Annotated in this window: 53 protein-coding genes and 2 tRNA genes (2 of these 55 running past the window's edge); 39 read left to right on the top strand and 16 right to left on the bottom strand. The window is 70.6% G+C overall.

Features of this window, described 5'->3' with window-relative positions; translation table 11 throughout:
* From ACTWPT_RS08755 to ACTWPT_RS08740, 4 genes are all read left to right on the top strand, one after another.
* A protein-coding gene (locus ACTWPT_RS08755; protein WP_443176755.1) for a sensor histidine kinase crosses the window boundary here: on the top strand, nt 1-1,029 show its 3' portion. 270 nt of this gene lie to the left of the window's left edge; only the last 1,029 of its 1,299 coding nucleotides appear in the window; its start codon lies beyond the left edge, outside the window; the stop codon is at nt 1,027-1,029.
* Nucleotides 1,026-1,646: a response regulator gene (locus ACTWPT_RS08750; RefSeq protein WP_443176754.1), complete on the top strand. Its 621-nt coding sequence runs from the start codon at nt 1,026-1,028 to the stop codon at nt 1,644-1,646. Before ACTWPT_RS08755 ends, ACTWPT_RS08750 begins: the two co-directional genes overlap by 4 nt.
* 181 nt (nt 1,647-1,827) lie before the next feature.
* Nucleotides 1,828-1,903, top strand: a tRNA-Glu gene (locus tag ACTWPT_RS08745).
* 19 nt (nt 1,904-1,922) lie between these two features.
* Nucleotides 1,923-1,995 (top strand) — tRNA-Glu (locus ACTWPT_RS08740).
* Between the two features lie 455 nt (nt 1,996-2,450).
* Here the strand turns inward: ACTWPT_RS08740 and ACTWPT_RS08735 are convergent.
* Both ACTWPT_RS08735 and ACTWPT_RS08730 read right to left on the bottom strand, forming a co-directional pair.
* Nucleotides 2,451-4,163: a hypothetical protein gene (locus tag ACTWPT_RS08735; RefSeq protein ID WP_443176753.1), complete on the bottom strand. Its 1,713-nt coding sequence runs from the start codon at nt 4,161-4,163 to the stop codon at nt 2,451-2,453.
* Between the two features lie 58 nt (nt 4,164-4,221).
* The gene (locus ACTWPT_RS08730; RefSeq protein WP_043618626.1) at nt 4,222-4,938 is read right to left on the bottom strand and encodes an IclR family transcriptional regulator; all 717 of its coding nucleotides are present in this window, start codon (nt 4,936-4,938) and stop codon (nt 4,222-4,224) included.
* A gap of 67 nt (nt 4,939-5,005) precedes the next feature.
* Here ACTWPT_RS08730 and leuC point away from each other — a divergent pair, with 67 nt between their 5' ends.
* From leuC to ACTWPT_RS08710, 4 genes are all read left to right on the top strand, one after another.
* Complete coding sequence (leuC, locus tag ACTWPT_RS08725; RefSeq protein WP_443176752.1) at nt 5,006-6,391, top strand: 3-isopropylmalate dehydratase large subunit; 1,386 nt, start codon at nt 5,006-5,008, stop codon at nt 6,389-6,391.
* A gap of 12 nt (nt 6,392-6,403) precedes the next feature.
* Nucleotides 6,404-6,991: a 3-isopropylmalate dehydratase small subunit gene (gene leuD / locus ACTWPT_RS08720; RefSeq protein ID WP_443176751.1), complete on the top strand. Its 588-nt coding sequence runs from the start codon at nt 6,404-6,406 to the stop codon at nt 6,989-6,991.
* The gene (locus ACTWPT_RS08715; protein WP_443176750.1) at nt 6,970-7,197 is read left to right on the top strand and encodes a hypothetical protein; all 228 of its coding nucleotides are present in this window, start codon (nt 6,970-6,972) and stop codon (nt 7,195-7,197) included. Before leuD ends, ACTWPT_RS08715 begins: the two co-directional genes overlap by 22 nt.
* Before the next feature lie 99 nt (nt 7,198-7,296).
* Entirely contained in the window at nt 7,297-7,596 is a 300-nt protein-coding gene (locus ACTWPT_RS08710) for an HU family DNA-binding protein (RefSeq protein ID WP_443176749.1), read from the top strand.
* A 151-nt stretch (nt 7,597-7,747) separates the two neighbouring features.
* Here ACTWPT_RS08710 and ACTWPT_RS08705 read toward each other — a convergent pair whose 3' ends face one another.
* Entirely contained in the window at nt 7,748-7,954 is a 207-nt protein-coding gene (locus ACTWPT_RS08705; protein WP_443176748.1) for a hypothetical protein, read from the bottom strand.
* A 56-nt stretch (nt 7,955-8,010) separates the two neighbouring features.
* Here ACTWPT_RS08705 and ACTWPT_RS08700 point away from each other — a divergent pair, with 56 nt between their 5' ends.
* Nucleotides 8,011-9,222, top strand: a complete 1,212-nt coding sequence (locus ACTWPT_RS08700) for an MFS transporter (protein WP_443176747.1) — start codon at nt 8,011-8,013, stop codon at nt 9,220-9,222.
* Between the two features lie 74 nt (nt 9,223-9,296).
* Here the strand turns inward: ACTWPT_RS08700 and cofC are convergent, their stop codons facing one another.
* Nucleotides 9,297-9,935, bottom strand: a complete 639-nt coding sequence (gene cofC / locus ACTWPT_RS08695; RefSeq protein ID WP_443176746.1) for a 2-phospho-L-lactate guanylyltransferase — start codon at nt 9,933-9,935, stop codon at nt 9,297-9,299.
* Nucleotides 9,936-10,009: 74 nt separating this feature from the next.
* Between cofC and ACTWPT_RS08690 the strand changes: the two genes are divergently transcribed.
* The 3 genes from ACTWPT_RS08690 to ACTWPT_RS08680 all read left to right on the top strand — a co-directional run bounded on the left by ACTWPT_RS08690 (nt 10,010) and on the right by ACTWPT_RS08680 (nt 13,048).
* Entirely contained in the window at nt 10,010-10,720 is a 711-nt protein-coding gene (locus ACTWPT_RS08690) for a lysophospholipid acyltransferase family protein (RefSeq protein ID WP_443176745.1), read from the top strand.
* Nucleotides 10,721-10,724: 4 nt separating this feature from the next.
* Nucleotides 10,725-11,735 (top strand): NAD(P)H-dependent glycerol-3-phosphate dehydrogenase, encoded by a 1,011-nt coding sequence (locus ACTWPT_RS08685; protein ID WP_443176744.1) that lies wholly within the window; start codon nt 10,725-10,727, stop codon nt 11,733-11,735.
* A gap of 218 nt (nt 11,736-11,953) precedes the next feature.
* On the top strand, nt 11,954-13,048 hold the full coding sequence (locus tag ACTWPT_RS08680; protein WP_443176743.1) for a D-alanine--D-alanine ligase family protein: 1,095 nt from the start codon (nt 11,954-11,956) through the stop codon (nt 13,046-13,048).
* Nucleotides 13,049-13,051: 3 nt separating this feature from the next.
* Here ACTWPT_RS08680 and ACTWPT_RS08675 read toward each other — a convergent pair whose 3' ends face one another.
* Together ACTWPT_RS08675 and ACTWPT_RS08670 are read right to left on the bottom strand one after the other, a co-directional pair.
* The gene (locus tag ACTWPT_RS08675; protein WP_443176742.1) at nt 13,052-13,531 is read right to left on the bottom strand and encodes a DUF3515 family protein; all 480 of its coding nucleotides are present in this window, start codon (nt 13,529-13,531) and stop codon (nt 13,052-13,054) included.
* A 13-nt stretch (nt 13,532-13,544) separates the two neighbouring features.
* The gene (locus tag ACTWPT_RS08670; RefSeq protein ID WP_443176741.1) at nt 13,545-13,778 is read right to left on the bottom strand and encodes an Lrp/AsnC family transcriptional regulator; all 234 of its coding nucleotides are present in this window, start codon (nt 13,776-13,778) and stop codon (nt 13,545-13,547) included.
* 47 nt (nt 13,779-13,825) lie between these two features.
* On the opposite strand from ACTWPT_RS08670, the gene ACTWPT_RS08665 reads away from it, so the two are divergent.
* The 3 genes from ACTWPT_RS08665 to thiD all read left to right on the top strand — a co-directional run bounded on the left by ACTWPT_RS08665 (nt 13,826) and on the right by thiD (nt 17,846).
* Entirely contained in the window at nt 13,826-14,794 is a 969-nt protein-coding gene (locus tag ACTWPT_RS08665; RefSeq protein WP_443176740.1) for a thiamine-phosphate kinase, read from the top strand.
* A gap of 1,238 nt (nt 14,795-16,032) precedes the next feature.
* Complete coding sequence (locus ACTWPT_RS08660) at nt 16,033-17,034, top strand: hypothetical protein (protein ID WP_443176739.1); 1,002 nt, start codon at nt 16,033-16,035, stop codon at nt 17,032-17,034.
* A gap of 8 nt (nt 17,035-17,042) precedes the next feature.
* Nucleotides 17,043-17,846 (top strand): bifunctional hydroxymethylpyrimidine kinase/phosphomethylpyrimidine kinase, encoded by an 804-nt coding sequence (gene thiD, locus ACTWPT_RS08655; protein ID WP_443176738.1) that lies wholly within the window; start codon nt 17,043-17,045, stop codon nt 17,844-17,846.
* Nucleotides 17,847-17,945: 99 nt separating this feature from the next.
* On the opposite strand, the gene rpmB is transcribed toward thiD, so the two are convergent.
* Complete coding sequence (gene rpmB / locus ACTWPT_RS08650) at nt 17,946-18,131, bottom strand: 50S ribosomal protein L28 (protein ID WP_049556934.1); 186 nt, start codon at nt 18,129-18,131, stop codon at nt 17,946-17,948.
* 271 nt (nt 18,132-18,402) lie between these two features.
* Here rpmB and ACTWPT_RS08645 point away from each other — a divergent pair, with 271 nt between their 5' ends.
* The 14 genes from ACTWPT_RS08645 (at nt 18,403) to ACTWPT_RS08580 (ending at nt 34,481) form a co-directional block, all read left to right on the top strand.
* The gene (locus ACTWPT_RS08645) at nt 18,403-19,947 is read left to right on the top strand and encodes a DAK2 domain-containing protein (protein ID WP_443176737.1); all 1,545 of its coding nucleotides are present in this window, start codon (nt 18,403-18,405) and stop codon (nt 19,945-19,947) included.
* A 48-nt stretch (nt 19,948-19,995) separates the two neighbouring features.
* Entirely contained in the window at nt 19,996-22,188 is a 2,193-nt protein-coding gene (gene recG / locus ACTWPT_RS08640) for an ATP-dependent DNA helicase RecG (protein ID WP_443176736.1), read from the top strand.
* A 535-nt stretch (nt 22,189-22,723) separates the two neighbouring features.
* The gene (gene rsmD, locus ACTWPT_RS08635) at nt 22,724-23,290 is read left to right on the top strand and encodes a 16S rRNA (guanine(966)-N(2))-methyltransferase RsmD (protein WP_443176735.1); all 567 of its coding nucleotides are present in this window, start codon (nt 22,724-22,726) and stop codon (nt 23,288-23,290) included.
* A 14-nt stretch (nt 23,291-23,304) separates the two neighbouring features.
* The gene (gene coaD, locus ACTWPT_RS08630; RefSeq protein ID WP_443176734.1) at nt 23,305-23,781 is read left to right on the top strand and encodes a pantetheine-phosphate adenylyltransferase; all 477 of its coding nucleotides are present in this window, start codon (nt 23,305-23,307) and stop codon (nt 23,779-23,781) included.
* A gap of 72 nt (nt 23,782-23,853) precedes the next feature.
* Complete coding sequence (locus ACTWPT_RS08625) at nt 23,854-24,405, top strand: YceD family protein (protein WP_443176733.1); 552 nt, start codon at nt 23,854-23,856, stop codon at nt 24,403-24,405.
* 1 nt (nt 24,406) lies between these two features.
* On the top strand, nt 24,407-24,586 hold the full coding sequence (gene rpmF, locus ACTWPT_RS08620; RefSeq protein WP_033409409.1) for a 50S ribosomal protein L32: 180 nt from the start codon (nt 24,407-24,409) through the stop codon (nt 24,584-24,586).
* Between the two features lie 256 nt (nt 24,587-24,842).
* Entirely contained in the window at nt 24,843-25,562 is a 720-nt protein-coding gene (gene rnc / locus ACTWPT_RS08615; protein WP_443176999.1) for a ribonuclease III, read from the top strand.
* A 43-nt stretch (nt 25,563-25,605) separates the two neighbouring features.
* Nucleotides 25,606-26,460: a bifunctional DNA-formamidopyrimidine glycosylase/DNA-(apurinic or apyrimidinic site) lyase gene (mutM, locus tag ACTWPT_RS08610; protein WP_443176732.1), complete on the top strand. Its 855-nt coding sequence runs from the start codon at nt 25,606-25,608 to the stop codon at nt 26,458-26,460.
* Complete coding sequence (locus ACTWPT_RS08605; protein WP_443176731.1) at nt 26,430-26,735, top strand: hypothetical protein; 306 nt, start codon at nt 26,430-26,432, stop codon at nt 26,733-26,735. Before mutM ends, ACTWPT_RS08605 begins: the two co-directional genes overlap by 31 nt.
* Nucleotides 26,736-26,765: 30 nt before the next feature.
* Entirely contained in the window at nt 26,766-27,041 is a 276-nt protein-coding gene (locus tag ACTWPT_RS08600) for an acylphosphatase (RefSeq protein WP_443176998.1), read from the top strand.
* A gap of 191 nt (nt 27,042-27,232) precedes the next feature.
* Nucleotides 27,233-27,427 (top strand): hypothetical protein, encoded by a 195-nt coding sequence (locus ACTWPT_RS08595; protein WP_090938435.1) that lies wholly within the window; start codon nt 27,233-27,235, stop codon nt 27,425-27,427.
* Between the two features lie 167 nt (nt 27,428-27,594).
* Nucleotides 27,595-31,341, top strand: a complete 3,747-nt coding sequence (gene smc, locus ACTWPT_RS08590; RefSeq protein ID WP_443176730.1) for a chromosome segregation protein SMC — start codon at nt 27,595-27,597, stop codon at nt 31,339-31,341.
* Between the two features lie 53 nt (nt 31,342-31,394).
* Nucleotides 31,395-32,573, top strand: coding sequence for a signal recognition particle-docking protein FtsY (gene ftsY, locus ACTWPT_RS08585; protein ID WP_305916605.1), 1,179 nt, complete (start codon nt 31,395-31,397; stop codon nt 32,571-32,573).
* A gap of 252 nt (nt 32,574-32,825) precedes the next feature.
* The gene (locus ACTWPT_RS08580) at nt 32,826-34,481 is read left to right on the top strand and encodes a tetratricopeptide repeat protein (RefSeq protein ID WP_443176729.1); all 1,656 of its coding nucleotides are present in this window, start codon (nt 32,826-32,828) and stop codon (nt 34,479-34,481) included.
* Nucleotides 34,482-34,540: 59 nt separating this feature from the next.
* On the opposite strand, the gene ACTWPT_RS08575 is transcribed toward ACTWPT_RS08580, so the two are convergent.
* From ACTWPT_RS08575 to ACTWPT_RS08565, 3 genes are read right to left on the bottom strand one after another with little or no spacing between them, the layout of a single operon-like run.
* The gene (locus tag ACTWPT_RS08575; RefSeq protein ID WP_443176728.1) at nt 34,541-35,323 is read right to left on the bottom strand and encodes an ABC transporter ATP-binding protein; all 783 of its coding nucleotides are present in this window, start codon (nt 35,321-35,323) and stop codon (nt 34,541-34,543) included.
* Complete coding sequence (locus ACTWPT_RS08570) at nt 35,320-36,399, bottom strand: FecCD family ABC transporter permease (protein WP_443176727.1); 1,080 nt, start codon at nt 36,397-36,399, stop codon at nt 35,320-35,322. Before ACTWPT_RS08570 ends, ACTWPT_RS08575 begins: the two co-directional genes overlap by 4 nt.
* Nucleotides 36,399-37,433 (bottom strand): FecCD family ABC transporter permease, encoded by a 1,035-nt coding sequence (locus ACTWPT_RS08565; protein ID WP_443176726.1) that lies wholly within the window; start codon nt 37,431-37,433, stop codon nt 36,399-36,401. Before ACTWPT_RS08565 ends, ACTWPT_RS08570 begins: the two co-directional genes overlap by 1 nt.
* Before the next feature lie 104 nt (nt 37,434-37,537).
* Here ACTWPT_RS08565 and ACTWPT_RS08560 point away from each other — a divergent pair, with 104 nt between their 5' ends.
* On the top strand, nt 37,538-38,512 hold the full coding sequence (locus tag ACTWPT_RS08560; protein WP_443176725.1) for an ABC transporter substrate-binding protein: 975 nt from the start codon (nt 37,538-37,540) through the stop codon (nt 38,510-38,512).
* Here the strand turns inward: ACTWPT_RS08560 and ACTWPT_RS08555 are convergent.
* On the bottom strand, nt 38,509-39,582 hold the full coding sequence (locus tag ACTWPT_RS08555; RefSeq protein ID WP_443176724.1) for a PLP-dependent cysteine synthase family protein: 1,074 nt from the start codon (nt 39,580-39,582) through the stop codon (nt 38,509-38,511). The genes ACTWPT_RS08560 and ACTWPT_RS08555 overlap by 4 nt on opposite strands.
* 248 nt (nt 39,583-39,830) lie before the next feature.
* Here ACTWPT_RS08555 and ACTWPT_RS08550 point away from each other — a divergent pair, with 248 nt between their 5' ends.
* Entirely contained in the window at nt 39,831-40,415 is a 585-nt protein-coding gene (locus tag ACTWPT_RS08550) for a sigma-70 family RNA polymerase sigma factor (protein ID WP_443176723.1), read from the top strand.
* Here ACTWPT_RS08550 and ACTWPT_RS08545 read toward each other — a convergent pair.
* Both ACTWPT_RS08545 and ACTWPT_RS08540 read right to left on the bottom strand, forming a co-directional pair.
* The gene (locus ACTWPT_RS08545) at nt 40,412-41,356 is read right to left on the bottom strand and encodes an anti-sigma factor RsbA family regulatory protein (protein ID WP_443176722.1); all 945 of its coding nucleotides are present in this window, start codon (nt 41,354-41,356) and stop codon (nt 40,412-40,414) included. The two genes, ACTWPT_RS08550 and ACTWPT_RS08545, sit on opposite strands and share 4 nt — an antisense overlap.
* A 27-nt stretch (nt 41,357-41,383) precedes the next feature.
* Complete coding sequence (locus ACTWPT_RS08540) at nt 41,384-42,217, bottom strand: EamA family transporter (protein ID WP_443176721.1); 834 nt, start codon at nt 42,215-42,217, stop codon at nt 41,384-41,386.
* A gap of 95 nt (nt 42,218-42,312) precedes the next feature.
* On the opposite strand from ACTWPT_RS08540, the gene ACTWPT_RS08535 reads away from it, so the two are divergent.
* The 3 genes from ACTWPT_RS08535 to ACTWPT_RS08525 all read left to right on the top strand — a co-directional run bounded on the left by ACTWPT_RS08535 (nt 42,313) and on the right by ACTWPT_RS08525 (nt 44,825).
* Nucleotides 42,313-42,888 carry a helix-turn-helix domain-containing protein gene (locus ACTWPT_RS08535; RefSeq protein WP_443176720.1) on the top strand — a complete coding sequence of 192 codons (576 nt, stop codon included), beginning with the start codon at nt 42,313-42,315 and terminating at the stop codon, nt 42,886-42,888.
* Between the two features lie 453 nt (nt 42,889-43,341).
* Entirely contained in the window at nt 43,342-44,139 is a 798-nt protein-coding gene (locus tag ACTWPT_RS08530) for a polysaccharide deacetylase family protein (RefSeq protein ID WP_443176719.1), read from the top strand.
* Nucleotides 44,140-44,174: 35 nt separating this feature from the next.
* Nucleotides 44,175-44,825 (top strand): DUF2461 domain-containing protein, encoded by a 651-nt coding sequence (locus ACTWPT_RS08525; RefSeq protein ID WP_443176718.1) that lies wholly within the window; start codon nt 44,175-44,177, stop codon nt 44,823-44,825.
* A gap of 339 nt (nt 44,826-45,164) precedes the next feature.
* Here the strand turns inward: ACTWPT_RS08525 and typA are convergent, their stop codons facing one another.
* Nucleotides 45,165-47,015 carry a translational GTPase TypA gene (gene typA, locus ACTWPT_RS08520; protein WP_443176717.1) on the bottom strand — a complete coding sequence of 617 codons (1,851 nt, stop codon included), beginning with the start codon at nt 47,013-47,015 and terminating at the stop codon, nt 45,165-45,167.
* Between the two features lie 57 nt (nt 47,016-47,072).
* On the bottom strand, nt 47,073-47,630 hold the full coding sequence (locus ACTWPT_RS08515) for a TetR/AcrR family transcriptional regulator (protein ID WP_443176716.1): 558 nt from the start codon (nt 47,628-47,630) through the stop codon (nt 47,073-47,075).
* A gap of 195 nt (nt 47,631-47,825) precedes the next feature.
* On the opposite strand from ACTWPT_RS08515, the gene ACTWPT_RS08510 reads away from it, so the two are divergent.
* From ACTWPT_RS08510 to ACTWPT_RS08490, 5 genes are all read left to right on the top strand, one after another.
* Entirely contained in the window at nt 47,826-48,578 is a 753-nt protein-coding gene (locus ACTWPT_RS08510) for an AMP-binding protein (protein ID WP_443176715.1), read from the top strand.
* A 149-nt stretch (nt 48,579-48,727) separates the two neighbouring features.
* Nucleotides 48,728-51,142 (top strand): LuxR C-terminal-related transcriptional regulator, encoded by a 2,415-nt coding sequence (locus ACTWPT_RS08505; RefSeq protein WP_443176714.1) that lies wholly within the window; start codon nt 48,728-48,730, stop codon nt 51,140-51,142.
* 56 nt (nt 51,143-51,198) lie between these two features.
* Nucleotides 51,199-51,612, top strand: coding sequence for an AMP-binding protein (locus tag ACTWPT_RS08500; RefSeq protein WP_443176713.1), 414 nt, complete (start codon nt 51,199-51,201; stop codon nt 51,610-51,612).
* Between the two features lie 4 nt (nt 51,613-51,616).
* Nucleotides 51,617-54,112: a LuxR C-terminal-related transcriptional regulator gene (locus ACTWPT_RS08495; RefSeq protein ID WP_443176712.1), complete on the top strand. Its 2,496-nt coding sequence runs from the start codon at nt 51,617-51,619 to the stop codon at nt 54,110-54,112.
* A 10-nt stretch (nt 54,113-54,122) separates the two neighbouring features.
* Nucleotides 54,123-54,875: an alpha/beta hydrolase gene (locus ACTWPT_RS08490; RefSeq protein WP_443176711.1), complete on the top strand. Its 753-nt coding sequence runs from the start codon at nt 54,123-54,125 to the stop codon at nt 54,873-54,875.
* Between the two features lie 238 nt (nt 54,876-55,113).
* On the opposite strand, the gene ACTWPT_RS08485 is transcribed toward ACTWPT_RS08490, so the two are convergent.
* Nucleotides 55,114-55,932: the 3' portion of an aldehyde dehydrogenase gene (locus ACTWPT_RS08485; RefSeq protein WP_443176710.1), read on the bottom strand. Its footprint extends 615 nt past the window's final position; 819 of the gene's 1,434 nt are visible here — the last part of the coding sequence; the start codon falls outside the window, past its right edge; its stop codon occupies nt 55,114-55,116.

The following is a 55,932-nucleotide window of genomic DNA, read 5'->3' as shown; positions in this document are numbered from 1 at the left end:
CGCGACGCCCGCCGCGGGCTCGTCGTCGCCCATTACCTCATCCTCATCGTTCTCGCCGGCGCGCTGGCGGCCACGAGCCCCGCCTTCGTCGTGTTCGCCTCGATCGGCTACCCGCTCGCCATCGCCATGCTCCCCGCCCGGCTCGTCATGGCCGGCGTGACCCTCACCGCCGTCGTCAGCGTGGCCGCCCAGGCGGGCCCTGGGGACCACGTGACCCTGCTCACGGTGACCGCCGGTGTCGCCGTGCCGCTCGTCCTGGCCGGCTGGTACGTCTCCGCCGAGCACGACAAACGCCGCCGCCTGGTCGAACGCCTGCGTGCGGCCATGGCCGAGAACGCCGACCTGCACGGCAGGCTCCTCGACCAGGCCAGGCAGGCGGGCGTACTCGACGAGAGGCACCGCGTGGCCGGTGAGATCCACGACACGGTGGCGCAGGACCTCGTCGCCGTCATCGGCCAGATCGACGCCGCCGGCCGCGCCACCCAGGACACGGCCCGCAGCCGCCACCTCGACCAGGCGGCCCAGCTCGCCCGCCGCGGCCTGGCCGAGGCCCGCAGGTCCGTTCAAGCCCTCCGCCCAGAGCCGCTGGAGCACGCGCGGCTGCCGGAGGCGCTGGGCCGCATGGCCGCGTCCTGGTCACGGGTTTCCGGCGTCCACCTTGCCTATGAGGTCACCGGCACACCCGTCGCCCTGTCCGCCGACGTGGAGACGACCTTGTTCCGCGTCGCCCAGGAGGCCCTCGCGAACGTCGCCAAGCACGCCAATGCCTCCAGGGCGGCCCTCACTCTCTCGTACATCGACGAACTCCTCCTTCTGGACATCCGCGACGACGGCGCCGGCTTCGCCCCGCAGAAGCCCGCTGACGGCTTCGGGCTGGACGGGATGCGGCAGCGTGTCCGCGGCGTCGGTGGAACCCTGGAGATCGAGTCCGAGCCCGGCCACGGCACGGCCATCGCCGCGGCCGTCCCCGCCATCCCCGCGCAGGGCATGATCAATGAGACGATGACCTCCGGGAAGGGGGACGGATGACGGTGCGGCTGCTGATCGCCGACGACCACCCGATCGTGCGCGACGGCCTGCGCGCGGCCCTCGGCGCCCGGCCCGGCCTCGAGATCGTCGGTGAGGCGTCCGACGGCGAGCAGGCCGTGCGCCTGGCCGCCGAGCTCCGGCCCGACGTCGTCCTCATGGACCTGCGCATGCCCGGCATGGACGGGGTCACCGCCATCCGCCGGCTCAGCGGCACCGGCCCGCGGGTGCTGGTGCTGACCACGTTCGACACCGATGTGCTGCCCGCGCTGGAGGCGGGGGCCAGCGGCTACCTGCTGAAGGACGCCCCGCCGGAAGAGCTGGCACGCGCCGTCCTGGCCACCCACCGGGGCGAGACCGTGCTTGCGCCCGCCGTGGCCGGCCGCCTGGCCGAGCACGTGCGCAAGTCCTCCAGGGGCACGCTGAGCAGGCGCGAGCTGGAGGTGCTGCGCCTGGTGGCCGGGGGAGCGACCAACAAGGAGGCGGCGGCCAGGCTGTTCATCAGCGAGGCCAGCGTCAAGACCCACTTGTTGCACATCTACGCCAAGCTCGACGTCCGCGACCGTGCCGCCGCCGTGAGCGAGGCCTACCGCCGTGGGCTGCTCACCGCCCATGGCTGAGTTCCGGACGCGCGCGGGCGGGACGCTCGACCTCCAATGGGAAGGCGGCCCGATGGGCGACCGGATCCGCCGCCACAGACCGGATCTGATGGCCGGATAAGCGGTTTGGTTGTGGTCTGCGGGGTGCGGTAGAGTTACCTGCGTCGCCGGGGGAGTCCCCGGCACACGAGCTTGTGGACAGGGTCCCGTCGTCTAGTGGCCCAGGACGCCGCCCTCTCAAGGCGGTAGCGCCGGTTCGAATCCGGTCGGGACTACCACTTGTCACAAGCCCGCGAAGGTCCCGTCGTCTAGTGGCCCAGGACGCCGCCCTCTCAAGGCGGTAGCGCCGGTTCGAATCCGGTCGGGACTACGTCTGCATCTCCGCTCCGGTGCCCATGGCCCGGAGCGTTTTGCTTTCCCGCCGGGTGACGATTCTCACGCGGGCGGCCCACAGAGCGCACGTAACGGCGCCCGGCCCCGTGAACCGGAGGAGCGTTCCCCCGGACAGAGCCCGGCCACGTGCGGCGAGTGGACCTTCCCGCGCGAAGCCGTAAAAGACCAAGAAAGCCCAGCCCCGGACGGCGAGGAAGGATCGATGCCGGCCGCCGACGGCGGGGAGGGATCGATGCCGGCCGCCGACGGCGGGGAGGGATCGATGCCGGCCGCCGACGGCGGCGCAAGAGGGCCGAAGGGCCCTCGCCATGACGGCGAGGGCCCTTGAACATCCCGTTTCCACCCCCGCACAAGGGCCCTCAGTGCCGACAAGCGGCCTCCACCCCAGGCGGCGCCCGGGACTGCGCGGGCGGCGTCGCGCCCGAGCGGGCCTCAGGCGGAGCGGGCCTTGTACAGGGCTCGCCTGGCCGCCTTGGCTACCTGCTTGTCCGGATGCACCTGCGCGATCAGATCCAGCAACTCCTCCACATGCGCGTGCGGAATCTTCCAGATCACTTCCAGCAGGTTGTTGAGCAGGTCCGGCCCGATGTCCTGCAGGCTGCTCACGAACTCCGACCGCCCTAGCCCGGCCGAGATCGTCCACATGTCCAGGATCAGCCAGTGCGTGTCATCCTGCGTGGGCTCCGGCGCCCCCTCGACCTCCAGTTGGCTCAGATGGGTCGCCGCATAGGGCCGTAGGGACGGCTGCTTGAGCGCCGCCTGCCAGGCCGGGATCGCGTCCTGCCCCAGGGTGCCGACCACGCTGGCCGCCTGCACCCTGATCAGCGCGTCGCTCTCGTCCTCTGCCGCCGCCTCCAGCAGCTCCTCGGCCGCCTTGCCCGGCTCACGCAGCCGCATCCAGGCCGCGAACTCCGCATCGGCCTCGTCCTCGGGCAGCTCCGCGCTGAGCGCGAGCAGCTCGTGGGCGCTCATGGACTCGATCGCGGGCCGCGCGTCCACCTCGATGTCGGCGTCGTCCACCAGGTGGACGACCCCTTCGGTGCCGAGTGGCGTGAGGCTGAGCGTCCGGCCCTGGACCTCGGCCATGCCGTAGCCCACGAGCCAGTCGATCGGGGGCGCCAGCGGGTCGCCCGCCGCCTCCCACGCGTCGGCGCCCAGCTCCTCGTCGAGCTCGGCGGCCGCTTCGGACAGCTCCTGCGCCAGCTCGTCGATGTCGCGCGAGCCGCCCGCCAGCAGCAGCCTGACCAGCACGCCGCGGGTCAGGCCCGCCAGGGCCATGGAGAGGTCCTCGTCATCGAGCTCCGGGTCGCCGTAGTCGACCGAGTGCAGCCCAAGCATCCACGCGTCGAGGACATCCTCGTCGTCGTCGAACGGCCACTCCGAGGTGTCGTCCTGCACCCCGACCGTGTTGCCCTCGCCCGGCTCCAGGAACTCCAGGTCGACGGCCAGGTTCCAGATGTTCCACAGCTGCGGAACGACTTCGGAGATCGGGCCGTCGGTCTCCGGCCTGGGCAACCCGACGACCGTCAGCGCCTCCTCCACCTCGGCGTCGCTGAGCAGCGTGTCCTCGCCCACCCGCCGCCCCGGCCCGACCCACACGGCCAGGTCGCGGGCCATGGCGATCAGCGGCGCCTGGCGGGCGGCCGCGGCCAGCTCCGAGTCGGGCCGCAGCCTGATCGTGTCGAGCTCGGCGAGCTCGTCGGCGAACGGCTCGAAGTCGCCGAGGTCGCCGGTCTCCTCTTCCTCGTCGTCGCCCTCGGCGTCCTCGATCAGCTCCTCCATGAGGTCGACGAACTCGTCTTCGACGTCGTCGAGCTCGGCCTGCAGATCGGCGAGGGAGTCCGAGCGCTGGGTCAGCCTGCCCGTCTGCGAGAGGAACGTCAGGTACGCGTCCACGGCCGGGAGCATCCCGTCGGCGGCTGCGTCGGGATCCTCCACGACCTTGGGCATGCGGTCGAGCAGCAGGTTGCGCAGGTCGGCACGCTTCCAGGTGCCGAGATCCTGCGAGAAGGCGAGACGGTGCCACAGTGCGGCCGGCCCGACGAGCTCGGGGTCACTGTCGGGCGCGTTGGCCCGCGCCCACATGATGAACTCTTCGAGCAGGGGTCGCAGCTCAGTGGCGGCTACCTCGATGCGATCTGTCACGCACACAGGCTAGTGCGCTCCCGAGGCAGTCGGCTCCCCAAATACCTGCTTTTGCTGATCATGACGTGCGACGCATCGCCTCCGTGATGCGTTCGGCGGCGGCCATGACGGGCACCGCGTGCAGCCGTCCCGGCGCCCGCGTCAGCCGTTCTATGGGGCCGGAGACGGAGACCGCGGCGATCACCTTCCCGCCGCTGCCCCTGATGGGAGCGGAGACGCTGGCCACGCCCTGCTCGCGCTCGCCGACGCTGTGGGCCCACCCGCGGCGGCGTACGGAGGCCAGCGTGGCGGCGGTGAACTTGGCGCCGCGCAGGCCGCGGTGCAGCCGGTCGGGCTCCTCCCACGCCAGCAGTATCTGGGCCGCGGAGCCGGCGGTCATGGGCAGTGCCGAGCCCACGGGAACCGTGTCACGCAGGCCGCTGGCCCGCTCCGCGGCCGCCACGCAGACCCGCTCATCGCCCTGGCGGCGGTAGAGTTGCGCACTCTCCCCGGTCAGGTCCCTCAGCTGCATCAACACGGGCGCGGCCACCGCCAGCAGCCGGTCCTCGCCGGCCGCTGTGGACAACTCCGACAGCCGCGGGCCGAGCACGAATCGGCCCTGTGTGTCACGGCTCACGATGCGGTGGTGCTCGAGTGCGACGGCCAGCCGGTGGGCGGTGGGACGGGCCAGGCCGGTGGCCTGGACGAGCTGCGCCAGTGAAGCGGGCCCCGCTTCGAGGGCATTGAGTACAAGAACCGCCTTGTCGAGTACTCCGACTCCGCTAGAGTTGTCCATACACCGATACTGCAGTCTCGACATATGAGAAAGCAAGTCGGAGGGAAGTTCTCAAGGAGGAGAGATCATGGGCCGCACACTGGCCGAGAAGGTCTGGGAGCAACACGTCGTCAGGCGTGCCGAGGGCGAACCTGACCTGCTCTACATCGACCTGCACCTCATCCATGAGGTGACCAGCCCGCAGGCGTTCGACGGGCTCCGTCTCGCCGGCCGGAAGGTGCGACGACCCGATCTCACTATCGCCACCGAGGACCACAACGTGCCGACCGTGCTCGGCCCGATCTCCGACCCGGTGTCCAAGACCCAGGTCGAGACGCTGCGCAAGAACGCGGCCGAGTTCGGCGTCAGGCTCCATCCGATGGGCGACGCCGGTCAGGGCGTGGTGCACATCATCGGCCCGCAGTTCGGCCTGACGCAGCCGGGCATGACCATCGTGTGTGGCGACTCTCACACCTCGACGCACGGCGCGTTCGGCGGCATCGCGTTCGGCATCGGGACCTCCGAGGTCGAGCACGTGCTGGCCACGCAGACGCTGCCCGCGTACCGGCCGAAGACGATGGCCATCGAGGTCTCCGGCGAACTGCCCGCCGGCGTCACCGCGAAGGACCTGATCCTGGCCATCATCGCCAAGATCGGCACCGGCGGCGGCCAGGGCTACATCGTCGAATACCGCGGCGAGGCCGTGCGCAAGCTCTCCATGGAAGGCCGCATGACGGTCTGCAACATGTCGATCGAGGCCGGCGCACGGGCCGGCATGATCGCGCCGGACGAGACCACGTTCGCCTACCTCAAAGGCCGCCCGCACGCGCCCGAGGGCGAGGCGTGGGACCAGGCCGTCGAATACTGGAAGTCGCTGCGCACGGACGACGACGCCGTGTTCGACAAGGTCGTGGAGATCGACGCCTCGACGCTGACCCCTTACGTCACGTGGGGCACCAACCCGGGCCAGGGCCTGCCGCTGGGCGAGTCCGTTCCCTCGCCGGAGAGCTTCTCCGACCCCGTCGAGCGCTCGTCCGCCGAGCGCGCTCTGGAGTACATGGGCCTGACCGCCGGCACTCCGCTGCGCCAGATCGAGGTCGACACGGTGTTCGTCGGCTCGTGCACCAACGGCCGCATCGAGGACCTGCGTTCGGCCGCCGAGATCCTGCGCGGCCGCCAGGTGAAGACCCGCACGCTGATCGTGCCCGGCTCGATGCTGGTCAAGCTGCAGGCCGAGCAGGAGGGCCTGCACGAGGTGTTCAAGGCCGCGGGCGCCGAATGGCGTGAGGCCGGCTGCTCGATGTGCCTGGGCATGAACCCCGACACCCTCCAGCCGGGCGAGCGCAGCGCCTCGACCTCCAACCGCAACTTCGAGGGCCGCCAGGGCAAGGGTGGCCGTACCCACCTGGTGTCGCCGCAGGTCGCCGCCGCGACCGCCGTCACCGGCCGCCTGACGGCTCCCGCCGACCTCTAGGAGATTTCAGACATGGACGCTTTCACCACCCACACCGGTACGGCGGTGCCGCTGCGCCGCAGCAACGTCGACACCGACCAGATCATCCCGGCCGTCTGGCTCAAGCAGGTCAGCCGCACCGGCTTCGAGAAGGGCCTGTTCGCCGCCTGGCGCGAGAACCCGACGTTCGTGCTGAACGACCCCGCCTACGAGGGCGGCACGGTCCTCGTCTCCGGCCCCGACTTCGGCACCGGCTCCTCCCGCGAGCACGCCGTCTGGGCGCTGCAGCAGTACGGGTTCCGCGCCGTGATCGCCGCCCGCTTCGGCGACATCTTCCGCAACAACTCCACGAAGATGGGCCTGCTGCCGGTCGTCCTGCCCGGCGACAAGGTCGAGGCGCTGCAGTCGGCCGTCGAGGCGAACCCCAAGCTGGAGATCACCGTTGACCTGGCCGAACGCCAAGTGCGCTGGGCGGACGAGGTCGTGCCTTTCGAGATCGACGACTACACGCGCTGGCGGCTCATGGAGGGCCTCGACGACATCGGGCTGACCCTGCGTCATGCCGACGATGTCGCGGCGTACGAGAATGGTCGGCAGCCATGGCTGCCGACGACCGTCTAGAAGACGACGAACTGGCGCGGCGGTTGCGCGATGCGCACCGCCGCGTCCGCATGCTGCCCGCCAGCGAGAAGGAGCGGCTGGCCCGCCGCTATCTCGCCATCTGTGACCTGGCCAAGCGTGACCCGGAAAGGGCGTCCGCCCGGCTCGAGGCCTTCTTGAGCCTCCTCGACACGCCACGCAATGACGAAAACACCCTCGGTGATTGAGTTCCCTGGCGATCCCGCCTACTTTCAAGCGCGTAAGGGGTTTCTACGTCGAACTCGTGAGCTGGAACCCCGAGCCATAACTGGGGGAGCAGGACTTTCATGAACAAGCGAGAACTCGTCGAGGCCATCTCGGACCGGGTGGGCGACAGGAAGACGGCCACCGAGGCCGTGAACGCGGTCATCGACGCCGTCCAGAAGGCCGTGGCGAGCGGCGACAAGGTCTCGATCACGGGCTTCGGCGCGTTCGAGATGGTGCACAAGCCCGCCCGCACGGCCAGGAACCCGTCCACCGGCGCGGAAATCAATGTCGCGGAGAGTTGGGCGCCCAAGTTCCGGCCCGGCTCCGATTTCAAGGAGCTGGTGAACGCGGGCGGGAGGAAAGTCGGCAAGAAGAAGTAAATTCAGCGGACCAGCACGCCCGGACCCCGCGGTCCGGGCGTCCGCATTCGCGGGCGCGCCCGTCTTTTCCCCGGCGTGATCGACGCCGCGTCCCTGCGCCTGGCCTCCTCCCGATGAACCTGCACCGAAGCGCGAGGGGCCGGATGGGGCGCTATGAGTTCGGGACCGGGAAGGTCGAGAGCGTGATGTAAGTGATCTCGCTGCCCGACATCGCCAGGTTCACCCGCTGCCCCATGCGCAGCAGCCGCAGCGGACCGGCGTCGAAGGCGGACGTGCCGAACTCCAGCACGGTCCCGTCGTCAAGGAACACCGTGCCCGACCGAGTCGCCTCGTCGAAGCTGCGTACCGTCGCCTGCACGCAGACCAGCCTAAAGGGTTTGCCCCTGCCCGGCGAGCACGCGAGGATCGCCGGGTATGGGAGCCGACTTCCGGCGGTTCACCTGGGCGAACGGCGTCACCCAGCTGGGCACGCAGGTCACGGTCGTCGCGCTGCCGCTGACCGCCCTCCTCGTGCTGGACGCCGGAGCCTTCGAGCTGGGCCTGCTGTCGGCCGTCCAGATGGTGGCGTTCCTGCTGATCGGGCTGCCCGCGGGCGTCTGGGTGGACCGGGCGCGCCACCGCCCGATCCTCGTCTGGGCCGATCTGGTCAGAGGCGTCGCGCTGCTGACCGTCCCCGCCGCCGCCGTGCTGGGCGCGCTCACGCTGCCACACCTGTACGCCGTCGCGCTGGTGCTTGGCGTGGGCACGGTGTTCTTCGACGTGGCGCAGATGAGCCTGCTCCCGGCGATCGTGCCCAAGGAGGGGCTCGAACGCGCCAACGGCCGCCTGGAGGTCACCAGGCAGGCGTCCGTACTGGCGGGGCCAGGGGTGGGCGGCTGGCTGGTCGCCGCGCTGACGGCCCCGTTCGCGCTGCTCGCCGACGCGCTCGGCTACCTGGTGTCGGGGATCCTGCTCGCCGGCGTACGCGCCGGGGAACAGCGGGCACCGGCAGCGGCGCGCGGCCGGGGATGGCGAAGGGAGGTCGCGGAAGGGATCACCTTCGTTCTCCGGGACCCCGTGTTGCGCAGGGTCGCCATCGGCGGGGCGCTCACCAGGGTCGCGCTCGGCGCCTGTGCGGTCGGCTATCCGCTGTACCTGGTGGGGGAGCTGGGCGTCGGCGCCACCGCCTACGGCCTGCTGCTGTCGGCCGCCGCCGCAGGCGCCCTGGCAGGCGCGCCGCTGGCGGCCCGGCTGGCGGCCAGATGGGGCGCCGGCCCGACCCTCTACGGTTCCGCGCTGGCGACGATGGTGCTCTACCTGCCGGCCTCGGCCACCGGATCGGGTTGGCGGCTGCTGGCCTTCCCCGTCTTCTCCGCCCTGGCCGGAGCCGCCGCCGTGGTGTTCAACATCGCCCAGCTCAGCTACCGCCAGCGCATCACGCCCGAACGCCTGCTCGGCCGGGTCAACGCCAGCATGCGCTTCCTCATGTGGGGGGCCATGCCGTTGGGCGGGCTGGCCGCCGGGGCGCTGGGGGAGTGGTTGGGCGGCTACGCGGTCTTCGCCGCCGGCGTCGCCGGGCTCGGCCTGTCGTACCTCGCCGTCGTCCTGACCCCGGGAATCATCCGGGCGGTCACCCACGCTCGATGACCGCCGCTCCGGGCGCTCAGGACGCGGCCACGGCTCAGGGCGGGCTCAGGACGCGGCCACGGCTCAGGGCGGGCTCAGGACGACTCGCCCCACAGCTCCGCGACCACCGCCGCCGTGTGCGGCCCCAGCCCGAGCGCGACGGCCGCCCGCAGGTCGTCGGGTGTGTCCACGTCACGCCGCAGCGAATCGATGTCCGGCACGCACAGCTCTTTCGCCCCGCCGGCCAGGTGCTTGGCCCGGGACTCCCCGCCGAACCGCGGCGTGAACGGCACGCCGGGACGTACCCCGTAGAAGGTCGTGCCCACGTCGTGAGCGTCCGGCACGAAGGACTGCTCGAACTCGGCCGCGGCCGACAGCGCCAGCTCCAGCTCGGCCGGCCGCAGGGCGGGCAGGTCCGCCTGGAGCGCGCCCACCGCGTCGCCGGGCGCGATGCGCGCGGCGTGGGCGGCCCCCGTGCGCAGCGCCGTGTTCAGGCCGCGATCGGGGTCGGGCACTACGTCGGCGCCCAGCGCCCCCAGCGGGCCCGCGGCGGCGGGGTCGGCCGTCACCACGATCACCCGTGCCACCGCCGGGCAGGCGAGTGCCGCCGACACGGTGTCACTGGCCACGGCCACGGCGAACTTCGTCCGGTGCGGCCCCGTCGCCGCGGCCAGCCGAGTCTTGGCCGCGACCAGCGTCTTCACCGGGATCACCAGTGACCAGCGGATGCTCATAGGCTTAAGCATCGCGCCTCGACATCCCGCGCGGCCAACCGGGAGACTTGGGGCGCATACCGGAGGAGGAAACCATGAGCCGCCCCACGCGACCATCGCGTTTCTGGGAAACCCTGGCAGTGATCATCGTGAAACCGCTGTCCCGGCTCCTGGTCAAGAGGGATTGGCGGCACGGCGAGCGCATCCCCCGCACCGGCGGCGTGATCATCGCGACGAACCACCTCTCCTGGACGGACCCGGTCCTGCTGTCCCACTTCCTCTACAACAACGGGCGCTGGCCGGTCATCCTCGCCAAGTCTGCCCTGTTCAAGGTGCCCTTCCTGGGCAAGGCCGTAACGGGGCTGCTGGCCATCCCGGTCGACCGCGGCAGCAACGAGGCCGCCAGGTCCCTGCACATGTCGGCCCAGCGGCTCGAGGACGGCTGCGCGATCCTGTTCTACCCCGAGGGCACCTGCACCCGAGACCCCAACCTGTGGCCCATGGTGGGCAAGACGGGCGCGGCCCGGCTGGCGCTGGAGAGCGGCGCCCCGGTCATCCCGGTGGCCCACTGGGGGGCGCAGGAGCTGCTCCCGTACGGGGAGAAGAAGCCGAGGTTGTTCCCACGCAAGACGTTCCACGTGTCGGTGGGCCCGCCGGTGGACCTGTCGAAGTACGCGGGCAATCCGCCGCACGCCGACGTGCTGCGCGAGGCCACGGCCGACATCATGGCGGCGATCACCGAGCAGCTGGCCGAGTTGCGTGGCGCTAAGGGTCCCGAGACCCCGTATGATCCGGCCGGGCGGTGATGGCATGACAAAAGTGGCCGTGTTCGGCACGGGCTCGTGGGGCACCACGTTCGCCATGATCCTGGCGGAGGCCGGTAACGAGGTCACGTTGTGGGGGCGCAGGCGCGAGCTGGTCGAGGCGATCGACCGTACCCACACGAATCCCGACTACCTGCCCGGCATCCCCCTGCCCGAGTCGTTGCGGGCCACCACTGACCCGGCGCGGGCGCTGGACGGGGCGGAGTTCGTGGTGCTGGCCGTGCCGTCGCAGCAGCTTCGGCCCAATCTGGCCCACTGGCGCGAGCACATCCCGCCGGACGCGATCCTGGTCAGCCTGATGAAGGGCATCGAGCTGGGCACGACCAAGCGGATGAGCGAGGTGATCCGCGAGGTCGCCGAGGTGCCGGCAGAGCGGGTCGCGGTCATCTCGGGTCCCAACCTGGCCAAGGAGATCGCCCAGCGCCAGCCCGCCGCGGCGGTCGTGGCCTGCACGGACCTGTCCGTGGCCGAGCGGCTGCAGGCGATCTGCCACCTGCCGCCGTGGTTCCGCCCTTACACCAACCCTGACGTGGTCGGCGTCGAGCTCGGCGGCGCGGTGAAGAACGTCATCGCGCTGGCCGTGGGAGTCTCCGCCGGCATGGGCATGGGTGACAACGTCAGCGCCATGCTCATCACCAGAGGGCTGGCCGAGATCTCCCGCCTGGGCGCCGCGCTGGGGGCCGACCCGCATACGTTCTCGGGCCTGGCCGGGATGGGCGACCTGGTCGCCACGTGCACGTCGCCGCTGTCGCGCAACCGTACGTTCGGGGAGAACCTGGGCCGGGGCATGACGCTGGCGGAGGTGATCGCCGCCACCAAGCAGACCGCCGAGGGCGTCAAGTCGTGCGAATCGGTGCTGGCGCTGGCCAGGAAACACGACGTGGAGATGCCGATCACCGAGGTCGTCGTCGGCGTCGTGCACGACGGCATGTCCCCGGCCGAGGCGGGGATGCTCCTCATGTCACGATCGCCCAAGCCGGAGCGTTATGGCGTCTGAGCCCTGTTCATGGCCTCACTCCGTTCGGTGGCGCGTTCGCCATATGCCGCCGCCTGTTCATTGCCTCACTCCGTTCGGCGGCTCGCTCGCCATATGCCGCCGCCTTCCCCCGCTCTGGTCGCTTCGCTCCCGCCGCTCCTCCAGGCGACGGCACTCACTCGCGGCTCGCGGCGTGCTTGGCTCGCTGTCCTGCGGACACCCCGGTAGATTCGGACACCATGAGCAAGCCACGCGTCGCCGTCGTTTTCGGAGGTCGCAATTCCGAGCATGCCGTGTCCCTGATGGGCGCGGGCAGCGTGCTGGATGTGATCGACAGGAGCAAATATGAGGTGATCCCGATCGGGATCGCCCAGGACGGCAGGTGGGTGCTGGCCACTTCCGACCAGCGCTTCTCCATCGAGGGCGGCGAGCTGCCGGTCGTCGACAGCTCGGGCGCGGCCCTGGCGCTGCCCTCCGGTGACAGCTCGCTGGTGGCGTACGACCCGGGCAGCATCCCCGTGGAGCTCGGCTCGGTCGACGTGGTGTTCCCCGTGATGCACGGGCCGTTCGCCGAGGACGGCACGATCCAGGGGCTGCTGGAGATGGCCGGGGTGCGATACGTCGGCTCCGGCGTGCTGGCCAGCGCGGTCGGCATGGACAAGGCCCACATGAAGACGGTGATGGCCGCGGCGGGGCTGCCGACCGGCCGCTATGTGGTCGTGCGTGACCGAGACTGGCGGCTCAACCGCGAGCTCGTGCTCAAAGAGGCGGAGGAGCTGGGCTGGCCGGTGTTCGTCAAGCCCGCCAGGGCCGGCTCCTCGCAGGGCATCTCCAAGGCGCACGACCGGGAGCAGCTGGCGGAGGCCGTCGAGTTCGCCAGGCAGCACGACCCCAAGGTGCTCATCGAGGCCGCGATCGAGGGGCGCGAGATCGAGTGCGCGGTGCTGGAGTCGTTCGGTGACGAGCCCGCGGCGGCGTCGCTGCCCGGCGAGGTGAAGGTCGAGGGCGGGCAGGAGTTCTTCGACTTCGAGGCGAAGTACTACCCCGACCAGATGTCCCTGACCGTGCCCGCCGACCTCCCGGCGGAGACGGCCGAGGAGCTGCGGGCCATGGCCGTGCGGGCGTTCGAGGCGCTCGACTGTGAAGGGCTTGCTCGGGTGGACTTCTTCTACACGCCCGACGGCAAGCTGGTCTTCAACGAGATCAACACGATGCCGGGGTTCACCTCGCTGTCGGTGGCGCCGCAGCTCTGGGCCGCGACGGGGCTGCCGTATCCGGCGCTGGTGGACCGGCTCATCCAGCTCGCGCTGTCCCGGTCGCCAGGGCTGCGCTGACGGTCAGCGGGGGGAGAGCGTGTAGAGGATGGTGGAGTCCGCGGGTCCGCCGCCGGCGGCCTGGGGCGAGATCTGGGCGATCGGCTTGGACAGGTCAGCGAGCACCTCGGCGGCGGCGTGCTCGCCGCCGACCGTGACCTCCACGTAGGCGGAGTCGGTCACGGCGGTGAACAACGCGGGCTTTTCCGGATCGGGGAACCAGCCGACGCCGTCGATCTCCTGCAGCTGGTCGGTGGGCGCCATCCTGGCCGGTCGGGGCACGCCGCAACGCAGCGCGATGACGCCGTCGCCCCAGACGGCCACGTACGGCGACTCCGGAGTGGACGTGCCGCGCGGCGCCCCGTCGAGCGTCTGGGGCAGCAGTGTCGCCAGCTTGTCGCAGGCGGCCGCTGCCGGGCCCTGCGGCACGGGTGGCTCCACCTGCACCGTGCCGCCGCAACCGGCGAGTGCTAGGAGAACGAGCAGGACGGCGGCGGCACGCATGCGACGACAACCTTCAAATGTGCACGATCGGACACGTAAGAGTACGCGTGATCCCGTCCACTGCCTGAATCTGCGCGACGACGAGTTTGCCCAGCTCGTCGACGTTGCGGGCTTCCGCACGGACGATCACGTCGTAGGGGCCCGTTACGTCTTCCGCCTGAGTGACCCCGGGAATCCGGGAAATCTCGTGGGCCACGGCAGCGGCCTTGCCGACCTCGGTCTGAATAAGGATGTAGGCCTGCACCATTACGTCCTCCCAGGCGATTGGATCACGCCGAAGGGCCACCGTACCCTGTGTGCGTCAGGAGGTGCGTCATCACAGTCGGAGATCTCGGCGAATTCGGAGCGATAAATCGTATTACTGGACGTCTGCCCCAGGGCGCGGCGGTGATGCTGGGCCCGGGTGACGACGCCGCGGTGATCGGTGCGCCTGACGGGCGCGTGGCGGTGTCCACGGACTTGCTGATCGAGGGTAGGCATTTCCGACGGGACTGGTCCAGCGGTTATGACGTGGGCCGCAAGGCCGCCGCGCAGAACCTCGCGGACGTGGCCGCCATGGGGGCGACGCCGACGTGCATCGTGGTCGGGCTCGGGATGCCGGCTGACCTGCCGGTGGCGTGGCTGGACGCGCTGACCGACGGGTTCCGCGACGAGTGCGCCGTGGTCGGCGCGAGCGTGGCCGGCGGCGACATCACCCGGTGCGACCTGGTGGTCCTCGGGGTGACCGCGCTGGGCGACCTGGGCGGGCGGCCGCCCGTCACCCGTGCCGGGGCGGCGCCGGGCCAGGTTGTGGCGGTGGCGGGGCGGCTCGGGTACGCCGCCGCCGGGTGGGCGCTGCTCGAGGCCGGTGCGCCGGTGGACTCCTCCGTGCTCCAGGAGGCCGTGGCCGCGCATCGGCGGCCGTGTCCTCCGTACGCGGAGGGCCCGCGGGCGGCCGAGCTGGGGGCGACCGCGATGCTCGACGTCAGCGACGGGCTGCTGCAGGACCTCGGCCACGTCGCGAAGGCCAGCGGGGTGCGGATGGAGCTGGATCCGCAGGCGTTCGCCATCGGGGAGCCGGTGGCCGCGGCGGCCAAGGAACTCGGGGTCGATCCGCTGGAGTGGGTGCTCACGGGGGGCGAGGATCACGCGCTCGCTGCGGTGTTTCCCCGAGGGGTACGGTTGCCGGCGTCGTGGCACGTCGTGGGCCGGGTGGTCGAGGGTGACGGCGTACTGGTGTATGGGCGTGAGATTGGACACGGCGGGTGGGATCACTTTCGGTGATGATCTGTCCCGATTTGAGTGATAATTGTCCGATTTGTGGCATGACTAGTGGGATTGCTGTGACAACGGCGTAGCAAAGGTGTTATGAAGATTGGCGGCCACTGTAACCGGCAGAAAGGGCAGCCATGGGCCGCCACGGCACAGGTGGATCCGACGACGGGGACGAATGGGGGAGCGGCAGCGCATTTTGGGGTCCTGATGAGCAGGACGAGCCGCCGGGGTGGCCGTCGCTGCCAGACCGGCCCGAGGTGACGGGGCAGTGGGCCCCGATGCCGCGGAGGGAGGGCGAGCCGCCGGCGCGCGGGTCGCAGCCCGAGCCGTTCGAGACCACCGGGGCCTTCGCGCTGCCCAACGACTCCACCGGCGGCATCCCACCGGCCAACGGCCCTGCTGGTGCTTTCTCGCAGCCACCGAGCCCGTATGGCGAGCAGGCCGGGCCTTTCGAGACGGCGGGCGCGTTCACCCGCCCGCCGGAGTGGGACTCGCCTCCAGACCGTCTCGGCCCAGCCGCCCCGAACGAGTCGAGTTTCCCGAGCGGCCCAGGCCCTTCAAACGTTCCAGGGCCTTTCGCCAACCCAGGGCCGGTCGGCAGCGCCGGTGGCCCGGGGCCGGTGGGCGGCTTTAACGCCTCGCACGGCCCCGACCCCTTCGACGGACCTGCTACGGGAGCCTTCGACGGTCCCGCTACCGGCGCCTTCGACCGCCCGGGCGCCTTCGATCGCCCCAGCGGGCCCGCCGGGCCCAGGCCCGGCGAAGGCCCCGGCCTCATCGGAGGGCCCAGGGCCGGCGACGGACCCGGTCCTTTCGGAGGGCCGGGAGCTGGCGACGGACCCGGTCCTTTCGGAGGGCCGGGAGCTGGCGACGGACCCGGTCCTTTCGGAGGGCCGGGAGCTGGCGACGGACCCGGTCCTTTCGGAGGGCCGGGAGGCGGCGGCGGACCCGGCGCTTTCAACGCGCCCGCGGGCGGAACCGGCCCCTTCGACGGGCCGCCCGACGGAACCGGCCCTTTCGGCAACCCGGGCCCCTTCGACGGTCCACGTGATGGCAATGGGTTCTTTGGCAGCAGGGACGGTGGCAACGGTCCCTTTGATGGGCCGGACGGTCGCGACGGCACGTTCGAGGGAGCCGACGGCCGTGACGGCGGCTTTGGCGGGCCCGCGGATCGTACGGCCAGATTCGACCGGACCCCGGGCCTCGGGGCGGCGTCGAGCGGTCCGCCTGAGCCGGGTGACATCAAGGTGGCCGGCGAGCCGACGGCCGTGCAGGCCCCGGCGTGGGCGGAGGCAGAGACCGGGTTCCTGGGCTCCGGCTGGTCGGCCGACTCGGGACTGGACGAGCCGGACGAGCGCAAGGGCCGCCGAGGTCGCCGCAACGCCGGCCGTGGCGGCGGGCATGGCGGTGGCCGTGGAGACGACGAGGTGCTCGCCGCCGCCTCCGGAGGCGGAAAGGGCCGGGTGGCGCTGCTGTCGGTGGCGGCCGTGGCCGTCGTGCTCGGCGGCACCGTGGCCGGTGTCAAGCTCATGAGCTCCACCGGTGCCCCCGCCAAATGCGAGGGCACCACGTGCGCGGCCGCACAGACGACTGGCCAGCCGGGCCCCGCGGTCTCCGACCCCGCCCCGGAGGAGACCGAGACGGAGCCCGAGGAGGAACCGGTCGAGGAGGAGACCGCGCCCTCCGAGACCCCGACACCGACGACCTCGTACATCCCCCGCACGCCGCGGCGGACCACTTCGGCCACGCCGACGCCGACACCGACCAGGACCAGGGTGAAGAAGTCCACGACGCCCACGCCGACGCAGACGTCGGATGCACCCGTCGAGGAGGCCGTGACGGTTTCGCCTAGCGAGGATCCGGGGTCGCTGGACGAGAGCGACACGCCGACCGTCAGTGCCACGCCGGATCCCACTGCCGACGCGGGGACGTTCAACTCCGGTGGCAGCGGAGGCTCGGTGAACGTCAGGCAGAGGATCAGCCAGCGCATGACCACCTACAGAGCCGACATGACGTTCTCGAACACCTCGCGGGAGCAACTGGACAACCCCACGGTCTCCGTGCCCGTCGAGGGCCGGGTGCTGAGCGTGAGCGGCGCCGAGTGGACGCAGGACGGCGACCTGCTGATCCTGGACCTGCAGGGGTCGCTGGCGGCTGGTGATTCGACCGACGTCTCGTTCACCGCCACGGGCTACGGCCAAGAGGCAGAGACCTGCGGCATGGTCACCGGGGAGTGCGTCGTCAGCTGAATGGTTGGATGGGGGACATGACGGTTTCGACCCCTCCACGCGTGCTGACCGTCGCCGGCTCCGATTCAGGGGGCGGCGCAGGCATCCAGGCCGATCTGAAGACCATGCTGGCCATGGGCGTCCACGGCATGAGCGTCATCGCGGCGGTGACCGCACAGAACTCGCTCGGCGTCCAGGGCTACTGGGAGCTGCCGCCCGAAGCCGTGCGGGCGCAGCTCGACTCGGTGCTCGGCGACATCGGCGCCCAGGCGGTCAAAACCGGCATGCTGGCCTCTCCGGCGCTGGTCGAGCTCGTGGCGGACGTGCTGGGCGGCTATGCCGCGCCGGTGGTGGTCGATCCCGTCGGGGTGTCCAAGCACGGCGACTCGCTGCTGGCGCCAGAGGCCGTCGAGACGGTGCGGACCCGGCTGCTGCCGGTGGCCACCGTGGCCACGCCGAACCTGTGGGAGGTGGAGCAGCTCACCTCGGTCAAGGTCGAAGACGAGGACGGGCTCCGGGAGGCGGCGGAGGCCGTACTGGAGCTGGGGCCCACGTGGGCGCTGATCAAGGGCGGCCACCTGCCCGGCGCGCCCGTGGACCTGCTCACGGACGGCACGAGCGAATACCGCTTCACCGCCGAACGCCTCGACAACCGCCACACGCACGGCACGGGCTGCACGCTGGCCTCGGCCATCGCCTCCCGGCTCGCTCTGGGCGACGACGTGCCCGCGGCGGTGGGGAAGGCGAAGGAGTACGTGACGGGCGCGATCGCCCGCGGCTTCCCCTTGGGGGCCGGCATCGGCCCGGTGGACCACGCCTGGCCCTGGCGCTGACCCGATGTGGGCCCGCCCGGGGGCTGGGCGCTCCTGGGGGACGAAAACGCGCAAGCCCGCAACTCCCTCAGGAGCAGCGGGCTTGCGCGAAAGTATGGACTAGCGGGTGACCTTGCCCGCCTTGATGCACGAGGTGCACACGTTCAGCTTCTTCGGCGTGCCGCCGATGACCGCGCGAACCGTCTGGATGTTGGGGTTCCAACGACGGCGGGTGCGGCGGTGCGAGTGGGACACATTGTTGCCGAAGGTCGGGCCCTTGCGGCAGACATCGCAGACGGAAGCCACGGTATCGCTCCTTAAAACAGTCGATGTAGCCCTGTCCGCTGATGCTTTCCGGGCGGAGGGCATGCCGGGACAACCGGCCAGCCAGACGAGAATATCCGATCCACACCGTTGGGCGCGAACCGGAGCGCTGGACCGAGTGCTGACGCACGCTCCACTTGGCCCCTGCGCAGAGATATTCTCCTCCAACAACAGTAGCGCATTCGGGCCGGCCGGCCAGCCGGGATGCAGCCGGCCGGGGTCGGCTGGTTGGGGACATAGTCGGAGGACGCAGATGAAGATCCTCGACCCGCCCGCGGTGCGCCGCTGGGCCCGCCTCGCGGCCGACGCCCTGGGCCGGGCCAGGACGGAGATCGACGCGCTCAACGTGTTCCCGGTCGCCGACGGCGACACCGGTACGAACCTGCACCTGACCATGTTGTCCGCGGCCGAGGCCGTCGAGTCGCTGCCCGACGATGTGGACGCGGCCGTGGTGTGGCAGACGCTCTCGTACGGTGCCCTGGTCGGGGCCCGCGGCAACTCCGGGGTGATCGTCAGCCAGGCGCTGCGCGGCCTCGCCGAGGTGCTGAAGGACGGCCACGACCTGCGGGCCGGGCTGCTCAGGGCCGCCGTGCTGGCCAGGGAGGCGGTGGCCAGGCCGGTGGAGGGCACGGTGCTGAGCGTGCTGGAGTCCGCCGCGCGGGCCGTACAGGAAGTGGACGGGGATCTGCACGAGGTGGCGCGGCAGGCGGCGGGGGAGGCTCGGGCGGCACTCGGGCGTACCCCGGATCAGCTCGACGTGCTGGCCCGCAGCGGTGTCGTGGACGCGGGCGGCGCCGGCGCGGCGATCGTGCTGGAGACCCTGGCCGCCGTGATCACCGACTCGTACGCCGACCACTACGACGTGCCCGCGCCCACCACGCGGGTGGCGCCGATGACCGAGGTCGGGGCGGGCTACGAGGTGATGTACCTGCTGGACGCCGATGACCGGGCGGTGGCCGGGCTGCGCGATGAGCTCGACGCCATGGGCGACTCGCTCGTCGTGGTAGGCGGCGAAGGGCTGTGGAACGTGCACGTCCACGTGGCCGAGGCCGGTCCCGCCGTCGAGGCCGGGCTGCGGGCGGGACGGCCGCACCGGATCAAGATCACGTATCTGGCCGAGCGCACCCATCGCGGCAGCGCGGGCAGGGGCGTGGTGGCGGTCGCCGCCGGAGCGGGGATCGCGGCGTTGTTCGAGGAGTGCGGGGCCGTCGTGGTACGCCGCACGCCTGGCGCCCGGCCCGCGCTCCCCGCCCTGCTGGCCGCGATCAGGCAGGCCGGCAGCGAGGTCGCGGTCCTGCCGAACGACGAGGGCGTCCGCGCCGTCGCCGCCGCCGCGGCCGAGATCGCTCGCGAGGACGGCGTCACGGTCAGCGTGCTGCCCACCAAGGCGACCGTGCAGGGGCTGGCGGCTTTGGCCGTGCACGATCCGCTGCGCCGCTTCGACGACGACGTGGTGGCGATGACCGACGCGGCGAGCCAGACCCGGTACGGGCACGTGACAGTGGCCGACAGGGAGGCGTTCACGAGTGCCGGCGTGTGCCGTCCCGGTGACGTGCTTGGCATGATCGAGGGCGACGTGGCGATGATCGGCGGCACGCTGGAGCGGGTGGCCACCATGATCGTGGACCGGATGGTGGCGGGCGGCGGCGAGCTGGTGACCCTGGTCACGGGGGCCGACGCGCCCGCGGGCCTCGCCGCCTGCGTCGAGGGGCACCTGAGACGTACGCGGCCGGACGTGGACCTGGTCGTCTACGACGGCGAGCAGGGCGGCTACCCGCTGCTGATCGGCGTCGAGTGAGGCGGGGAACGGGATTCCTGTCGGCCTCAGGCGGTAGAACTTAATGCCGTGAGCCGTTTCGACGAGCCTCTGACGAAGGCGCTCGACCCGAAGACCGCCAAGCTGCTGCACAGCGTGCTCGGCCTGGAGACGGTCGGCGACCTGCTGCGCCACTATCCGCGCCGCTACGCCGAGCGCGGCGAGCTGACCGCGCTGGACGCGCTCGAGGTGGACGAGCATGTCACCGTGGTCGGCGAGGTGAGCAGGCTCATGCGCAAACCCATGCGCAACCGCGGCGGCACCTGGCTGGAGGTCGAGGTCGTCGACGGCAACGGCAACAAGATCTACTTGTCGTTCTTCGGCAAGGGCTCTCATGTGGCCGAGTCGCGGCTGAAGCCGGGGCGGCGCGGCATGTTCGCGGGCAAGGTCGGGCTCTTCGGGGCGCGGGGCAGGCCGCGCTGGCAACTCGCGCACCCGGAGTTCGAGCTGTTCGAGGAGAGCGAGGGGAGCGCGGAGGAGTTCGCGGCGGCGCCGGTGCCGATCTATCCGGCGGGCAAGGATCTGACCCCGTGGGCGATCAGGCGCGCGATCGGCATCGTGCTCGACACGCTCGGGCCGCTGGAGGATCCGCTGCCCGCCGAGCTGCGGGCGCGTCACGGCATGCAGCCGCTGGCCGAGGCGCTGGAGGCCATCCATCGGCCGAAGGACTTCGCCGAGGTGGGGCGGGCGCGCAAGAGGCTGAAGTTCGACGAGGCGTTCGTGTTGCAGGCCGTGCTGCTGCAGCGCCGCCAGGCGGCCACCGCTTGGCCCGCCAAACCGCGGCCCAGGCGGGATGACGGGCTGCTGACGGCGTTCGACGAGCGGCTGCCGTTCTCGCTGACGGAGGGGCAGGCGCAGGTGGGCGAGGAGATCGCCGACGACCTCGCGCGCGAGCACCCGATGCACCGGTTGCTGCAGGGCGAGGTCGGCGCGGGCAAGACGGTGGTGGCGCTGCGCGCGATGCTGCAGGTGGTCGACGCGGGCGGCCAGGCCGCGCTCCTGGCCCCCACGGAGGTGCTCGCCCAGCAGCATCATCGCTCGATCACGACCATGCTGGGCGACCTGGCGCAGGGCGGCATGTTCGGCGGCACGGCGGTCACGCTGCTGACCGGCTCCATGGGCGCGGCCGCCCGGCGCTCCGCCCTGCTCGACGCCGCCTCGGGCACCGCAGGGATCGTCGTCGGCACGCACGCGCTGCTGCAGGAGCACGTGCAGTTCGCCGACCTGGGGCTGGTCGTGGTCGACGAGCAGCACCGCTTCGGCGTCGAGCAGCGCGACGCGTTGCGCGAGAAGGCGGGGGGCGGCCGGCCGCACGTCCTGGTCATGACCGCCACCCCGATCCCCCGCACGGTCGCCATGACGGTCTTCGGCGACCTGGAGGTCTCGACCCTGTCCCAGCTCCCGTCGGGCCGCGCCCCCATCACCACGCATGTCGTGCCGGCCGCGGAGAAGCCCCACTACCTGGAGCGCACCTGGGAGCGGGTGCGGGAGGAGGTGGCGCTGGGGCGGCAGGCGTACATCGTGTGCCCGCGCATCGGCGACCTGGAGGGCGACGAGGGCGACATGGAGGTCGTCGCGTCGGGAGGCGCTTCAGGGGAGGACGAGCGCCGCCCGCCGCTGGCCGTCCTGGACGTGGCCGAGCTGCTGACCGAGGGCCCCTTCCACGACCTGCGCGTCGGCACCCTGCACGGCAAGCTGCCGCCGGAGGACAAGGACGCGATCATGCGCTCCTTCACCCGCGGCGAGCTCGACGTCCTGGTCGCCACCACGGTCATCGAGGTGGGCGTCGACGTACCCAACTCTTCCGTCATGATCATCATGGACGCCGACCGCTTCGGCGTCTCCCAGCTCCACCAACTACGCGGCCGAGTGGGCCGCGGCGGCCTGCCCGGCCTGTGCCTCCTGATCTCCGACTTCCCCGAGGGCACCCCGGCCCGTTTCCGCCTGGACGCGGTGGCCGCCACCCTGGACGGCTTCGAGTTGTCCCGAGTGGACCTGGAACAACGGCGGGAGGGCGATGTCCTGGGCGCGGCCCAGTCGGGCAAGCGCTCGTCGCTGAAGCTGCTCCAACTGCTGCGCGACGAGGACGTCATCGCCACGGCCCGCGAGGAGGCCGCCGCCCTCCTGGCCACGGACCCGGACCTGACGACCCACGAGGGACTGAGGGCGGAGATCGACCGGCTGCTGGAGGACGAACGAGCGGAATACCTGGAGAAGACCTGACCCTCGTGCACGGCGCAGGACTGGGCGGCGGCGAGGGCAGGACCGGGCGCGCGGGGCCCGGGGAACGGGCCCAGGGGCGCGTCTTTGGGCGCCGGTGCGGCGGGGAGGGGTGCGGCGGGGTCCGGCGCAACGTGTACGGCGCTGTGATGGGAACCACGGAGCCGGCCAACCGGGGCTCGCGTAACGGCGCCAAGCCGGTGAAGGGATCAGAGGCCGTTTCCTGGAGGGCCCTCAGCCGAAGTAAGGCGAGCAGCGAACCACGGCACCGCGTAAAACAAGAAAATAGAGATGCCCAGCCGCGGGGACGGCCTCCCCCCGAATGCCGTCCCCGGCTGGGCCCACCCTCGGGTCAGGTGCCGAGGGAACCGGCGTGCGGAAGGGCTCACGATCACGCCGGTCGGCCTTCATGTGGGTCACCTTGAAGGCCGCAGACTCATCATGCGGGCCCACCGCGCCGATGTGAATCACCCTTGCGCACTCAAGGCAGACACTTGTCCACTCTTGACCTGCATCAACATGCGAAAGAATGGGGCACATGACTCGGATCATCGCGGGCAGTGCGGGTGGGCGGCGGCTGACGGTCCCGCCGGGGCGCGGGACGAGACCGACCAGCGACAGGGCACGAGAAGGAATCTTCTTGACGCTCGATTCACTGTACGGACTCCACGGCGCCCGGGTCATGGACCTGTACGCCGGCTCGGGCGCGATCGGCTTGGAGGCGCTGTCCCGCGGAGCGGCAGAGGCCGTGCTGGTCGAGTCCGACCCGAAGGCCATCCGCACGATCAGGGCCAACGTCCAGTACCTGGGCCTCGAGGGCGCCCTCGTGGTGGCCGACAAGGTGGAGCGGGTCCTGGCCAAAACGCCGGACGCCCCGTACGACATCGTCTTCGCCGACCCGCCCTACGTCGTCCCCGACGCCGAGGTCCTCACGGTCCTGGAGCTGCTGCGTGACAACGGCTGGCTGGTCGAGGAGGGGTTGGTGGCGTTCGAGCGGGAAAGCAGGGGAAAGCCCATGATGTGGCCGGAAGGGTACGTTGAGGAGAGGGTCCGTCGCTATGGTGAAGCGTCCGTTTGGTACGGTCGCGCCGCCGGGAACCCGTAGACCTGGGAGGCGTCTTGCGCCGCGTAGTCTGCCCGGGGTCGTTCGACCCCATCACCAATGGCCACCTCGACATCATCGGCCGTTCGGCCCGCCTGTATGACGAGGTGACCGTGGCCGTGCTCATCAACGTCGAGAAGAGCAGCCTGTTCACGGTCGATGAACGCATCGAGATCCTGCAGACCGTGACCAAGGAATTCGACAACGTCAAGGTTCGGAAGTTCCACGGCCTGCTGGTGGACTTCTGCAAGCAGAACGACATCCCCGCCATCGTCAAGGGCATCAGGGTGGTCAGCGACTTCGATTACGAGTTGCAGATGGCCCAGCTCAACTACCGCCTGTCGGGGGTGGAGACGCTGTTCATGCCCACGAACCCCGAATACTCGTTCCTGTCCTCCAGCCGGGTGAAGGAGATCGCCCGATATGGCGGGGACGTCTCGGGTCTGGTGCCGGACCTCGTCCACAAGCTGCTCATCGACCGGCTCAGGGGCTGACTTCGACCTGCTATCCTTTCATTTCGGCCTTGTACGACGGCGATTCACTTCGCCACGCCTAGCGAGAGCAGGATGACTCAGCACCTCGACCCCCGCTCCCCGTGGGTGATCTCCACTCATGACCTGGGTAAGCGGCCGGGCACGATGCGGCAGATGACCCTGACCCTCCCGGCACCGGCGGATCTCGGCGTCGACATGATCGGTGTCCCCAAGGACGCCGAAGTCGAGCTGGATCTCCGGCTCGAAGCAGTGATGGAAGGCGTGCTCGTGTCCGGCACGGCGCAGGCCCCGCTCGCCGGGGAGTGCGCCCGCTGCCTGGACCCGGTCTCCTCGGACATCGAGGTGGACCTGCAGGAGCTGTTCTTCTACTCCGACGAGGACGCCTCGGAGGAGGACTCGCTGCTCGACGGTGAGCTGCTCGACCTCGAGCCGACGTTCCGCGACGCGGTGGTGCTCGCACTGCCGCTGAGCCCGGTGTGCCGCGAGGACTGCGAGGGGCTCTGCACGGAGTGTGGGATCAAGCTGGCCGAGGCCGGCGACGATCACCGGCACGAGAAGATCGACGCCCGATGGGCGTCGTTGCAAGGTCTGGTTTCCGACAAAGATAACGATCAGGAGAAGTGACGTGGCCGTCCCGAAGCGAAAGATGTCGCGGAGCAACACCCGCGCCCGTCGCTCCCAGTGGAAGACGACTGCCGTCGCCCTGGTGAGCTGCCCGCAGTGCCGTTCGCCGAAGCAGCCGCACATCGCGTGCCCCACCTGCGGCACCTACAACCGTCGTCAGGTCATCGAGCCGTCCGCCTGATCCCGCTGACAACAAACCTGCCCATTGATGGCGGCAGGTTCCTCGTCAGCAGTTGACGTGATGCCGACCGGGTGCCATTGTGCCTCGGTCGGCGTTACCGTCTCAGATGCGTGCGGCGGCGGCTCGCCCGCGGCCGTGGTGGACGCCGGGGCTACGTGTTACCCCGACGCCCACCACGTTTTCGGGCATCTTCCGCAGTCGGCGCGCCATGTGAAGATGTCCGAGGAGGAAGCACGTGGGCGCAGGTCCTAAGCCGGTGGCCGTGGAGGTCGCCAGAGACGAGCTGGAGCGGGTCCTGTCGGTCGGTCTCGACCACGACATTCTCGAGCGGGCGCTGACGCACCGCTCGTACGCGTACGAGAACGGCGGCCTGCCCACCAACGAGCGCCTGGAGTTCCTGGGCGACTCGGTGCTGGGTCTGGTGGTCACCGACACCCTTTACCGCAACCACCCCGACCTGCCCGAAGGGCAGCTGGCCAAGCTGCGGGCCGCGGTGGTCAACATGCGCGCGCTCGCCGACGTGGCCCGCAACCTGGGCCTGGGCCGGTTCATGCGCCTGGGCAGGGGCGAGGAGGGCACGGGCGGCCGTGACAAGTCCTCGATCCTGGCCGACACGCTGGAGGCCCTGATCGGCGCGATCTACGTCGACAAGGGGCTCGACGAGGCGTTCCGGGTCGTGCACCTGCTGTTCGACCCGCTGATCGTCCGCTCGGCCTCGCTCGGCGCGGGGCTCGACTGGAAGACCTCGCTGCAGGAGCTGACCGCCTCCGAGGCGCTCGGCGTGCCTGAATACCACGTCGAGGAGAGCGGCCCCGACCACGCCAAGTCGTTCACGGCCATGGTGCGGGTCGGCGGCGAGTCCTACGGCTCGGGCACCGGGCGCAGCAAGAAGGAGGCCGAGCAGCAGGCGGCCGAGGCGGCGTGGACCCGCATCAGGGCCCGCCGCGAGCAGCGGGAGAGCCAGCCGGCCGGCTGAGCGATCAGCAGGCGCCCGATTCGGAGAGAGCGCGAGGTGCGGGTTGCCGGAGTTGCCGGAGGTCGAGGTCGTCAGGCGCGGTCTCGCGCAGTGGGTCACCGGCCGTGAGATCGCCGCGGCGGAGGTGTTTCACCCCCGCGCGATCAGGCGTCACGTGCCTGGCGCCGACGAGTTCGCCGCGCGGCTCAAGGGCCGCGCGGTGTTGTCCGCCGAGCGCCGCGGCAAATACCTGTGGTTGCCGCTGTCCGGGGCGGAGGAGGCCCTCATGGCCCACCTGGGGATGAGCGGCCAGTTGCTCGTCGTGGACCAGGACGCGCCGCTGGAGAAGCACCTGCGGGTCCGCCTCCGCTTCGAGGACGGCGGCGCCGATCTGCGTTTCGTCGACCAGCGCACGTTCGGCCACGTCATGATCACTGCCCTGGTGGGCGGCGTGCCGGAGCCGATCTCGCACATCGCCCCCGACCCGTTCGAGCCGGCGTTCGACGAGGGCGAGTTCACGCGCAGGCTCAGGGCCAAGCACACCGAGATCAAACGGGCGCTGCTCGACCAGTCGCTGATCAGCGGCGTCGGCAACATCTACGCCGATGAGGCGTTGTGGATCGCCAGGCTGCACTGGGCCCGCCCCACGCAGACGCTCACCCGCCCCAAGATCCACGAACTGCTCGCCGCGGTCCGCACGGTCATGGCCGCCGCGCTGCACCAGGGCGGCACGTCGTTCGACAGCCTGTACGTCAACGTCAACGGCGAGAGCGGCTACTTCGACCGTTCCCTGGAGGTCTACGGCCGCCGCGACCTGCCGTGCTCCCGCTGCGGTACGCCGATCAGGCGGGAGGCGTTCATGAACCGGTCGTCCTACTCCTGCCCCAAATGCCAGCGACGGCCGCGACCAGCACGCTGAGTGCGGCTCCCACCCCCATCACCGCGGAGATCGACACGCCGTCCACGATCCGGCCGCCGGCGAACGCGCCGAGCGCGATACGGGGTGGGATGTTGTTCTGCACGCCCGCGGCGGCCTACCACAGGCGCCCCGACATACGCTTCGTCCCCGTCACCGGCCTCCCACCGTCGATCTTGGGCCTGCCCTGGGTGAAGGCGGCGGAGACCGCGGCGGTCAGGGCGTTCGATGAGGCGGCGGCGGGGCACGCGCTCGGGGTGGAGGCTCTGGTGGCCTGAGCTCTCAGGGGAGGAAAAATGCAGGAAAATTTGGAAAACACGAGGCTGACGGCGTGGGTACGGGGGAGGGTTCAGGGTGTGGGGTTCCGCTGGTGGACCCGGGCCAGGGCCTTGGAGCTGGGTCTGGCGGGCTGGGCGCGTAACACCGAGGACGGCCGGGTGGAGGTCGTCGCGGAGGGGCCGCGTGAGAGCTGCGTCAAGCTGCTGGAGCTGCTCAGAGGTTGCGACACGCCGGGCAGGGTCGATGGAGTAGTAGAACGCTGGAGCGAACCCCGAGGTAGTTTGGGCGGTTTTGTGGAGCGGTAGCGGCTTCCGGTAAACCGGCCAAATAGGGTATAGTTGTATGTCGGGAGTGCCCATCAGTAGGGCGCAGCGGTTTGTTCGACTTGACCGCCCACACTGCCGGTGCGACTCTTGTTAGGTACCACGCGCACCCCTCCCGCGGAATAAGAAGTGCGCGAACCAGTCTGGTCACTCAGCGTGGAGGACCCTTTACCATGGCGAAGGCTCTACTCGGCCACGTCGGCGGTCCTGACCCTCGAATGGTCTCGGAGATGCGCCGCCTGCAGCAGCGTATCCGTGACCTGGAGGCAGAACTCATCCGACTTCAGGCCACGAATGACGCTCTTGCGGCGCAAACCCGCGACGAGGCGCTAAGCCGCATGCAAGAGCGCGAGCCGGCACTCACCTGAGAGTGATCGGAGCGCAAGACCCAGGGACGTCTCGGAGAGGCGTCCCTTGTTATTTGCCCTGAATTGAAAAGCCCTGGTCAAGGCCCTCCCGGACTGTACATGCCCACGTGGGGCAGTCAGGACCAGTAGTCTTTTCCGAAGTCCGTTCAGGGAGAAGGGGGTCGCGCTTGTATTTGAAGACCCTCACCCTGCGCGGCTTCAAGTCCTTCGCCTCCGCCACCGCCCTGCGGTTCGAGCCCGGCATCACCTGCGTGGTGGGCCCCAACGGCTCGGGCAAGTCCAACGTCGTCGACGCCCTGGCCTGGGTCATGGGCGAGCACAGCGCCAAGTCGCTGCGCGGCGGGAAGATGGAGGACGTGATCTTCGCCGGCACCTCCTCCCGCCCGCCGCTCGGGCGCGCCGAGGTGACGCTGACCATCGACAACTCCGACGGCGCGCTGCCGATCGACTACACCGAGGTCACGATCAGCCGGCTGATGTTCCGGTCGGGGCAGAGCGAATACGCGATCAACGGCGACACGTGCCGCCTGCTGGACATCCAGGAGCTGCTGTCCGACTCGGGCATCGGCCGCGAGATGCACGTGATCGTCGGGCAGGGCCAGCTCGACGCCGTCCTGCACGCGGGGCCTGAGGACCGGCGGGCGTTCATCGAAGAGGCCGCAGGCGTGCTCAAGCACCGCAAGCGCAAGGAGAAGGCGCTGCGCAAGCTGGACGCCATGCAGGCCAACATGACCCGCGTCCAGGACCTCGCCACTGAGCTGCGCCGCCAGCTCAAGCCGCTGGGCCGCCAGGCGGAGATCGCCCGCAAGGCCGCCGTCATCCAGGCCGACCTGCGGGACGCCAGGCTGCGGCTGCTGGCCGACGACCTGGGCATCCTGCGGGCGACGCTGGAACGCGAGGCCGCCGACGAGGCCGCGATCATGGCCAGGCGCAACCAGGTGGAGGCCGAGCTGGCCGAGACCCAGCAGCGCGAGTCGGCGCTGGAGAGCGCCGAGGCCGAGACCCAGCCCCGGCTGGCGGCCGCTCAGGAGACATACTTCAGGCTCTCGTCGCTGCGCGAGCGCACCACCGGCCTGGAGCAGCTCGCCGCCGAGCGCCACCGGCACGCGCTGGACGCGGCCGCCATCGAACGCCGCGGCCGGGATCCCGAGGATCTCGAACGGGAGGCGGCCGAGGTACGCGAGCAGGAGCTCGTGCTCAAGGCCGAATTGGAGCACGCCCAGGAGTTGCTGGAGGAGGCCGTCCAGCGGCGGGCCGACTCCGAGGCCGAGCTGAGCGCTGAGGAGCAGCGGCTGGCACTGGCCGCCAGGGCCGCCGCCGACCGCCGCGAAGGGCTGGCCAAGCTGCGCGGCCAGGTCGATTCCGTACGGAGCCGGGCCAGAGCCGCCGAGGAGGAGATCGGCCGGCTCCAGCAGGCCGTGGCCGGCGCCGCCGAACGCGAGCGGCAGGCGAGGGAGGACCTCGAAACGCAGCGGCAGGAGGAGCCCGCGGTCGATCCCGCGCTCGCCGAGGAGCTGGCCACGGCGCAGGCCGTGGTCGAGGAGGCCAAGGCCGTGGCCGACGAGGCCGGACTCGTGGTCGAGGAGGCCAAGTCCGCGCTGGACGCGCCGCGTGCCGCGCTCCAGGCCGCCAAGTCGGGGGTCGGGACCGCCCGGTCCGCCGACCAGGAGGCCCAGCGGTCGGTGGCCGCTCTGGTCGCCCGCCGGGACGCGCTGGAGCTGGGGCTGGCCAAGGGCGACGGCGGCGCGGCCCTGCTGGATGCGGACCTGGCCGGGGTGCTCGGCCCGCTGGCCGCCTCGATGCAGGTCACGCCCGGGGCCGAGCTGGCGGTCGCGGCCGTCCTGGGGCCGGTCGCCGAGGCCATCACGGTCAAGACCCTGGACGCGGCCGTCGAGGCATTGGAGCTGCTTCGCACGCAGGGAGCAGGACAGGCGACGCTCTTGGTGACGCTCGGCGCGCGTCATGAAGCGGACACCGTCACCCCCGATGGGCACTTTGAGCGCCGCGTCGGCGAGGAGGAGCACGGCGGAGTCCGGCGCCCTCGTGCGGTGGCTCCCGAGGGCAGCCGCTGGGTGGCCGACCTGATCACAGTGCCCGACCACCTCCGGCCCGCCCTCGATCAGGTGCTCGGAGGCGTCATTCTCGTCGAAGACCTCGAAGCGGCACGCGCGCTCGTCGAGCGTCACCCCGAGCTCAGGGCGGTCACCGAGGCGGGGGACGTGGTCGGGGCGCATCTGGCCAGTGGCGGGTCCGAGGGCGGCACCTCCGTGCTCCAGGTGCGGGCCGCGCTCGATGAGGCCGTCAGGGACCTGGAGCAGGCCGAGGCCAGGGCCGAGGAGACCGCCGCGGGCCTGGACGAGGCGATCGGCCAGGAGCAGCGCGCCCAGGCAGAGCTGGAGGCCGCCCAGGCGCAGGTGAGCGAGGCCCAGACCGCCGTCACCACCGCCCAGGCCGGCGTGAGCGCCGCCCAGGGCACGTTGGATCAGGTCAGGGCCCGCCAGCGGGAGGCCGACCAGCGCACCGCCGCCGCCGCCAAGCGCCTGGCCCAGCTCGAGGCCGCCGCCAACGCCGCCCGCGCCGAGGCCGAGCGGCTGGCAGGCAGCGTCACGAAGGCGGAGGAGGCCCGCGCCGAGGGCCAGGAGGAGCTGGCCGAGCTGGAGATCCGCCTGGCCGAGGCCGAATACGCCCAAGAGCTGGAGTCCGAGCCCACCACCGACCTGCGCGACGAGCTGGCCGGCGCCTGCGAGGTGGCAAGGCAGCGTGAGATGGACACCCGGCTCCAGGTACGCACCGCGGAAGAACGCGTCAAGGGCATCGAGGGCCGCGCCGACGGCCTGGTCAGGGCCGCGCAGCGCGAACGCCACGAACGTGCCCAGGCGGCCGCCCAGCGCGCCAGACGCAGGCGCCAGGCGGTGGTGGCCGAGTCGGTCAGCAAAGGCGCCAAGCAGGTGCTCAGGGCCCTGGCCGAGTCGGTCCGGCTGGCCGCCAGGGAGCGCGACGAGGCCGACCTGGCCAGGGTGGCCGTCGACGCCGAGCTCAAGCAGGTGCGCCTGCGGGTCCGCGAGCTCGGCCAGGAGCTGGACAAGCTGGTCAATCGCGTGCACGGCAGCGAGGTGGCCAGGACCGAGCAGCGCCTGCGGCTGGAGCAGCTGGAGCAGCGGGCGATGGAGGAGTTCGGGGTCGAGGTCGAGGCCCTGATCTCCGAGTACGGCCCCGAGGTCCCGGTCCCCGGCGACCCGCCCGTCCCGTACGTGCGCGAGGAGCAGGAGAAGCGGGCCAGGGCCGCAGAACGGCAGATGAACCAGCTGGGCAAGGTCAACCCGCTCGCGCTGGAGGAGTTCGCGGCGTTGGAGGAGCGGCACGCGTTCCTCACCTCGCAGCTGGAGGACCTCAAGAAGACCAGGCGTGACCTGCTGACCGTGGTCAAGGAGGTCGACGACCGCGTCGAGCAGATGTTCGCCTCCGCGTACGAGGACGTGGCCCGCGAGTTCGAGCAGATCTTCACCAGAGTGTTCCCCGGAGGCGATGGCCGCCTGGTGCTGACCGATCCCAACGACATGCTGACTACCGGCATCGAGGTCGAGGCCAGGCCGCCGGGCAAGAAGGTCAAGCGGCTGTCGCTGTTGTCGGGCGGGGAGCGGTCGCTCACGGCGGTCGCGTTCCTGATCTCCATCTTCAAGGCGCGACCGTCGCCGTTCTACGTGATGGACGAGGTCGAGGCCGCGCTCGACGACACGAACACGCAGCGGCTGCTGACCCTGTTCGAGGAGTTGCGGCAGAGTTCTCAGCTGATCGTCATCACCCACAACAAGCGCACGATGGAGATCGCCGACGCGCTCTACGGCGTGTCGATGCGCGGCGACGGCGTGACACAGGTCGTCAGTCAGCGGCTTCGGGAGCGCGAGTCCGCCTGATCGGTGTGGTCTTGTGCGTGACCATGCCGGACGATCTGGAAAACTGACATCTTGTGGATGGTTACCTCGGCGTCATCGTGATCGTGGCCGTCGTCGCCCTGCTGGCGGCGGGCGGCCTGTTCCTGCTCTTCAGGCCGGGCCGCAAGGCGGCCCCGCCGGTCAAGCCGCCAGAGACCCTCCCGATACCGGAGGAGAAGGAGCAGCGGCCCGCCGGCGTGGGTGAGGAGGGTGAGGGCGCGACCACCACGCTGCCGCCTCCGGCGAAGCCGGCCGAGCCGGCCGTCGTCAAGCCCGAGATCGAGGTGCCGCCGCCGTCCGCGGGCCGGATGGTGCGCCTGCGCTCGCGCCTGGCGCGTTCGCAGAGCACGCTCGGGCGCGGCCTGCTGGAGCTGCTGTCCCGCGACCGGCTCGACGACGAGGTCTGGGACGAGATCGAGGAGCGCCTGATCACGGCCGACGTGGGCGTCGCGCCGACCCGCGCCATCGTGGAGGAGCTGCGCACCAAGGTCAAGGTGCTGGGCAGCCGCACGCCCGAGGAGGTGCGCGGCCTGCTGCGCGAGCAACTCCTCATCCAAATCAACCCCGACCTGGACCGCACGCTGCACATTCAGAAGCACGGCGAGCGGCCCGCGGTGGCGCTCATCGTGGGCGTCAACGGCACCGGCAAGACCACCACCACCGGCAAGCTCGCCCGGTTCCTCGTCGGCGACGGCAAGAAGGTCGTGCTCGGCGCGGCGGACACCTTCCGCGCCGCGGCCGCTGACCAGCTGCAGACCTGGGGCGAGCGGGTCGGCGCGGACACCGTGCGCGGCCCCGAGGCCGGCGACCCGGCCTCCGTGGCCTTCGACGCCGTGGCCAAGGGCATCGAGGAGAAGGTCGACGTGGTCATCGTCGACACCGCCGGCCGCCTGCACACCAAGACCGGGCTCATGGACGAGCTGGGCAAGGTCAAGCGGGTCATCGAGAAGAAGGCCACGGTGGACGAGGTGCTGCTCGTCCTCGACGCCACCACGGGCCAGAACGGCATGCGCCAGGCCCAGGTGTTCGCCGAGGTGGTCAATATCACAGGCATCGCGCTGACCAAGCTCGACGGCACCGCCAAGGGCGGCATCGTGATCTCGGTGCAGCGGGAGCTGGGCGTTCCCGTCAAGGTCGTGGGGCTCGGCGAGGGGCCGGACGACTTGGCGCCGTTCGATCCCGAGGTGTTCGTGGACGCGATCCTGGGCGAGTGATCGATTCCGGACATCCGGTAATTACTCCGGAAATAGCCCTTACCAGATAAAGGGTGATCGGTCACATATGTCTGTGTTGAGATGTATCGGTCATCAATGATCGCATTCAGGTGAAAGGGCGCCCATGAAAAAGATCGTCGTCCACAGGCCCGGGACCGTGAAGCCGACGGCTGCGGCCGCGCCACGACACTGCTCCTGACAACCGTCGGCCCGGCGTCTCGTGTCCGGGGCGCCGGCGCCATGGAGGTTCGTGTGGACACGATCGTCCTCGACGCCGACCGCCGAGCCGGCGGCCCGTACACGCTGGCCGCCGCGCTCCTCGACCGCCTCGTACCGCAGGCGCTGGAGCGCCGGCCCGGCCTGGTGGCCGCCCACGACATCGAGATCCGCGCGGCGGCGCCGCACCTGCGCTCGGCCGTGCCGGCGCGGCGGCGTTCGCTGGCCGATGGTCTGCCCAGGGCGCAGCGGGTTCTCGTGCCTGGCGCCCGGCGCAGCCTCAGGATCGCCAACGGGCTGGCCGAGTTCGTCAGCGACCACCTGCTCTGGACCGGGGCGCTCGCGCTCACCGTGACGAACCTGGGTGAGGCGGACCACACCGACGCCGAGTTCGTCGCCGTGCTGCGGCGCAGACTGGACCCCGGCCTCCTCAGGATCGACGAGGGCCCGTCCGCGCCGGGCACCGGGCCGCTGCCCGCCGACTTCGACCGCTACCGCGACGAGGGTTTCCACCACGCCATGGCGGAATCGGGCCTGGAGGTGTTGCGCGGCATGGAGGACGTGCCGCTCCTGCTGCGCGTCGCCGCCGCCCTGGAGGCCATCGAACGCGAGGACGAGGCCCGTGAGCTCTACGACCGGGCACGGCGCGAGAGCACCGACCCCAAACAGCGAGCCACCGCCGCCTACGCCACCGCCATGATCCTCGTACGCCATCACGACCAGGGCCGGCGTGACCCCGAGCAGGCCCTGGCCTGGATCAACGAGGCGATCACGATCACGTCCCTCCTCCCTGACCCCCGCGAGCGGGCCTTCCACCTCGGCTTCGACCTCAACGGCAAGGCCCTGGTCGAGGTACGCAGGGGACGCCGCGAGGCCGCCATGGAGCTCGTGCAGCGGGCCCTGGACCTGGCCGAGGCGGACCTGCCCGGCGAGCACCCGATCCACCGGCTCGTCCTGCACGCCAACCGGGCACAGCTCCTGTCCATGGCCGGCCGCGAGGAGGAGGCGCTGGCCGACTACACGCGGGCCGTCGAGGCCGACCCCGGCTACCCCGACTACTACCTCGACCGGGGCAATCTGCTCCACAGGCTCGGCAGGACCGAGGAAGCGCTGGCCGACTACGAGGCCGTCATGCGGCTGAGCCCGCCGTTCCCCGAGGCCTACTACAACCGGTCCGAGTTGCGCTTCGCCGCCGGTGATCTGGCGGGCGCCCGCGCCGACCTGGATCACACCCTGGAGCTGGATCCCGCCTTCGCGCCCGCCTACGTCAATCGCGCCGGACTCCGGGTGGCGGCCGGGGATCACGCCCATGCCAGGGACGACGTCGAGCACGGGCTGGCGATCGCGCCGCGCGACCCGCACCTGCTGTGCGTGCTCGGGCAGGTGGAGCTGGCCGAGGGCAACCACCCGGAGGCAGGCATCGCGTTCGACCGGGCGCTGGAGCTCGATCCCGGTCTGGCGGCGGGCTGGGCGAGCCGGGCCGAGCTGGCCTTCGAGCGCGGCGACCATGAGGCGGCGCTGGCCGATCTGGCGCGGGCGCTGGAGCTGGAGGAGACCGCCGAGCTGCTGTTCAACAGGTCGGTGGTGTACCGGGCCGCGGGCCGGCCTGACCAGGCCAGGCAGGACCTGCTCAGGGCCGCCGAGCTGGCCCCGGGCGACGAGGACGTCGAGCAGGCCCTGGCCGACGCCTGACAGGGTCAGGAACGCCGCCTGAGCGGTATCAGGCAAGGCCGCGGCCGGATCCCCCAGGGTCAGGAACGCGGCCTGATCGGCACCACCAGTGGCGTCCCCGCCACGGGGTCCTTGATGACCTTGGCGTCCAGCTCGAACACCTCGCCCAGCAGCTCCTCCGTGAGCACCTCGTGCGGGGAGCCCGCCGCGATCACCTTGCCGGCCCGCATGGCCACCAGCCGATCGGCGTAGCGGGCGGCCAGGTTGAGGTCGTGCAGCACCATGACGACCGTGCGGCCCGCCTCCTGGTGCAGGTGCCGGACGAGCTCCAGCACCTCCACCTGATGCGCCAGGTCCAGGAACGTCGTGGGCTCGTCGAGCAGCAGCAGATCCGTGCCCTGGGCCAGCGCCATGGAGATCCACGCCCGCTGCCGCTGCCCGCCCGACAGCTCGTCCAGCGGCCGCTCGGCCAGGTCTGCCAGACCCGTCATGTCCAGCGCCGCCGCGACCGCCTCCTCGTCGTCCGAGGACCACTGCCGGTACCACGTCTGGTGCGGATGCCGGCCCCTGGCCACCAGGTCGGCCACGGTCAGCCCCTCCGGGGCGGTGGGCGCCTGGGGGAGCACGCCGAGGATCTTGGCCACCTCGCGGGTGGGGATCTTGTCGATGCGCTTGCCGTCCAGCAGCACCTCGCCGCCCTGCGGCTTGAGCAGGCGGCCCAGCGCGCGCAGCAGCGTGGACTTGCCACAGCCGTTCGGGCCGATGATCGTGGTCACGGTGCCCGCCTCGATGCCCAGGTCGAGACCGTCGACGACGATACGGTCGCCGTACCCGAGCTTGACGCCGGCGGCCTGCAGTCTCACTTTCGAGCCCTCCAGATCAGGTGGATCAAGTACGGGGCGCCCAGGACGGCGGTGACGATGCCCACGGGCAGTTCGATCGGCGAGAACGCCGTCCTGGCGATCAGATCGGCGGCCGTGGTGAGCACGCCACCGATGACCGCCGAGCACAGCAGCGGCGGCTGCCCGGAGCGGGCCAGCCGGAGCGCGATCTGCGGCGAGGCCAGCGCCACGAACGCGATCGGCCCGGCCGAGGCCGTGGCCACGGCGGCCAGCAGCACGGCGGCCAGGATCATCAGGGCGCGGGCCAGGTTCGTCCGCACGCCCAGGGAGGCGACCGTGTCGTCGCTGAAGCGCAGCGCGTCGAGCGAGCGGGTGCCGAGCAGGGTCAGCGGCACCAGCACGGCCAGGGCGACGGCCGTGGGCAGCACGTGCTCCCAGCCGCGGCCATTGAGCGAGCCGCTGATCCAGACCATGGCACGGCTGGTGTCGTTGACGTCGCCCACGGTCAGGAGCCAGAACTTGACGTTGGTGAAGACGGCGGCCACGCCGATGCCGACCAGCACGAGGCGGTAGCCGTCCAGGCCGCGCCGCCAAGCCAGGCCGTACACGATGGCCGCGCCGACCAGGCCGCCGAGCAGGGCGAGCGCGGGGATGCCGAGGGTGGCGAGCAGGCCGCTGGTGCCGCCGTACACACTTCCGCTGGCCACCACGCCGGCCACGACCGTGACGGAGGCGCCGGTGGTGACGCCGAGGATCTCGGGGCTGGCCAGCGGGTTGCGGGCGATGGACTGGATGATCGCGCCGGAGAGCGCGAGCGCCGCGCCGACCAGGGCGCCGGTCAGCGCGCGCGGCAGGCGCAGCTCCATGATGACGAAGTGCGCGGCGCTGGTCTGGTCGAACGTGCCGGCGATCACCTCGGCGAGCGTCATCTCGATGTCGCCGATGCGCATGTTCAGCCCCATGAGCAGGGCGAGGAGCGCCAGGCCGATGAGCGTGATCGCGACGCCGCGCAGGCGTACCCGCCAGGACAGGGCGCCGACGCGCAGGGAGAGAACAGCGGTCTCAGAAGTCGGCAGAGATCGCCCTAACACAGTCATCACAGGCGCACCGGCTTCCTGCGGCGGACCAGCGCCACGAAGAACGGGGCGCCGATCAGCGCGAGCACCACGCCGACCTCGAGCTCGCCGGGTGGGGCGACCACGCGGCCGATCACGTCGGCGAGCAGCAGCAGCGCCGCGCCGATCAGCCCCGAGTACGGCAGCAGCCACCGATGGTCGGTGCCCGACAGCGGGCGGGCCAGGTGGGGCACGATCAGGCCGACGAACGACAGCGAGCCGCAGGCGGCGACCGCGGCGCCCGACAACAGGGTGACGGCGGCGACGCCGATGGTGCGGGTCATGGCGATGTTCTGGCCGAGGCTCCTGGCCACGTCCTCGCCGAGCGAGAGCGCGTTCAGGCCGGGCGCGTTGACCGTCGCCAGGATCAGGCCCACCAGGATGAACGGCAGCACCTGCCAGACCACGTCGGCGCCCCTGGCCGCGATCGAGCCGGCCTGCCAGAAGCGGAACACGTCCATGGCCTGCTCGTCCAGCAGCACGATGGCCGAGGTGAGCGCGTACAGCATGGCGCTGACGGCGGTGCCGGCCAGCGCCAGCGTGACCGGCGTGGGCCCGCCCCTGCCGCCCGCCATGCCGAGCGCGAACACCGCCACGCTCGCGACCAACGCCCCCGCCAGCCCGAACCAGATGTAGACCAGCAGGCTGGACGCGCCGAGCAGGATGATCGAGGCCACCATCGCGAACGCCGCCCCCTGCGTGACGCCGAGCAGGCCCGGGTCGGCGAGCGGGTTGCGGGTGTGGCCCTGCATCAACGCGCCGGCCACGCCGAGCGCGATGCCGGCGAGCACCCCTAAGACGGTCCGCGGGACGCGGAGCGAGCGGATGATGATGTCGTTCTCGCTGCCGGTGGGTGTGGTGAGCGCGGCCCAGGCGTCGGCGAGCGGCACGGACTTGGAGCCGATCGTGATGCTGAGCACCACGGCCACCGCCACGGCGGCGACAAGCGCGAGCAGGGCGGTGAGCCGGCGGTGACGGATGCCATGGAGGCGCGGCGCCGCCGCGGTTGCGCTCACCCTGTTCCTCCTCAGCATTTGCTCGATCCGGGTGAAGTATGCCAGCTTAGGCAGGGCTAACCTAATTTAGGTTTGCCTTACTTTTCAGGGAAGGGTTTTTTACAATGAGACGGTTGCGTGCGCTGGTCGGCGCTCTTCTCGTGGCGGGACTCGCCGCCTGCGGCTCCACGGAGCCTGCCGCCACCACTGCCGGCACCACGGCGGCCGCCCCGTTCAAGACCGTCAAGCATGCGATGGGTGAGACGAAGATCCCCGCCCAGCCGAAGCGGGTCGTGGCGCTCGACCAGAGCTTCGTCGACGCCGTCCTCACCCTGGAGACTCCCGTGGTTGGCTACACGACGTACCGGTCTCTCGACGACAAGCTGCCCGACTACCTGGGGACCGTCTCCGAGCAGTACGGCAAGGAGGCGACCCCGGTCGGCACGCTGGAGGAGCCCAGCCTGGAGAAGATCATCGCGCTCAAGCCCGACCTGATCGTCTCCGCCAAGGTCCGGCACGAGGCCCTGTACGACAAGCTGTCCAAGATCGCGCCGACCGTCTTCAGCGAGACCACCGGGGCCATCTGGAAGGACAACGTCCGGCTCATGGGGCAGGCCCTGGGCAAGGAGCAGCTCGCCGACACCAAGATCAAGGAGTACGAGGACCGGGCCGCCAAGATCGGCGCGTCGATCAAGGAGAAGGATGGCGAGCTGCCGACGATCTCCGTCGTGCGGTTCGCCGGTGAGCCCACGGTCCGCCTGTACGTGGAGAAGTCCTACTCCGGCATCGTGTTGAAGGACGTCGGCTTCCCGCGTCCCGAGGGCCAGCCGACCGTGGAGGACACGATCGCGGTGGACGTGAGCCAGGAGAAGATTCCGGACCTGGACGCCGACCACATCTTCGTCTCCACCTACGCGGACCCGACGGTGGCGGAGTCCAAGGACAAGTTCCTGAACAACCCGCTGTGGGCCAAGCTCAAGGGCGAGAAGCATGACGTCGCCGACCTGACCTGGATGACCGCGGTGGGCATCCAGGGTGCGCACTCGATCCTGGACGACGTGGCCAAGTTCTTCAGCGTGGACCCGGCCAGGGCCGCCTAACGAGGTATCCAGGCGCGTAGCTCGCTCAGCTGTGGCTCGACGTCCAGGCGCTGGTCGGCGAGCCACTGCGGATTACCATACGTGCCCTTGTAGCGGTTGCCGCTGTCGCAGATCAGCGTGACGACGCTGCCCCGCTCGCCCGTTCGCCGCATCTCGTCGATCAGCTCCACGCAGGCCGCCATGTTCGTCCCCGTGGAGCCGCCGACGTCCAGGCCGGTGACCTCGCGGGTCCAGTGCATGGCGGCGATCGAGCGGGCGTCGGGCACGGCGATCATGCGGTCGATGACGGACGGCTGGAACGAGGGCTCCACGCGGGGGCGGCCGATGCCCTCGATGCGGGAGCCCCGGGCGGTGACGGAGGTGTCGCCGGAGAGCCAACTCGGGTAGAAGGCCGAACCTTCGGGGTCGACGACGGCCAGGCGGGTGGGATGGCGGCGGTAGCGGATGTAGCGGCCGATGGTCGACGACGTGCCGCCGGTGCCGGCGCCGACCACGATCCAGGAGGGCTCGGGGTGCGGCTCCATGGACATCTGTGAATAGATCGATTCGGCGATGTTGTTGTTGCCGCGCCAGTCGGTGGCCCGCTCCGCGTAGGTGAACTGGTCCATGAAGTGCCCGCCGGTCTCGGTGGCGAGCCGGTGAGATTCGTCATAGATCGTGCCGGGGTCCGCCACGAGGTGACATTTCCCACCGTAGAACTCGATGAGGTGGCACTTCTCCGGCGACGTGGAGGCGGGCATGACGGCGATGAAGGGCAGATCGAGCAGCCGGGCGAAATAGGCCTCGCTCACGGCCGTGGAACCGCTGGACGCCTCGACGATCGTGGTCGTGGGGCCGATCCAGCCGTTGGCCAGGCCGTACAGGAATAGGGATCGGGCAAGTCGATGTTTCAGTGAACCGGTCGGGTGCACCGACTCGTCTTTCAAGTAGAGGTTTACACCCCAGTCCGAGGGCAGCGGAAAGACGTGCAGGTGTGTGTCGCAACTGCGGTTGGCGTCGGCTTCGACCGTGCGGATGGCCTCCGCCACCCAGCGGCGCGTTCCCGTGTTGTGACGGTCCACGAAATCCATGTCCTTACGCTATCCCATGTGACGTTGGCCACTAGAACTGCGAATTTGGGTGGTTAGTGTTATGCTATTGAGACTTGTCCGGCCGTGGACGTGACCACGCACGCCGCGAGCAGATGGACGAAACCCCCCTCTGACCAAGGCAGATCCTCGTTAACGCGTCCTTTAGCCGGGACTTGCCATGATGGGATCGCCGTCAGGCGGCCTGTGCCGAACCGGGGGATAGCGCAAGGGGGAATGAATTGATCACTATGACCGATGAGCAGCGTCAGGACTGGTTCGAGCGTGATGTCGTGCCGGTGACGTCGCAGCTGTTCGCCTCCGCCATGCGCCTCACCCGTAACGCCGCTGACGCGGAGGATCTGGTGCAGGAGACGGTGGCGAAGGCATATACGTCGTATCACCAGTTCCGGGAGGGCACCAACCTCAAGGCGTGGCTGCACCGGATCCTGACCAACAACTTCATCAACGACTACCGGAAGAAGCAGCGCTCGCCCAAGCTCTCCGCCGCCGAGGAGATCGAGGACTGGCAGCTGCACGCCGCCGAGTCGCACAGCTCGACCGGCCTGCGGTCGGCCGAGACCGAGGCGCTCGACCGGCTGCCCGACAACGTCGTGATGAACGCCCTGCGCTCCCTGCCCGAGGACTTCCGCGTGGCCGTCTACCTGGCCGACGTCGAAGGGTTCGCGTACAAGGAGATCGCCGACCGCATGGGCACGCCCATCGGCACCGTCATGTCCCGTTTGCACCGGGGTCGCCGGCAGCTGCGCGGCATGCTGGAGGAGTACGCCCGTGAGGAGGGCACGGTCCGCGTCCCGATCCAGCGTGCTGCCTAGGACTGCATGGACAAATGAAGGCGGACGCGTAACACGCCGCCTTCCGTGCGCAGCTCCACGAGATCGCAGAGCTGACGACTGATCCAGAGCCCGTATCCCCTGGGGGACTCGGGCTCAGGTGGTATGTAGCCGGGTAAGGGGTCGTCCAGGGCGCCGCCGGGGTCGGCGATCTCGCAGACGAGCTCCTCGTCGCTCTCCCACATCGTGATCGTGCCGTACCCGGCGCCGTGTTCGATGCTGTTCGCGGCGATCTCCGAGACGCTGATGACCAGCGACGTGATGAGATTGCGGTCCATCCCGGCCGCCCTGGCGTACTCGCCGACGCTCTGACGCAGCTGCCGCAGCTCGCGTCCGGTGAACCGGATGGTCACCGCGCCGGGTCCCGGCTCGGGGAGCGGCGCGTGGTCGTCGTTGAGCACCAGTTGGTGGGGCGGGATGAAACGGGTGCTGGTCGCCTCGCCGTCCACGCCGAGCAGGAGCGGATGGTTCACCTCGTGGTACTCGAGCACGGCAGGTGGCACCCTGCGGAGGTCGTACATGCACAACATGACGGCCGAGGCCGCGCGGAGCGCGGCGTTGACCACGGACTCGTAGCGGATCAGCTCCGTGATCTCGCGTCGGCTCCGGCCCTCCCAGCTGGGCTCGCCGATCACGAGGGTACGGCGCCCGCGTGTGTACTCGTGGTAGGCGGCCAGCGTGCGGTACGGGTGGGCGTACCAGGCGGTGGAGACCCGGGTGTCGACGCGTCCCGCGTCGTGACCCAGGGCGTCGGCCAGCAGGGCGAGCCTGGTCGCGCCGGTGATCACCAGCACTCGCCTGCCCTCGTTGAGCGCGGCCCGCACGCGCGGCACGGCGAGATCCAGAAAGGACTCATCAGAGTCGTAGGGCACGCCAACGTGCCGCAGACCCTCGCCATCGAAACGTGCCCGCTCAGGGCGCACGGGCGAAACGTAGCAAGCGTCGCGTGGCTACGCAACGGCTATCAAGGCCACCGCGCCGAGCGCGCATGCCACACCGGTCACCTGGATCGTGTTCAGCCGCTCCCCGAGCACCTGCCTCGCCAGCAGCAACGTGCTGGCGGGATAGAGCGACACCAGCACGGCGACCAGGCTGAGCAGGCCCTGGCGCTGCGCCAGCAGGTAGAGGACGTTCGCCACCATGTCCAGCACGCCCGCGGCGACGATGATGCGCAGCGAGCCCGCCTGCGGCCGGAGCGAGCGCCTGGCGGCCAGGGCCACGAGCACCACCGCGGTCACGGACGACAGCCTCGCCCCGACCAGCGGCCACAGGCCTGCCTCGCCCGGCGCCATGGCGAGCAGGATGAAGAACCCGCCGAACCCGGCGCCGGCGGCCAGCGAGGTCACCAGCGCGCCGAGCGAGGCGCGCCCGCCCGGGGACCTGTCCTGGCTGACCAGCAGCACCGAGCCCAGGGCCAGCGCCACGCCGGCGAGCGCCCAGAACCCCGGGCGCTCGCCCGTCGCCAGCCCGAACACGACCGGCAGTGCCGCCGAGGTCACCGCGGTCGTCGGCGCGACCACCGACATGACGCCCGCGGCCAGCGCCCGGTAGAACAATGCCAGCCCGGCTGCGCCCGACAGTCCGGCGGCCAGCCCCCAGAGGATCGCCCGATCGCTGAACGTGCCCGGCAGCACGGGCAGCAGCCCGAGGATCAACGCCAGCCCCGCCAGCTGGGAGAGCACGACGACCGACAGCACCTGGGTCCGTCGGGTGGCCAGGCCGCCGAAGAAGTCGGCCGTGCCGTAGACCACCGCACAGGCAGTCGCCAAGATCACTGCGGTCACCCTTGTCCTCCTCGGGTCAGTTCAATGGGTTGCACTGGTAGTACAATATATTGAGTGCAACAGAGTGCAAATCAGTTTCACTAGACTGCACTCCCATGGAGGACCCCGAGCTGATCAACCAGGCCATCGCCAACAATGTGCGCTTCCAGCGCTCGCACCGGGGGCTGACGCTGGACCAACTGGCCGCCAGGTCGGGCGTGAGCCGGGGCATGCTCGTCCAGGTCGAGCAGGGGCGGACGAACCCCAGCGTCTCCACACTCACCAGGATCGCCTCCGCCCTGGGCGTCACCGTGGCGCGGCTGGTCGAGGTCGGCGACGTCCCCATGGTGCGCATCGTGGACAAGGCCGACGTGGTCACGTTCCATCAGGGCGACGTGCAGGCGCGGCTGCTCGTCGGCGCCGACACGCCGATGATCCTGGAGCTGTGGGACTGGCGCCTGGCGCCGGGCGAGCACCATGACGGCGACGCCCATCCACCCGGCACCCGCGAGATGCTCACCGTGCTGGAGGGTGAGCTGACGCTCAGCGTCTACGGCAAGAGCCACGTGATCGGCAAGGACGACGCGGTGCTCTTCACCGCCGACCGGCCCCATCGTTATGCGAATCGAGGCGAGGAGGAGCTCAGGCTCATCATGGTGGTCGCCGAACCACGCGAGACACATGACCAGTGACGGCGAGTGCGCTCCTGATCGCGCTGAGGAGTGACGACTACGGCATAACTTGGACCGCTCATGCCCGTTGCTGGGTACATCCCTGGTGTACCGCGGAGCGTCGGCAGGGGGTGGCGGGTGAGTGAGGCCCGAGCGGCGACGGAGAAGCTCCATGCGGAGCTTCATGGTCTGGGCGTCACCAGCGCGTACGAGGTGGGTGACGACGCCACCCTCTCGGTGTGGATAGGCCTCGTCGTGCGGTATAGGGATGGTTTTTACCGCTGGCAGGAAGGACCGACGAAACGTCGGCATTTGGGTACGGATCCGGTTGGATGTGCCATACGCGTGGCGCGCCGCCACGGGGAACTGCAGGCCGATATCCCACTCTGGTGGGACGACCTGGCCAGGGAACTGCGGGGAAAACCGGTCCAGGACTACCCATAGGCCCCCGCATGCGCGGTTTCGGGGGGAAGCATGCGCGTATGGGCCCTGCCGCTGGCCCTGCTCGCCCTGGTGGTCTGTGTCACCTACTCGGTGGCGTACCGCCGGTCGGCCGAAGAACCGTCGGTGATCGTGCCGCTGCGGCCGGTGAGCGTCGATCCCGTCCTGCTCGCCAAGCGGCTGGCGTCGATGCAGGCCGGCTGGCCGCGTAGCCGCAAGTTCGACTGCTCGCGGATCAAGTGCGTGGCCCTGACCTTCGACGACGGTCCCGGCGAGCACACCGTCCGGCTCCTCGACCTGCTCAGCAGCCGTGACGTCCGGGCCACGTTCTTCGTCATCGGGCAGATGGTGGCCGCCGACAAGGGCGGGCTCATCACGCGTCGCATCGTGGACGACGGCCATGAGATCGGCAACCACTCCTGGAGCCATCCACCGCTTGCCCAGCTGCCGCACGAGGCGGTGCGGCGCGAGCTCAAGCACACCGAGGACATCGTGGAGCAGGTGACCGGGGTCAGGATGCGGGTGATGCGGCCCCCGTACGGGTCCACCGACGACGGCGTCGCCGCGGAGACCCGCCGCGAGGGGTTGGCGCAGATCCTGTGGAACGTCGACACCCTCGACTGGCGCGACCGGGTGGCCTCGACCGTGGCCAAGCGGGCCGGCGAGGCCAAACCCGGGTCGATCATCCTGCTGCATGACATTCACCCCAGCACGGTGGACGCCGTGCCGGCGCTGCTCGACACGCTCGGCAGGAAGGGGTTCACGTTCGTCACGGTCTCGGAGCTGTACGGCAAGACGCCGCTGCCGGGCAGGACGTACACCTCGCGGTGACCCGGGATGTCGGTGGGACGTGGCACCCTGACGGCATGGGTTTCACCGGCTTCCCCGACGAGGCGTTCATTTTCTACGAGGGCCTCGAGGCGGACAACAGCAAGACCTACTTCACCCGGCACAAGCAGCTCTACGAGGAGGCCGTGAGGGCGCCCATGGTCGCCCTCACCGATGAGCTGGCCGCCGAGTTCGGGCCCGCGCAGCTCTTCCGGCCCTATCGTGACGTGCGCTTCTCCAAGGACAAGTCGCCGTACAAGACGCATCAGGGTGCCTTCGTGGACCTGATGCCGGGGATCGGGCTCTATGTCGAGATCAGCGCGTCGGGACTGTTCACGGCAGGGGGCTTCTACACGCAGGCGGCCGACCAGGTGGCCCGCTATCGGGCGGCGGTGGACGAGGATCTGTCGGGCAAGTCGTTGACGGCGATCACCGACGGGCTGGTGGCGGCCGGCTATGAGGTGCTGGGCGAGCGACTGAAGACCAAGCCGCGGGGCTTCACCGAGGACCACCCGCGCATCGACCTGCTGCGTCACAAGTCGTTGTACGCGGGGATGCGCTTCGAGCCGGAGCCCTGGGTGCACACGCCGGAGGCTCGCTCCCGTGTGGAGCACACCTGGCGCGCCTTCGGCCCACTGGTCGAATGGCTCTGCACCCACGTCAGAGGCAGCGAGCTCCCCCGGCGCTGACCCTCTGGCCAAGGGTCGCCGGCAGCCAGCCGGCACCTGCCCCATACGGGCAGTTGCCGCTGCGTCGGCACGAGCCCGGCCCGACGACGATCAGCACACCCACCCGTCGGCACCGGCCAGGCGGGGCAGCGTTAGGCGCAGGCTTCCACCTGCATGCTCACGCCACCCCGCCACGGTGGGCACCACCCACGCCAGGCACGGGACCGCAAAGCTGATCAGCAGCGTGGCGGCGGCCGGCGCGAGTCCGACGACCGGCTCGCTGTTGGGCAGCCGCTCCCGCCAGCCCCGGCGTGGGGTGGCCGTTCATGGCGCGTGGGCTGCTTGCTTCGGAGGAAGTGTTCAGGCGCGCTTGGCGCGGGCGGCGGCGCGGCCCCGGATGGCGGCGTCGAGCACGACCTTGCGGATGCGTACGGCGGCCGGGGTGACCTCCACGCACTCGTCCTCGCGGATGAATTCGAGCGCCTGCTCCAGCGACAGCACACGCGGCGGAATCACCTTCTCCGTCTCCTCGGAGGTGGAGGCGCGCATGTTGGTGAGCTTCTTCTCCTTGGTGATGTTCACGTCCATGTCGTCGGACCGGGAGTTCTCACCGATGATCATGCCTTCGTAGACCTCGGTGCCCGGGGAGATGAACAGGGTGCCGCGCTCCTGCAGGTTGAGCATGGCGAACGCGGTCACAGGACCGGAGCGGTCGGCCACCAGCGAGCCGCTCGCGCGGGTGCGCAGCTCGCCGAACCACGGCTCGTACGAGTCGAAGACGTGGTGCACCAGGCCGGTGCCGCGGGTCTCGGTCAGGAACTCGGTACGGAAGCCGATCAGGCCACGCGCCGGCACCACGAACTCCATCCGGATCCAGCCGGTGCCGTGGTTCGTCATGTGCTCCATGCGGCCCTTGCGCACGGCCAGCAGCTGCGTCACCGCGCCGAGGTATTCCTCGGGGCAGTCGACCGTGAGCCGCTCGACGGGCTCGTGCACCTTGCCGTCGATGTCCTTGGTGACCACCTGCGGCTTGCCGACGGTCAGCTCATAGCCTTCGCGGCGCATCTGCTCGACCAAGATCGCCAGCGCCAGCTCGCCGCGGCCCTGCACCTCCCAGGTGTCGGGCCGCTCGGTCGGCAGCACGCGCAGCGACACGTTGCCGACCAGCTCCTTCTCCAGGCGGTCCTTGACCATGCGCGCGGTCACCTTGCCGCCCTTGACCTTGCCGACCAGGGGCGAGGTATTGGTGCCGATGGTCATCGAGATGGCCGGCTCGTCCACGGTGATCAGCGGCAGCGGGCGCGGGTCCTCGGGGTCGGCCAGCGTCTCGCCGATCATGATGTCGGGGATGCCGGCGATGGCGATGATGTCGCCGGGGCCCGCCTCCTCGGCCGGCTTACGCTCCAGCGCATCGGTCATGAGCAGCTCAGTGATCTTGACGCGCTGGATGGTGCCGTCGGTGCGGCACCAGGCCACCTGCTGGCCCTTGCGCATGACGCCCTGGTGGATGCGGCACAGGGCGATGCGGCCGAGGTAGGAGGAGGCGTCGAGGTTGGTCACGTGGGCCTGCAGCGGCGCGCTCGGGTCGTACGTCGGCGCCGGGATGGTCGACTTGATGATGTCGAACAGCGGCTCCAGGTCCTCCGAGTCGGGCATGCCGCCGTCGTCGGGGCGGTTCATCGAGGCCCGGCCGGCCTTCGCGGAGGCGTAGACGATCGGGAAGTCGATCTGCTCCTCGGTGGCGTCGAGGTCCATGAACAGCTCGTAGACCTCGTCGACGACCTCCTTGATGCGGGCGTCGGGACGGTCGACCTTGTTGATGCACAGGATGACGGGCATCTTGGCGGCGAAGGCCTTACGCAGCACGAAACGGGTCTGCGGCAGCGGCCCCTCCGAGGCGTCCACCAGCAGCACCACGCCGTCGACCATCGACAGCCCGCGCTCGACCTCGCCGCCGAAGTCGGCGTGGCCGGGCGTGTCGATGATGTTCAGGGTCATGCCGCCGTGCTTGACCGCGGTGTTCTTCGCGAGAATGGTGATGCCCTTCTCGCGCTCGAGGTCGTTGGAGTCCATGACGCGGTCGTCGACATCCTGGTTGGCGCGGAATGCCCCGGACTGCCAGAGCATGGCGTCGACCAGCGTGGTCTTGCCATGGTCGACGTGCGCGATGATCGCGATGTTCCGCAGGTCGTCGCGGCTGTTCAAAGGCATGATGACGTCTCGCTCTGTGTCGTGGGGTCGGCCGCGCGAAGTCGCGACTACTTAAGTCTAGTTGATCCCCTCTGGTGGCAAGAGCGGCACGAGATGACGGCGGGCGTAAGCGCGGGCGTCCTCATCGTTGCCGAGCGGGATCGCGCTGTCCGGCGTCAGCACGAACGACAGCGCAATGCGAATGTACGTCTCCGCCACCGCCGCCGCGTCCGGCACCTCGAGCCGCTCTGAAAGGTATTGCCTGGCCACCGCCAAATACGGTCCCGCCTCCAGCGTCAGCTGCGGCAGCATCGTCTCCGGCTCGTCCGCCAGCAGCCTGCCGAGCAGCGGATGCGCGCGCACCAGCCGCAACGTGACCGCGAACCCCTCCACGACCTGCTCCTCGGTCGTCGGCAGGGCTGCCACGGCCTGATCGAAGGCTTTGAGTAAGCGGTTCAGCTCGCGCAGCACGACCGCCTGGATCAGGTCGCCCTTGCGGGCGAAGCGCCGGTAGACGGTGATCCTGGCCATCCCGGCGCGCCTGGCCACGTCGTCCATCGTCAACCGGCGCATGCCCTGCTCCAGCATCCCCGCGTAGGCGGCGTCGAGGATGCGCCCGAGGGATTCGTCTGGCATGCAGCAAGCGTAGGCGGCGGGTAAGGCACGGCGGCCTGGCGCAGGTGGCGGGGTTCACACCTACGGCGGTGTTCGCCGCAGGTGGGGGGTCGCACCTACGGCGGGGTTCGCCCAGGTGACAGGGGGCTGCACCTACATAGCGGGTTGCACATTTGTGCGCATGGCAATCTTCGGCCGGATCCCTAGATTGTCGGCATGACGTGGACAGAGCTGGTTATGACGTCGGCGCCGACAAAAGGTGACCAGCCGGCGGTGAGCGACGTCAGGACCGGTGAGGTGTTGTCGTACTCCGCGTTCGTGCGCCGCGTCACGCGTGCCGCGGCCGGCCTGCGCCGCAACGGCCTCCAGCAGGGTGAGCACGTGATCGTCGACGTCCCGCTGGGTGTGTCGCTGCCCGTCGCGGTCCACTCTGTCGCCTGGGCCGGCGGGATCTCGGTGCTCGGGTCCACCGGTGAGGCCCGCATGATGATCACCTTGCGCGACTACGATCCGGTTGCCGTGAAGGTCGATCGGGTCTTCGCCTTCCGGCCGGCGCCGGGTGTCAGGCCGTTCGGCGAGCTGCTGCTCAGCGGGGCCGTGGAGTTCGGACCGCTGGCGGGGCCGGCGGTCACGCTCGACGGTGTGCGCGTGTTCGACCACACCGAGCTGGCCGGCGACCTGCGCAAGCTGGCCACGCGCCTGGTGATCGGCAGGGACGACGTCGTGATCAGCGCGGTGAGCGAGCCGTTCACCGGGCTTCGGGTGATGGATCTGGTGATGATGGCGGGCGCCCACGTCGTCCTCGCCCACGACCCCAGCGTGGTCGGGTGCCGCGTGCTGGCCGAGGAACGCGGGGCCACCGTGATCGTCGCCCCGTACGACCTGGCCAGGCGGCTGCTCGGCGACCCGGTCCTTGAGTCCCGGCGTGTCGTGGACGAGAGGGCGGTCGTCAGCTCGCTCGGCCTGTGACGGGCCGGCGGCTCGCCGGCGGGGCCCCTGGGGACGCGGCTCACTGTTGAGGTCCTCAAGTCGCGGGCTCGTCCATGAGCGTCGTGGGGCCTCTCGGGCTGTGAAACACTGTGCGAAAGGGTGATCCTTCAGCGACGCAGGGTGACCACATGCCAGAGCCCCCCAGGCACAACCTTCCCGCAGAGCCCAACCGGTTCGTCGGCCGCGAACGCGATGTCGCCGATCTCCGCGGGTTGATCGGCGAGACGAGGGTCGTGACCTTGTGCGGGGTCGGCGGCATCGGAAAGACCCGGCTGGCCCTGCGGGTCGCCGCGGGGCTGCTGCCCCGCTACCCCGGCGGGGTCTGGCTGGTCGAGCTGGCCAGGCTGGGCCGGGCCGAGCTGGTCGTGCCGGAGATCGCCCGCACGCTGCGGGTCCATCAGGAGGTCAACCGGCCGCTGCTCGACACCGTGACGGCCAGGCTGCGCGATCTGCGCTGCCTGCTGCTGCTCGACAACTGCGAGCACCTGGTCGACGCGTGCGCCGAGGTGACGGCCGCGCTGGTGGCCTCCTGCCCGCGGCTGAGCGTCCTGGCCACCAGCAGAGAGCCGCTGCGCATCGCCAGCGAGCTGATCTGGCGGGTGCCGCCGCTCGACCTGCCCGACGCGGAGAGCGCCGACGCCGAGTCCGTGCAGTTGTTCCTGGACCGGGCGGCCGCCGCGGGCACCAGGCTGGGTCCCGGCAGCCTGCCCGACGTCGTACGCCTGTGCCGGGCGCTGGACGGGCTGCCGCTGGCACTGGAGCTGGCGGCGGCCCGTACGAGCCTGCTCAGCCCCGGGCAGATCGCCGACCGTATCGACGACCGCTTCTCGCTGCTCACCACGGGCGGCCGCACCGCCCCCGCCCGGCAGCGCACGCTGGCGGCGGCCGTCGAGTGGAGCTACGACCTGCTGTCGGCCAAGGAGCAGGTGCTGCTGCGCCGGCTGTCGGTGTTCGCCGGCGCCTTCGACCTGGATCTGGCCGAGCAGGTCTGCGCGGAGCGGCCCATCTCGCCCGCGGATTTCGTGGACCTGCTCGGCGGCCTGGTCGACAAATCGCTCGTGCTGTGTGACGAGAGCCGCTCGCGCTACTGGATGCTGGAGACCATCAAGCGTTACGCGCTCGAGCGACTGCAGCAGGCCGGCGAGCGCGAGGCCCTGCGCGAGCGGCACCTCCACGTGCTCTGCGAGCTGCAGGCGCGCCACTTCGCGACCGAGATGGTCGAGCCCGGCGTGCCGTGGCGCGAACGCCTGCGCGCCCTGACCGCGAGCAGGAGCCTGCTCGACGATCAGCGGGTGGCGCTCGACTGGGCCGCAGAAACCGGGAACGTGCCACTGGGGCTGCGCCTCTGCGCGACCAGCACCGGGCTGCTGCCGATCGGCGGCCTGACGGAGGTCGTCGCCTGGATCGAGCGGCTGCTCTCGCTCGACCTGTCCCACGTGCCGGCCGAGCGGATCGCGCATGTCAAGGCGTACCTGGCCTATGGCCTGGAGGCACGCGACGAGCTGAGCCGCGCGCTGGAGGTGGCCGAGGAGGGCCTGGCCGGGGTCCCGCCGGCGGATGTGTTCTCCCGCAGCGGCATGCTCAACATCATCGTGACGGTGCTGCTCCGCATGGGCCGGGCCGACGAGGCGCTGCGGTACGCGGAGGAGGGTCTGGCCGTCGCCACCCGCTTCGGCGACGCCTGGAACCAGGCGGCGGGGCTGGCCGGGCTGTCGGCGGTGGCCTTGACCCGCGGCCGGGTGCGCGAGGCCCAGCGGCACGGCGAGGAGGCGCTCGCCCGAGCCCGCGAGCACGGCCACCGCTGGATCATGGCCAGGGCAGCGGCCCAGCTCGGCGCGGTGGCCGAAGCGCGCGGCGACTTGGTGACTGCCGAGGCCCACTACGCGATGGCCGTGCCCTGGCTGCGGGAGCTCGGCAGCGACGCCGACCTGGCGCGCTGCCTGGCCAGGATCGGCCGGGTGGCGGCGATGTTGCACAAGTTCGGCGTCGCCAGGGAGCGGCTTGCCGCGAGCCTCACGCTGAGCAGGGAGACCGGGCAACGCCAGGGCGTGGCCCGCTCGCTGGCGGGGCTGTCGGTGCTGGCGGAGCACGAAGGCGACCTGGAGGGCGCCGTGCTGGCCGCCGCGGCGGCGGCCGCGCTACGCGAGTCGATCGGGCAACATTCGGCCACGATCAGGATTGAGGAGCTCCTCGGCAGGGCCCGCGCCAAGCTGGGCGAGGGTCGCACCCTGTCGCTGTGGTCGCGGGGCCGGGCGATGAGCCCGGACGACGCCGCCCGCCACGTGCTGGAGGGCGAGCGCTCGGTGGCCGAGACACCCGTGGCCGCCGAGCCCGTCAAGCCCTCGCTCCTGACCGCCCGCGAGCAGGAGATCGCCGGCCTGCTCACCCGCGGCCTGTCCAACCGGGCCATCGCGGAGGAGCTGGTGATCAGCCCGGCCACGGTCGCCCGGCACATCGCCAACATCATGGAAAAGCTCGGCTACACCTCCCGCGCGCAGATCGCAGTATGGGCGGCCGAGCACTCCTCGAATCCGTCTGCATAGGCATCTGCATATTCCGCCCCATGTACGCATGAGACGCCCTCCCTACCGTGGGCGGCATGGATGAGCGGATCGTCATCGTGGACTCGGACACGGGCCAGAGGCTCACCGAGGAGCAGCTGGACGAGAGGGCCGCTGTCGCGATCATCCAGTTGCGGCGCAGGGGCGTGCGGGCCGGCGACACCGTGCTCATCTGCCTGCCGGTCGGCCCCGACTTGCTGGTGGCGGCCGACGCGGTGATCGCCGTGGGCGGCGTGGCCTGGCCGGTGCCCGCCGACCTCGAGGCGTGGGTGCTCCATGAACGCATTGAGGCCAGCGGGGCCCGCGTGCTGATCTCCGACCTCCCGCAGGCGTTGGAGGCGGCTGAGGAGTCCCGCGTGCGAATCGTCATGAGCGTCGCAGACCTCAGCGCCCTACATTCGTATCCGAACAGTCGTGGACTCTCAACGGAAAGTGATCCCCTCGAGCCTTGAGACGGTGGAGGATAAGCGGAACGAGTTCCCCGACCACTTGGGCCCCATGACCCCACACAACCTCCCAGCCGAGCCCAACCGCTTCGTCGGCCGCACCCGCGACGTGGCCGAGCTCGGCGCGCTCGTCAGGCGGCACCGGGTGGTCACGCTCAGCGGGGTGGGCGGCATCGGCAAGACCCGCCTGTCGTTGCGCGTGGCTGCGCGGGCGGCGCCGTGGTTCGCCGAGGGTGTGTGGCTGGTCGAGCTGGGCCGCATCGGCGACCCCGAGCTGATCGTCAACGAGATGGCCGAGGTGCTCGGCGTCCGCGACGAGATCCCCGGGCGGCTGCTCGACGGCCTGCGCGTCCGCCTCCGCGAGGCTCGGGCGCTGATCCTGCTGGACAACTGCGAGCACCTCGTGGAGCGCTGCGCGCAGCTGGTCGCTGATCTGATCGCCGAGTGCCCGTGGTTGCGGTTCCTGCTCACGAGCCGCGAGCCGCTGCGGATCCCTGGCGAGCTGGTGTGGCGGGTGCCGCCACTCGAGCTGCCCGACGAGCACCATCCGGATGCCGAGTCCGTGCTGCTCTTCGTCGAACGGGCGGCGGCAGCCGGTGCCCGAGAGGTGACCGCGAGCATGGACGACGTCGTACGCCTGTGCCGCGCGCTCGACGGCCTGCCGCTGGCGCTGGAGCTGGCGGCCGCCCGCACCAGGCTGCTGAGCCCGGGCCGGATCGCCGATCGCATCGGCAACCGGTTCGGCCTGCTCACCAGCGGCGACCGCACCGCCCCACCCCGGCAGCGCACCCTCCTGGCCACCGTCGAGTGGAGCCACGACCTGCTGCAGCCCAAGGAACGCGTGCTCCTGCGCCGGCTGTCGGTGTTCGCCGGCCTGTTCGACCTCGGCCTGGCCGAACGGGTGTGCGCCGACGGCGGCATCCTGCGCAAGGTGGAGCTGCTCGACCTGCTCAGCGGCCTGGTCGACAAGTCGCTGGTGCTCCACCACGACGCCGGCGGCCGCTACCGGCTGCTGGAGACCATCCGGCACTACGCCGCCGAACGGCTGGCCGAGGCCGGTGAGGACGCCCGCCTGCGCGACCGCCACCTGCGGGTGATCTGCGAGGAGATGGAGCGCTGCTACGAAGGGGGTTCGCTCGATCGGCGGATGCCGTGGAGCGAGCGGTTCCCGCACTTCGTCAGGGGCCGGGGGCTGCTTGACGACTGCCGCATCGCGGTGGACTGGGCGGTGGCGTCCCGGGATCCGGTGCTCGGCCTGCGTCTGGCCCGCGCGGCCCTGGCGATCCTGGCCGTTCGCGGCGATTTGGGGGAGAGCGTCGGCTGGCACGAGCGGCTGCTCGCCCTGGACCTGTCCGCGGTGCCGGGGGACCTGATCGCGGTGGCCAAGGGTGGGCTGGCGTACGGGCTGGAGGTCGGCGACGAGCTGGCCCGCGCCGAGGAGCTCATCGTGCAGGCCGTGGAGGAGCAGAAGAGACACCCGTACACGCACTGGCTGGGCATCACGTACGGCGTGGCGCTGACCGTCTTCTTCCGCACCGGGCAGAGCGAGCGGGCGCTGCGTTACCTGGAGGAGCTGGAGGCGGCGGCCATCGCCCACGATGACCCGTTCAACCTGGCCACGGCCCGGATCGCGCAGCTCAACCTGGCACTCTTCCGCGGGCAGGTGCGCTACGCGCGCCGCCGCGGCGAGGAGGCGCTCGAGCTGGCCAGGGAATCCGGACACCACTGGACGATGGCCAGGGCGCTGACCCACCTCGGCGCGGTGGCCGAGGCCGACGGCGACCTGGAGGCGGCCATGACGCACCACACCGCCGCCCTGCCGCTGCTGGAGGACATGGACAACCGGGTCGAGCTGGCCCGCATCCACGCCAAGATCGGCCGGGTGGCGGCCGGGTTGCGCGACCACGCCGCCGCTCGCCGCCACGTGGCCGCCGCGCTGGCCTTGAGCAGGCAGAGCGGTCAGCGTCGTGGGATCGTCCGCGCGCTCATGGCCCTTGCCGCGCTGGCCCAGGCGCAGGACGACCTCGAGGGCGCGGTGCTGGCCGCCGCGGCGGGCACCGCGCTGCGTGAGTCCATCGGCCAGTACGGCACTCCAGGCCGGGTGCAGCGGCTGCTGGCGCCGGCCCGGGCGAGGCTCGGTGAAGGGCGGTTGGCGCTGCTGTGGTCCAGGGGCAGGGAAGGCTCGCCGGAGGACGTGGCCGCGCGGGTGCTCGACAGCGACTTCGCCGTGGCGCCGCCGTCCGGGCCGCCCGCGCCGACGGGCTCGCGGTACGGCGGGCTGACCCGCAGGGAGCAGGAGATCGCCGCCTTGCTCACCCGCGGGCTGAGCAACCGGATGATCGGGCTGGAGCTGGTGATCAGCCCGGCGACGGTGGCCAAGCACGTCGCCAACATCATGGAGAAACTGGGCTTCACCTCCCGCGCCCAGATCGCGGTGTGGGCGGCCGGGCATGGGCTGGACACCGAGCACGGGGCCGCCCGCGAGGCGGACGCTGAGCGAGCATAAGCTCGTATTCATGCCTTTCGCGCCCAACTTCCCCGTCATGCTCAGGACCGAGGACGGCGTCCGCATCGACGCCGCCCACACCCCGTCCGCAGGCACAGACCTCGGGATTGTGGTCGCACACGGCTTCACCGGGTCGTGGCGGGAGCGGCCGGCGCGCCGCATCGTGCACGTGCTCAGTGAGTACGGCGGGGTGATCGCCTTCGACTTCCGCGGCCACGGGCGCTCCGGCGGCGTGACGACCGTCGGCGACCTGGAGATCCTCGACATGGAGGCGGCCGTCAGGCACGCCCGCGTGGTGGGCTACTCGAAGATCGCGGTGGTGGGCTTCTCCATGGGCGCGGCGGTGGCCGTACGGCACGCGGGGCTGCGTGGCGGGGTGGACGCGGTGGCGGCGGTGAGCGGCCCGGCCCGCTGGTACTACCGGGGCACCAAGCCGATGCGTCAGGTGCACTGGGCCATCGAGCAGCCGTTCGGGCGGTGGGCGGCCAGGGTGGCCAAGCGCACCAAGATCGCCCGTGGCCGGTGGGACCCGATCCCGATGCCGCCTTACGAAGCCGCCGCGCTCATCTCGCCGACCCCTCTGCTGATCGTCCACGGCGATGCCGACGCGTTCTTTCCGCTGGAGCACGCGCACCAGTTGTACGCCGGCGCACGCGAGCCCAAAGAACTCTGGATCGAGCCCGGGTACGGCCATGCCGAGGCCGCCGCGACCCCCGCGCTCATCCGCAGAATCGGCAAATGGATCTCCTCGAACTTTTTGTGAGTAAAACACGTCTACCTAGAGCGGATGGAAGGAAACCGCCGGGAGAAAGTCCCTGGGGAAGGAAACCGTCGATTCGGTGGACGTGGGACATACTTCAGTCATCAGGCGGTCGCCCAGCGTCGCGGGGGCGCGCTGGGTGACATCCTGCGCGAGGGCCCCGCGAGACACCGCGCGGGGCCCCCGAGCAGAGCTAGGGAGTGCCGTCGCCCGCCTCACGGAGTGAGGCCATGAACAGGGCTCAGCCGAGCCGGGCGATCGACTTGTACTCCAGGTAGGCCTGCAGGCCCTCGGGCCCCAGCTCGCGGCCGACGCCGCTGGCCTTGTAGCCGCCGAAGGGCGAGTTCGTCTCCAGCATGAAGCAGTTGACGCCGTAGGTGCCGGTGCGCACCTGGCGGGCCACCTCCATGCCGCGCTCGGTGTCGCCCGTCCACACGGTGCCGGCCAGGCCGTAGTCGCTGTCGTTGGCGATCCTGACGGCGTCCGCCTCGTCCTCGTACGGGATCACGGCCAGGACCGGGCCGAAGATCTCCTCGCGGGCGATGCGCATGTCGTTGGAGACGCCGGCGAAGACGGTGGGGGAGACGTACCAGCCGCGGTCGTGGGGTCGGTCGAGGCCGCCCACGACGACCTTGGCGCCCTCCTCCATGCCGATCTTGATGTACCCCTCGACTCGCTCCTGCTGCCGCTTGGCCACGAGCGGGCCGATGCCGGTCGCCGGGTCGGCGGGGTCGCCGACGGGCTGGGAGTTGACCATGTTCGCGATCGCCTCGACGACCTCGTCGTAGCGGTTGCGCGAAGCGAGGATGCGGGTCTGCGCCACGCACGCCTGCCCGTTGTTCATGAGCGAGGCCATCGACAGGAAGCCCATGCTGGCGGCCAGGTCGGCGTCGTCCAGGATGATCGCGGCAGACTTGCCACCCAGCTCCAGGCTGACTCGCTTGAGCTGCTCGCCGCAGATGGCCGCGATGCGCCGGCCGGCCGCGGTGGAGCCGGTGAAGGCCACCTTGTCCACGCCGGCGTGCGAGATCAGGTGCTCGCCGACCTCGCGGCCGGCGGT

Source organism: Nonomuraea sp. 3N208 (genome assembly GCF_052245935.1).
GTDB lineage: Bacteria > Actinomycetota > Actinomycetes > Streptosporangiales > Streptosporangiaceae > Nonomuraea.
The sequence above is the reverse complement of the archived record's forward strand: the minus strand, read 5'-3'. Positions and strand labels throughout refer to the sequence as shown.

What these genes read in the sequence shown, in the direction of transcription:
- ACTWPT_RS08750 (WP_443176754.1), top strand. Translation starts at nt 1,026, where the DNA reads ATGACGGTGCGGCTGCTGATCGCCGACGACCACCCGATCGTGCGCGAC.
- ACTWPT_RS08730 (WP_043618626.1), bottom strand. Translation starts at nt 4,938, where the DNA reads ATGGACAACTCTAGCGGAGTCGGAGTACTCGACAAGGCGGTTCTTGTA.
- leuC (WP_443176752.1), top strand. Translation starts at nt 5,006, where the DNA reads ATGGGCCGCACACTGGCCGAGAAGGTCTGGGAGCAACACGTCGTCAGG.
- leuD (WP_443176751.1), top strand. Translation starts at nt 6,404, where the DNA reads ATGGACGCTTTCACCACCCACACCGGTACGGCGGTGCCGCTGCGCCGC.
- ACTWPT_RS08715 (WP_443176750.1), top strand. Translation starts at nt 6,970, where the DNA reads ATGGCTGCCGACGACCGTCTAGAAGACGACGAACTGGCGCGGCGGTTG.
- ACTWPT_RS08710 (WP_443176749.1), top strand. Translation starts at nt 7,297, where the DNA reads ATGAACAAGCGAGAACTCGTCGAGGCCATCTCGGACCGGGTGGGCGAC.
- ACTWPT_RS08700 (WP_443176747.1), top strand. Translation starts at nt 8,011, where the DNA reads ATGGGAGCCGACTTCCGGCGGTTCACCTGGGCGAACGGCGTCACCCAG.
- cofC (WP_443176746.1), bottom strand. Translation starts at nt 9,935, where the DNA reads ATGAGCATCCGCTGGTCACTGGTGATCCCGGTGAAGACGCTGGTCGCG.
- ACTWPT_RS08690 (WP_443176745.1), top strand. Translation starts at nt 10,010, where the DNA reads ATGAGCCGCCCCACGCGACCATCGCGTTTCTGGGAAACCCTGGCAGTG.
- ACTWPT_RS08685 (WP_443176744.1), top strand. Translation starts at nt 10,725, where the DNA reads ATGACAAAAGTGGCCGTGTTCGGCACGGGCTCGTGGGGCACCACGTTC.
- ACTWPT_RS08680 (WP_443176743.1), top strand. Translation starts at nt 11,954, where the DNA reads ATGAGCAAGCCACGCGTCGCCGTCGTTTTCGGAGGTCGCAATTCCGAG.
- ACTWPT_RS08675 (WP_443176742.1), bottom strand. Translation starts at nt 13,531, where the DNA reads ATGCGTGCCGCCGCCGTCCTGCTCGTTCTCCTAGCACTCGCCGGTTGC.
- ACTWPT_RS08670 (WP_443176741.1), bottom strand. Translation starts at nt 13,778, where the DNA reads ATGGTGCAGGCCTACATCCTTATTCAGACCGAGGTCGGCAAGGCCGCT.
- thiD (WP_443176738.1), top strand. Translation starts at nt 17,043, where the DNA reads ATGGGGGACATGACGGTTTCGACCCCTCCACGCGTGCTGACCGTCGCC.
- ACTWPT_RS08645 (WP_443176737.1), top strand. Translation starts at nt 18,403, where the DNA reads ATGAAGATCCTCGACCCGCCCGCGGTGCGCCGCTGGGCCCGCCTCGCG.
- rsmD (WP_443176735.1), top strand. Translation starts at nt 22,724, where the DNA reads ATGACTCGGATCATCGCGGGCAGTGCGGGTGGGCGGCGGCTGACGGTC.
- ACTWPT_RS08625 (WP_443176733.1), top strand. Translation starts at nt 23,854, where the DNA reads ATGACTCAGCACCTCGACCCCCGCTCCCCGTGGGTGATCTCCACTCAT.
- ACTWPT_RS08605 (WP_443176731.1), top strand. Translation starts at nt 26,430, where the DNA reads ATGCCAGCGACGGCCGCGACCAGCACGCTGAGTGCGGCTCCCACCCCC.
- ACTWPT_RS08595 (WP_090938435.1), top strand. Translation starts at nt 27,233, where the DNA reads ATGGCGAAGGCTCTACTCGGCCACGTCGGCGGTCCTGACCCTCGAATG.
- ACTWPT_RS08570 (WP_443176727.1), bottom strand. Translation starts at nt 36,399, where the DNA reads ATGACTGTGTTAGGGCGATCTCTGCCGACTTCTGAGACCGCTGTTCTC.
- ACTWPT_RS08560 (WP_443176725.1), top strand. Translation starts at nt 37,538, where the DNA reads ATGAGACGGTTGCGTGCGCTGGTCGGCGCTCTTCTCGTGGCGGGACTC.
- ACTWPT_RS08555 (WP_443176724.1), bottom strand. Translation starts at nt 39,582, where the DNA reads ATGGATTTCGTGGACCGTCACAACACGGGAACGCGCCGCTGGGTGGCG.
- ACTWPT_RS08550 (WP_443176723.1), top strand. Translation starts at nt 39,831, where the DNA reads ATGACCGATGAGCAGCGTCAGGACTGGTTCGAGCGTGATGTCGTGCCG.
- ACTWPT_RS08535 (WP_443176720.1), top strand. Translation starts at nt 42,313, where the DNA reads ATGGAGGACCCCGAGCTGATCAACCAGGCCATCGCCAACAATGTGCGC.
- ACTWPT_RS08530 (WP_443176719.1), top strand. Translation starts at nt 43,342, where the DNA reads ATGCGCGTATGGGCCCTGCCGCTGGCCCTGCTCGCCCTGGTGGTCTGT.
- ACTWPT_RS08525 (WP_443176718.1), top strand. Translation starts at nt 44,175, where the DNA reads ATGGGTTTCACCGGCTTCCCCGACGAGGCGTTCATTTTCTACGAGGGC.
- typA (WP_443176717.1), bottom strand. Translation starts at nt 47,015, where the DNA reads ATGCCTTTGAACAGCCGCGACGACCTGCGGAACATCGCGATCATCGCG.
- ACTWPT_RS08515 (WP_443176716.1), bottom strand. Translation starts at nt 47,630, where the DNA reads ATGCCAGACGAATCCCTCGGGCGCATCCTCGACGCCGCCTACGCGGGG.
- ACTWPT_RS08510 (WP_443176715.1), top strand. Translation starts at nt 47,826, where the DNA reads ATGACGTGGACAGAGCTGGTTATGACGTCGGCGCCGACAAAAGGTGAC.
- ACTWPT_RS08505 (WP_443176714.1), top strand. Translation starts at nt 48,728, where the DNA reads ATGCCAGAGCCCCCCAGGCACAACCTTCCCGCAGAGCCCAACCGGTTC.
- ACTWPT_RS08500 (WP_443176713.1), top strand. Translation starts at nt 51,199, where the DNA reads ATGGATGAGCGGATCGTCATCGTGGACTCGGACACGGGCCAGAGGCTC.
- ACTWPT_RS08490 (WP_443176711.1), top strand. Translation starts at nt 54,123, where the DNA reads ATGCCTTTCGCGCCCAACTTCCCCGTCATGCTCAGGACCGAGGACGGC.